General features: G+C 69.2%; 46 protein-coding genes and 2 pseudogenes (1 of these 48 only partly in view). 19 read left to right on the forward strand and 29 right to left on the reverse strand.

Translation table 11 applies throughout. The annotated features are described in order from the left end of the window. Positions 1-115, forward strand: partial view of a DMT family transporter gene (locus SB816_RS12345; RefSeq protein WP_244976947.1) — the end only. 818 nt of this gene lie to the left of the window's left edge; only the last 115 of its 933 coding nucleotides appear in the window; its start codon lies beyond the left edge, outside the window; its stop codon occupies positions 113-115. A gap of 74 nt (positions 116-189) precedes the next feature. On the opposite strand, the gene folE is transcribed toward SB816_RS12345, so the two are convergent. The 3 genes from folE to SB816_RS12360 form a co-directional block, all read right to left on the reverse strand. Further along, positions 190-735, reverse strand: coding sequence for a GTP cyclohydrolase I FolE (folE, locus tag SB816_RS12350; protein WP_026383761.1), 546 nt, complete (start codon positions 733-735; stop codon positions 190-192). 99 nt (positions 736-834) lie between these two features. After that, positions 835-1491 carry a response regulator gene (locus SB816_RS12355; protein ID WP_006387204.1) on the reverse strand — a complete coding sequence of 219 codons (657 nt, stop codon included), beginning with the start codon at positions 1489-1491 and terminating at the stop codon, positions 835-837. Further along, positions 1488-2915: a cache domain-containing protein gene (locus tag SB816_RS12360; RefSeq protein ID WP_144657586.1), complete on the reverse strand. Its 1428-nt coding sequence runs from the start codon at positions 2913-2915 to the stop codon at positions 1488-1490. Before SB816_RS12360 ends, SB816_RS12355 begins: the two co-directional genes overlap by 4 nt. Positions 2916-3232: 317 nt before the next feature. Between SB816_RS12360 and SB816_RS12365 the strand changes: the two genes are divergently transcribed. Further along, on the forward strand, positions 3233-5317 hold the full coding sequence (locus SB816_RS12365) for a carbon starvation CstA family protein (RefSeq protein WP_410547060.1): 2085 nt from the start codon (positions 3233-3235) through the stop codon (positions 5315-5317). A 17-nt stretch (positions 5318-5334) separates the two neighbouring features. Further along, a complete protein-coding gene (locus SB816_RS12370; protein ID WP_100504858.1) occupies positions 5335-5547 on the forward strand; it encodes a YbdD/YjiX family protein in 213 nt (70 codons plus the stop codon). Between the two features lie 62 nt (positions 5548-5609). Here the strand turns inward: SB816_RS12370 and SB816_RS12375 are convergent, their stop codons facing one another. Continuing rightward, on the reverse strand, positions 5610-6473 hold the full coding sequence (locus SB816_RS12375) for a DMT family transporter (RefSeq protein ID WP_175143806.1): 864 nt from the start codon (positions 6471-6473) through the stop codon (positions 5610-5612). A gap of 116 nt (positions 6474-6589) precedes the next feature. Here SB816_RS12375 and SB816_RS12380 point away from each other — a divergent pair, with 116 nt between their 5' ends. Further along, positions 6590-7984: a PLP-dependent aminotransferase family protein gene (locus SB816_RS12380; RefSeq protein WP_395756557.1), complete on the forward strand. Its 1395-nt coding sequence runs from the start codon at positions 6590-6592 to the stop codon at positions 7982-7984. A gap of 25 nt (positions 7985-8009) precedes the next feature. Here the strand turns inward: SB816_RS12380 and SB816_RS12385 are convergent, their stop codons facing one another. Continuing rightward, on the reverse strand, positions 8010-9200 hold the full coding sequence (locus tag SB816_RS12385) for an MFS transporter (RefSeq protein WP_410547061.1): 1191 nt from the start codon (positions 9198-9200) through the stop codon (positions 8010-8012). Between the two features lie 109 nt (positions 9201-9309). Beyond that, positions 9310-10011, reverse strand: coding sequence for a DAPG hydrolase family protein (locus SB816_RS12390; RefSeq protein ID WP_064523120.1), 702 nt, complete (start codon positions 10009-10011; stop codon positions 9310-9312). 127 nt (positions 10012-10138) lie between these two features. Between SB816_RS12390 and SB816_RS12395 the strand changes: the two genes are divergently transcribed. Together SB816_RS12395 and SB816_RS12400 are read left to right on the forward strand one after the other, a co-directional pair. Further along, on the forward strand, positions 10139-10804 hold the full coding sequence (locus SB816_RS12395) for a TetR/AcrR family transcriptional regulator (protein ID WP_175143809.1): 666 nt from the start codon (positions 10139-10141) through the stop codon (positions 10802-10804). 158 nt (positions 10805-10962) lie between these two features. Then, entirely contained in the window at positions 10963-11514 is a 552-nt protein-coding gene (locus SB816_RS12400) for a Dps family protein (RefSeq protein WP_049074093.1), read from the forward strand. 84 nt (positions 11515-11598) lie between these two features. On the opposite strand, the gene SB816_RS12405 is transcribed toward SB816_RS12400, so the two are convergent. The 4 genes from SB816_RS12405 to msrB all read right to left on the reverse strand — a co-directional run bounded on the left by SB816_RS12405 (position 11599) and on the right by msrB (position 16861). After that, a complete protein-coding gene (locus tag SB816_RS12405) occupies positions 11599-12099 on the reverse strand; it encodes a hypothetical protein (RefSeq protein ID WP_063583237.1) in 501 nt (166 codons plus the stop codon). Positions 12100-12286: 187 nt separating this feature from the next. Continuing rightward, complete coding sequence (locus SB816_RS12410; RefSeq protein ID WP_410547062.1) at positions 12287-15094, reverse strand: autotransporter domain-containing protein; 2808 nt, start codon at positions 15092-15094, stop codon at positions 12287-12289. A gap of 532 nt (positions 15095-15626) precedes the next feature. Continuing rightward, positions 15627-16325: a peptide-methionine (S)-S-oxide reductase MsrA gene (gene msrA, locus SB816_RS12415; RefSeq protein WP_064523111.1), complete on the reverse strand. Its 699-nt coding sequence runs from the start codon at positions 16323-16325 to the stop codon at positions 15627-15629. 35 nt (positions 16326-16360) lie between these two features. Next, positions 16361-16861: a peptide-methionine (R)-S-oxide reductase MsrB gene (msrB, locus tag SB816_RS12420; protein ID WP_116792642.1), complete on the reverse strand. Its 501-nt coding sequence runs from the start codon at positions 16859-16861 to the stop codon at positions 16361-16363. Here msrB and SB816_RS12425 point away from each other — a divergent pair. After that, positions 16849-17133 (forward strand): annotated as a pseudogene (locus SB816_RS12425) (hypothetical protein); the annotation flags it as partial. The gene msrB and the pseudogene SB816_RS12425 overlap by 13 nt on opposite strands. Here the strand turns inward: SB816_RS12425 and SB816_RS12430 are convergent. The 3 genes and pseudogenes from SB816_RS12430 to SB816_RS12440 form a co-directional block, all read right to left on the reverse strand. After that, positions 17050-17265, reverse strand: a pseudogene (locus SB816_RS12430) (pentapeptide MXKDX repeat protein); the annotation flags it as partial. The pseudogenes SB816_RS12425 and SB816_RS12430 sit on opposite strands and share 84 nt — an antisense overlap. A gap of 47 nt (positions 17266-17312) precedes the next feature. Next, positions 17313-18104, reverse strand: a complete 792-nt coding sequence (locus SB816_RS12435) for a molybdopterin-dependent oxidoreductase (protein WP_410547063.1) — start codon at positions 18102-18104, stop codon at positions 17313-17315. A 10-nt stretch (positions 18105-18114) separates the two neighbouring features. Further along, positions 18115-18753, reverse strand: a complete 639-nt coding sequence (locus tag SB816_RS12440; RefSeq protein ID WP_410547064.1) for a cytochrome b/b6 domain-containing protein — start codon at positions 18751-18753, stop codon at positions 18115-18117. Between the two features lie 211 nt (positions 18754-18964). Between SB816_RS12440 and SB816_RS12445 the strand changes: the two genes are divergently transcribed. Both SB816_RS12445 and SB816_RS12450 read left to right on the forward strand, forming a co-directional pair. Beyond that, positions 18965-19696 (forward strand): response regulator transcription factor, encoded by a 732-nt coding sequence (locus SB816_RS12445; RefSeq protein WP_049074082.1) that lies wholly within the window; start codon positions 18965-18967, stop codon positions 19694-19696. Beyond that, on the forward strand, positions 19693-21165 hold the full coding sequence (locus SB816_RS12450; RefSeq protein WP_116793441.1) for a sensor histidine kinase: 1473 nt from the start codon (positions 19693-19695) through the stop codon (positions 21163-21165). The genes SB816_RS12445 and SB816_RS12450 overlap by 4 nt, the downstream gene beginning before the upstream one ends. Positions 21166-21214: 49 nt before the next feature. Here SB816_RS12450 and SB816_RS12455 read toward each other — a convergent pair whose 3' ends face one another. The 4 genes from SB816_RS12455 to SB816_RS12470 form a co-directional block, all read right to left on the reverse strand. Then, the gene (locus SB816_RS12455; RefSeq protein WP_410547065.1) at positions 21215-22372 is read right to left on the reverse strand and encodes an NAD(P)H-dependent flavin oxidoreductase; all 1158 of its coding nucleotides are present in this window, start codon (positions 22370-22372) and stop codon (positions 21215-21217) included. Between the two features lie 182 nt (positions 22373-22554). Next, entirely contained in the window at positions 22555-23943 is a 1389-nt protein-coding gene (locus SB816_RS12460; protein ID WP_020927869.1) for a tripartite tricarboxylate transporter permease, read from the reverse strand. After that, on the reverse strand, positions 23940-24413 hold the full coding sequence (locus tag SB816_RS12465) for a hypothetical protein (protein WP_047990889.1): 474 nt from the start codon (positions 24411-24413) through the stop codon (positions 23940-23942). Before SB816_RS12465 ends, SB816_RS12460 begins: the two co-directional genes overlap by 4 nt. 94 nt (positions 24414-24507) lie before the next feature. After that, positions 24508-25797 (reverse strand): hydroxymethylglutaryl-CoA reductase, degradative, encoded by a 1290-nt coding sequence (locus SB816_RS12470; protein WP_054438049.1) that lies wholly within the window; start codon positions 25795-25797, stop codon positions 24508-24510. Between the two features lie 141 nt (positions 25798-25938). Between SB816_RS12470 and SB816_RS12475 the strand changes: the two genes are divergently transcribed. After that, positions 25939-27369 carry a PLP-dependent aminotransferase family protein gene (locus tag SB816_RS12475; RefSeq protein WP_410547066.1) on the forward strand — a complete coding sequence of 477 codons (1431 nt, stop codon included), beginning with the start codon at positions 25939-25941 and terminating at the stop codon, positions 27367-27369. On the opposite strand, the gene SB816_RS12480 is transcribed toward SB816_RS12475, so the two are convergent. The 7 genes from SB816_RS12480 to SB816_RS12510 form a co-directional block, all read right to left on the reverse strand. Beyond that, complete coding sequence (locus SB816_RS12480; protein ID WP_410547067.1) at positions 27360-28151, reverse strand: anaerobic ribonucleoside-triphosphate reductase activating protein; 792 nt, start codon at positions 28149-28151, stop codon at positions 27360-27362. The two genes, SB816_RS12475 and SB816_RS12480, sit on opposite strands and share 10 nt — an antisense overlap. Beyond that, the gene (gene nrdD / locus SB816_RS12485) at positions 28117-28299 is read right to left on the reverse strand and encodes an anaerobic ribonucleoside-triphosphate reductase (protein ID WP_049074065.1); all 183 of its coding nucleotides are present in this window, start codon (positions 28297-28299) and stop codon (positions 28117-28119) included. Before nrdD ends, SB816_RS12480 begins: the two co-directional genes overlap by 35 nt. A 65-nt stretch (positions 28300-28364) precedes the next feature. Next, positions 28365-30365, reverse strand: a complete 2001-nt coding sequence (locus SB816_RS12490) for a ribonucleoside triphosphate reductase (RefSeq protein ID WP_410547068.1) — start codon at positions 30363-30365, stop codon at positions 28365-28367. Positions 30366-30504: 139 nt separating this feature from the next. Further along, on the reverse strand, positions 30505-30855 hold the full coding sequence (locus SB816_RS12495; protein ID WP_049074062.1) for a DUF3325 domain-containing protein: 351 nt from the start codon (positions 30853-30855) through the stop codon (positions 30505-30507). Next, complete coding sequence (locus SB816_RS12500) at positions 30852-32465, reverse strand: PepSY-associated TM helix domain-containing protein (protein ID WP_082402002.1); 1614 nt, start codon at positions 32463-32465, stop codon at positions 30852-30854. Before SB816_RS12500 ends, SB816_RS12495 begins: the two co-directional genes overlap by 4 nt. A gap of 166 nt (positions 32466-32631) precedes the next feature. Further along, positions 32632-33624 carry a Bug family tripartite tricarboxylate transporter substrate binding protein gene (locus SB816_RS12505; RefSeq protein WP_049074058.1) on the reverse strand — a complete coding sequence of 331 codons (993 nt, stop codon included), beginning with the start codon at positions 33622-33624 and terminating at the stop codon, positions 32632-32634. Between the two features lie 12 nt (positions 33625-33636). Next, positions 33637-35061, reverse strand: coding sequence for a M20 family metallopeptidase (locus SB816_RS12510; protein ID WP_410547069.1), 1425 nt, complete (start codon positions 35059-35061; stop codon positions 33637-33639). Between the two features lie 112 nt (positions 35062-35173). On the opposite strand from SB816_RS12510, the gene SB816_RS12515 reads away from it, so the two are divergent. Continuing rightward, positions 35174-36100, forward strand: a complete 927-nt coding sequence (locus SB816_RS12515) for a LysR family transcriptional regulator (protein ID WP_054504267.1) — start codon at positions 35174-35176, stop codon at positions 36098-36100. 28 nt (positions 36101-36128) lie between these two features. Here the strand turns inward: SB816_RS12515 and SB816_RS12520 are convergent, their stop codons facing one another. From SB816_RS12520 to SB816_RS12535, 4 genes are read right to left on the reverse strand one after another with little or no spacing between them, the layout of a single operon-like run. After that, positions 36129-39197, reverse strand: a complete 3069-nt coding sequence (locus SB816_RS12520; RefSeq protein WP_410547070.1) for an efflux RND transporter permease subunit — start codon at positions 39195-39197, stop codon at positions 36129-36131. After that, entirely contained in the window at positions 39194-42271 is a 3078-nt protein-coding gene (locus SB816_RS12525; protein WP_175143823.1) for a multidrug efflux RND transporter permease subunit, read from the reverse strand. Before SB816_RS12525 ends, SB816_RS12520 begins: the two co-directional genes overlap by 4 nt. A gap of 4 nt (positions 42272-42275) precedes the next feature. Beyond that, positions 42276-43448, reverse strand: a complete 1173-nt coding sequence (locus tag SB816_RS12530; protein WP_410547071.1) for an efflux RND transporter periplasmic adaptor subunit — start codon at positions 43446-43448, stop codon at positions 42276-42278. 58 nt (positions 43449-43506) lie between these two features. Beyond that, positions 43507-44484 (reverse strand): LysR family transcriptional regulator, encoded by a 978-nt coding sequence (locus SB816_RS12535; protein ID WP_410547072.1) that lies wholly within the window; start codon positions 44482-44484, stop codon positions 43507-43509. Positions 44485-44612: 128 nt separating this feature from the next. On the opposite strand from SB816_RS12535, the gene SB816_RS12540 reads away from it, so the two are divergent. Together SB816_RS12540 and SB816_RS12545 are read left to right on the forward strand one after the other, a co-directional pair. Further along, positions 44613-45767: an FAD-dependent oxidoreductase gene (locus tag SB816_RS12540; RefSeq protein WP_410547073.1), complete on the forward strand. Its 1155-nt coding sequence runs from the start codon at positions 44613-44615 to the stop codon at positions 45765-45767. Positions 45768-45837: 70 nt separating this feature from the next. After that, positions 45838-46653 (forward strand): hypothetical protein, encoded by an 816-nt coding sequence (locus tag SB816_RS12545; RefSeq protein WP_410547074.1) that lies wholly within the window; start codon positions 45838-45840, stop codon positions 46651-46653. Between the two features lie 23 nt (positions 46654-46676). On the opposite strand, the gene SB816_RS12550 is transcribed toward SB816_RS12545, so the two are convergent. Then, complete coding sequence (locus SB816_RS12550; protein WP_410547075.1) at positions 46677-47927, reverse strand: NnrS family protein; 1251 nt, start codon at positions 47925-47927, stop codon at positions 46677-46679. A gap of 240 nt (positions 47928-48167) precedes the next feature. Between SB816_RS12550 and SB816_RS12555 the strand changes: the two genes are divergently transcribed. From SB816_RS12555 to narI, 6 genes are all read left to right on the forward strand, one after another. After that, entirely contained in the window at positions 48168-49427 is a 1260-nt protein-coding gene (locus SB816_RS12555; RefSeq protein ID WP_410547076.1) for an MFS transporter, read from the forward strand. A gap of 19 nt (positions 49428-49446) precedes the next feature. Next, positions 49447-50832, forward strand: coding sequence for a NarK family nitrate/nitrite MFS transporter (locus SB816_RS12560; RefSeq protein WP_410547077.1), 1386 nt, complete (start codon positions 49447-49449; stop codon positions 50830-50832). A gap of 147 nt (positions 50833-50979) precedes the next feature. After that, complete coding sequence (locus SB816_RS12565; RefSeq protein WP_410547078.1) at positions 50980-54735, forward strand: nitrate reductase subunit alpha; 3756 nt, start codon at positions 50980-50982, stop codon at positions 54733-54735. After that, the gene (gene narH / locus SB816_RS12570; RefSeq protein ID WP_054517797.1) at positions 54732-56294 is read left to right on the forward strand and encodes a nitrate reductase subunit beta; all 1563 of its coding nucleotides are present in this window, start codon (positions 54732-54734) and stop codon (positions 56292-56294) included. The genes SB816_RS12565 and narH overlap by 4 nt, the downstream gene beginning before the upstream one ends. A 14-nt stretch (positions 56295-56308) precedes the next feature. Beyond that, entirely contained in the window at positions 56309-56956 is a 648-nt protein-coding gene (gene narJ / locus SB816_RS12575; protein ID WP_410547079.1) for a nitrate reductase molybdenum cofactor assembly chaperone, read from the forward strand. Between the two features lie 17 nt (positions 56957-56973). Beyond that, on the forward strand, positions 56974-57657 hold the full coding sequence (narI, locus tag SB816_RS12580; protein WP_054416923.1) for a respiratory nitrate reductase subunit gamma: 684 nt from the start codon (positions 56974-56976) through the stop codon (positions 57655-57657). The last annotated feature ends 14 nt before the right edge of the window (positions 57658-57671 follow it).

The raw sequence follows: 57671 nt of genomic DNA on the forward strand, positions 1-57671 counted from the left end.
TACGCTGGTGTGGGCCTGGGCCATGTTCGGCGAGCCGCTGTCCTGGCTGATGCTGGTGGGCACGGCCGTGTCTGCGTGCGGCATCTGGATGGTCGTGCGGAACGAACCGCGCTAGCGCTCGCTTCGTGCGCCGACAAAAAAAGCCGGTCCCGAGGGGGCCGGCCATTCCCGGGCGACGCCAGGCGCGCTTCAGCGGATCAGGCTGAGGAACTCGGCGCGGGTCGACGGGTTGTCGTGGAACTCGCCCAGCATCACCGAGGTGACCATCGACGAATTCTGCTTTTCGACGCCGCGCATCATCATGCACATGTGCTGGGCCTCGATGACCACCGCCACCCCGGCGGCGCCGGTGACGGACTGCACCGCCTCGGCCACCTGGCGGCTGAGGTTTTCCTGGATCTGCAGGCGGCGGGCGTACATCTCGACGATGCGCGCCACCTTCGACAGGCCCAGCACCTTGCCGTTGGGCAGATAGGCCACATGCGCCTTGCCGATGAAGGGCAGCATGTGGTGTTCACAGAGCGAATACAGCTCGATGTTCTTGACCAGCACGATCTCGCGCGTGTCGGAGGTGAACAGGGCGCCGTTGACGATTTCTTCCAGATTCTGGTTGTAGCCGCGGCACAGGTGGCGCATGGCCTTGGCCGCGCGCGCCGGCGTGTCCGCCAGGCCTTCGCGGGACGGGTCTTCCCCCAGTGCTTCGAGAATGGCGGTGTAGTGACTTTCCAATGACATGGGAACTCCTGGGGGCTGCGCGCCGGCGATGGCGATGAACACGCAAGTCTACTCCAGCGCGGGCCGGCTTCGCAGCCGGAAACCTGACGGCCAGAGGGGTTATACGCCGCGGTTTTCCACCGCGTATTTGATCAGTTCGGCCTGGCCGTCGATGCCCAGCTTGCGCTTGATGTTCAGGCGGTGGGTTTCGACGGTGCGCACCGACAGCCCCAGCGCCTGGGCGATCTGCTTGTTGGCGTGGCCGCTGGCGATGTGGCGCAGCACGTCGCGCTCGCGCTGGGTCAGCAGGGTGGCGGGGGCGCTGGCCTGCGACAGGCGCAGCGACACGGCGGCGCTGAAGTAGGTGCGGCCGGTCATGACCGCGTCGATGGCCGCCAGGATCTCCTGGGCCGGCTCGTCCTTGAGCAGGTAGCCGCGGGCGCCGGCGCGCACCGCCTGCACCATGTATTCGGCGTTGTCGTGCATCGACAGCACCAGCACCGCGATCTGCGGATAGCGTTCATGCAACTGCGCGGTCAGCTCCAGGCCGCCCACGCCCGGCATGTTCAGGTCCATCAGCACCAGTTGCGGCAGGGTGCCGCCCAGCGGGTCCTCAGCCAGGCAGGCCTGCAGGAAGGCCAGGGCGGCGGCGGCGTTGCCGGCTTCGCCCACCACCTGCAGGTGCGGCACGGTCTCGAGGCGCAGGCGCAGGCCGTCGCGCACCAGCGGGTGGTCGTCGATCAGGAGCAGTCGGATGGGGGAGCCAGGGTCGGTCATGCGGGTCGGGAAGCGTCGGAGGCGTCGGAGAAGGGCGGCGGCAAGGGCAGCCAGGCCTGCAGGGTGGTGCCCTGGTCGGAGGTATGGAAACTGAGGCTGCCGGACAGCGCGGTCATGCGTTCGCGCATGTTGCGCAGGCCGATGCCGCGGCGCGGATCCTGCTGCACCTCGGCGTAGTCGAAGCCGTGGCCGTCGTCATGGATGGTCAGGCGCAGGTCGCGTTCGGTGTAGGCCAGCGTCAGGTCGGCGCGGCGGGCGCCGGCGTGGCGCACGACGTTGGTCAGGGCCTCCTGGGTGACGCGGAACAGGGCGGTGGCGTATGCGTCGGGCAGCTTCACCGGCCGGCCCTGGGTCGACAGGCGCACGGCCAGCGGCGCGGCGCCGTGCTGGCTGGCGCCGACGAATTCGCGGCCCAGGTGTTCCAGCGCGGCCGGCAGGCCCAGGTCGTCCAGCAGGGTGGGGCGCAGGTTGTGCGAGATGCGGCGCACTTCGCCCACGGCGGTATTGAGGCGGTCGAGCGCGCCGCCCAGCGGCGTGTCGATGTGCGCCAGCGCGCGCGGCTCGGCGCCGAGGGCCTGGCGCAATCGTTCGCGGGCGGCCTCCAGCGCCAGCTTGATCGACACCAGCACCTGGCTGATGCCGTCGTGCAGCTCGCGCGACAGGCGGGCGCGTTCGTCTTCCTGCGAGCGCACCAGTTGCTGCGCCATCAACCGCAGCTTGGCGTCGGACTGGCGGTGGTCGCTGATATTGAGCGCCAGGCCGCAGGCCGCCACGCCGAGGATCGAGACCGCGGCGATGCCGGCAACCCAGGCGAACATGTTGCGGATGTTGGACTGGGCGGCGGCGTCGATGTGCGCCAGGGTCTGCTCGACGTCGTCCAGGTAGATGCCGGTGCCCAGCATCCAGCCCCAGCGTTCGAGCACCACCACGTAGCCGAGCTTTTCCACCATCTGGTGGGTCGAGGGCTTTTCCCACTGGTAGTGCACCGCCTCGCCCTGGCTGCCGCCGCGGCGGGCCGCCGTCAGCAGGTTCTGGATCACTGGCTGGCCGCGGGTGTCGCGCAGGTTCCAGAGATCCTGGCCGACCAGTTCGGGCTGGCGCGGGTGCATCAGGTTCCGCCCTTGCAGGTCGTAGACGAAGAAATAGCCGTCGTGGCCGAATTCCATCTGTGCCAGCAGCGCCAGCGCGCGCTCGCGGGCGGCGTCGCCGTCGCTGGCGTCCTGCAGCGGGGCAATCGCGCTGTAGGCCAGGCTGACGTAATGGCGCAGCTCGCTTTCCTTGCTGCCGAGCCAGGCGCTTTCCACCACTTCCTTTTCGCGCTGGGCCAGTTGCAGGCCCTGCACGTAGACGGCCACGGCGATGGCCGCCAGCGCCACCAGCAGGGGGACGGCGGCCAGCAGCAGGATTTTCAGGCGCAGCTTCATCAGGGGATTTGTATCAGCGCCGAATGCGCGTGTTGCGGTGCATCAAGGGAAAAAGGCCCACGCCGGACAGGAGTCCGCGCCGCCGATTTTACGATTCCCGCGGGGAATATGCTGCGGCGCATTCCGTAGTACCACGTAGGGGGCTTGCGTAGTTCCGCGCTTGTTGCGCCCCGGGCAAACCGAAATACTAACGCCCGCGTCGACCGGACGCCGTGCGGACGTTCGCGCCCGCCACCCTACAACAATGAGTCTGCCTACCCGCGGGACGAAAAAAGCGTTTCACGCCAAAAGCATGGCGGGAGGCAAGAGGAGCACTTATGCAAACCAGCAGTAAGGGACTGGGTCAGCACCTGGTCTGGCTGGCGGTTGCGGTCCTGGGCGCGTTCGCGCTGGGCACCGTGGCGCTGGCCAGAGGGGAGACCATCAACGCGCTATGGGTGGTGATTGCCGCCGTCTGCGTGTACTTGATCGCATACCGCTATTACAGCCGCTTCATCGCCAACAAGGTGTTCCGCCTTGATCCCACGCGCATGACGCCGGCCTGGAAGTACAACGACGGCCTGGACTACGTCCCGACCAACAAGCACGTGCTGTTCGGCCACCACTTCGCCGCCATCGCCGGCGCCGGCCCGCTGGTCGGCCCCGTGCTGGCCGCGCAGATGGGCTACCTGCCCGGCATGCTGTGGATCCTGGCCGGCGTGGTGTTCGCCGGCGCCGTGCAGGACTTCACCATCCTGTTCATCTCGACCCGCCGCGACGGCCGTTCGCTGGGCGACCTGGTCAAGTCCGAGCTGGGCAAGATCCCGGGCGTGATCGCGCTGTTCGGCGCCTTCATGATCATGGTCATCATCCTGGCGGTGCTGGCGCTGATCGTGGTCAAGGCGCTGACGCACTCGCCGTGGGGCACCTTCACGGTGGCCGCCACCATTCCCATCGCGCTGTTCATGGGCGTCTACCTGCGCTACATCCGCCCGGGCAAGATCGGCGAAGTGTCCATCATCGGCTTCGTCGGCCTGATGGCGGCGATCACCTTCGGCCAGGACGTGGCCGCGCATCCGGTCATCGGCCCGATGTTCGACTTCGACGGCAAGGGCCTGACCTGGATCCTGATCGTCTACGGCTTCATCGCCTCGGTGCTGCCCGTGTGGCTGCTGCTGGCCCCGCGCGACTACCTGTCGACCTTCCTGAAGATCGGCACCATCGTCGGCCTGGCCATCGGCATCGTGGTGGTCGCGCCCGAGCTGAAAATGCCGGCGCTGACGCAGTTCGTGGACGGCTCCGGCCCGGTGTGGTCGGGCAACCTGTTCCCGTTCCTGTTCATCACCATCGCCTGCGGCGCGGTGTCGGGCTTCCACGCCCTGATCTCGTCGGGCACCACGCCCAAGCTGATCGAGAACGAAACCCAGGCCCGCTACATCGGTTACGGCGGCATGCTGATGGAGTCGTTCGTCGCCATCATGGCGCTGGTGGCCGCTTGCGTGATCGAGCCGGGCATCTACTACGCCATGAACAGCCCGGCCGCCGTCATCGGCACCACGCCCGACCAGGTCGCCCAGGTGGTGTCCAGTTGGGGCTTCGTGATCACCCCGGCCGACCTGGTGCAGACCGCCAAGGACGTCGGCGAAAGCACCATCATCTCGCGCGCCGGCGGCGCGCCGACGCTGGCCGTGGGCATGGCGCACATCCTGCACCAGGCCATCGGCGGCCCCAGCATGATGGCGTTCTGGTACCACTTCGCCATCCTGTTCGAAGCGCTGTTCATCCTGACGGCCGTGGACGCCGGCACCCGCGCGGGCCGCTTCATGCTGCAGGACCTGCTGGGCACCTTCGCGCCGTCGCTCAAGCGCACCGAGTCGCTGCCCGCCAACCTGATCGCCACCGGCCTGTGCGTGGCGGCGTGGGGCTACTTCCTGTACCAGGGCGTGGTCGATCCGCTGGGCGGCATCAACACGCTGTGGCCGCTGTTCGGCATCGCCAACCAGATGCTGGCCGCGATCGCGCTGACGCTGGGCACCGTGGTGCTGTTCAAGATGAAGCGCGACCGCTACGCCTGGGTCACCGTGCTGCCCACGCTGTGGCTGCTGGCGTGCACCCTGACCGCCGGCTGGCAGAAGCTGTTCCATGCCGACCCCAAGGTCAGCTTCCTGTCGCACGCGGCCAAGTACAACGCCGCCATCGCCGAAGGCAAGGTGCTGGCCCCGGCCAAGTCGCTGGCGGAAATGTCGCGCGTGGTGCTGAACGACTACATCAACGCCGGCCTGTGCGCGATCTTCATGTTCGTGGTGGTCAGCATCGTGGTGTTCGGCATCCGTTCGGTGATGCGCGCCCGCGCCGAGAACCGGCCGACCGCGCGCGAGACGCCCTACGAAGCGCTGCCGGCCATGGCCGCCGGCGCGGACTGACGCAAGGAGGCGCCGCCATGCTGTTTTCCAACATGACCTCGGCGGCCGGCGCCGCCGGCCGCTACCTCGGGCAGACCCTGCGGTTGATGGTCGGCGTGCCCGACTACGAGAACTACGTCGAGCACATGCGGCGCACCCATCCCGACCAGGAGCCCATGAGCTACGAGGACTTCTTCCGCGAGCGGCAGGACGCCCGCTACGGCGGCAAGAAACGCATCGGCTGCTGCTGACGGGCCACGGCTCGTCGATCGCGATGGCAAAAGGCGCCGGCTTTGTCCGGCGCCAATGGCGTTCAACGGGCGTGCTTGCGGGCCCCGGCCACGCAGACGACGGCGGCCAGTGTCACCAGCAGCATGGTCCAGTTGACCTGCTCATGCAGCAGCAGCGCCGCCAGGCCCAGGCCCATGAAGGGCTGGAACAACTGCAACTGGCCTACCCCGGCGATGCCGCCCTGGGCCAGGCCGCGATACCAGAACACGAAGCCGATCAGCATGCTGAACAGCGACACGTAGGCTAGGCCGATCCAGCCGGCCGCGGTGACCTGCGCGAACGACGAAGGCAGGGTCAGCAGCGCAAGCGGCAGCATTGCCGGCAAGGACAACACCAGCGCCCAACTGATGACCTGCCAGCCGCCCAGCGTGCGCGAGAGCCTGGCGCCCTCGGCGTAGCCCATGCCGCAGACCACGATGGCGGCCAGCATCAGCAGGTCGCCCTTGAGCGACACGTCCAATCCGCCCGTCAGCGCGTACCCCACCACGAAGGCCGAGCCCGCCACCGAGAACAGCCAGAATGCCGGCCGCGGCCGTTCGCCGCCGCGCAGCACCGCGAACACCGCGGTGGACAGCGGCAGCAGGCCGACGAACACGATCGAATGCGCCGAGGTGACGTGCTGCAGCGCCAGCGCCGTCAGCAGCGGAAAGCCCAGCACCACGCCGATTGCCGTCAGCATCAGGGCGGGCAGGTCGGCGCGCCGCGGTCGCGGCTGGCGCAGCAGCCACAGCAGGGCCCAGCCCAGCGCGGCGGCGATGGTGGCGCGGGCGCAGGTGAGGAAGATGGGGTCCAGCTCCGCCACCGCCACCCGCGTCGCGGGCAGCGAGCCGGCGAAGATCGCCACGCCGATGAAACCGTTGATCCAACCGCTGGTTGCCTTGTCCATGCACTGCTCCGCGCAAAGCGTCCAGTGAAGCATCCGGACGCCGCGTTTCCCAGAGACAGTCCAGTACAATTTAAAATAACTGTTATGCAAAACAGTCCAGTACGGATGGAGGCGAAATGACATCAGGCGGCACCCGGATCGAGGCGGTCATGGCGCAGGTGCGATCGCGCATCGCATCGCGCGCGTACTCACCGGGTGCGCGCCTGCCGTCCGTGCGCGCGCAGGCCGGCGCCATGGGCCTGTCGGTGTCGACGGTAGTGGAGGCGTATGAACGCCTGGCCGCCGAAGGCAGCATCACGTCGCGGCCAGGTTCGGGCTTCTACGTCGCCGGCCCGGTGGCGCCGCTGGCGCTGACCGAGATCGGCCCCAAGCTGGACCGCGAGATCGATCCGCTGTGGGTCTCGCGCCAGTCGCTGGAGGCCGCGCCCGACGCGCTGCGGCCCGGCTGCGGCTGGCTGCCGGGCGACTGGATGTACGAGTCCGGCATCCGCCGCGCGCTGCGCGCGCTGGCCAAGTCCGATTCCCTGGAATTGACCGATTACGCCACGCCCCTCGGCCACCCCGCGCTGCGCCAGGTCCTGTCGCGGCGCCTGGCCGCCGCCGGCATCGAGACCGCGCCCGAGCAGCTCATGCTGACCGAGTCCGGCACCCAGGCCATCGACCTGATCTGCCGCTTCCTGCTGGAACCGGGCGATACGGTGCTGGTCGATGATCCCTGCTATTTCAATTTCCACGCCTTGCTCAAGGCCCACCGCGCCTGCGTGGTCAGCGTGCCGTACACGCCACACGGGCCCGATGTGGCGCGTTTCGAGGCGGCGCTGCGCGAGCACGCGCCGCGCCTGTACATCACCAATTCGGGCATCCACAACCCCACCGGCGCGACGCTGTCGCCGCTGGTGGCGCACCGGCTGCTCAAGGCCGCCGACGGCGCGGGGCTGGTGATCGTGGAAGACGACATCTTCGCCGACTTCGAACACACGCCGGCGCCGCGGTTGGCGGCCTTCGACGGCCTGTCACGCGTGATCCAGATCGGCAGCTTTTCCAAGACCATCTCGGCCTCGCTGCGCTGCGGCTTCATCGCGGCGCGCGGCGACTGGATCGACAGCCTGGCCGACCTGAAGATCGCCACCACGTTCGGCGGCGGGCGGCTGGCGGCCGACGTGGTGTTCCGGACCTTGACCGACAGCGGCTACCGCAGGCACATGGAGTGGGTGCGGCAGCGGCTGGCCGAGGAGCGCGACAGCGTCACGGCGCGGCTGCGGGCGCTCGGCATCGTGCCGTGGCTGCAGCCGAAGGCGGGCATGTTCCTGTGGTGCCGCCTGCCGGCCGGCATTGACGCGGCGACGGTGGCGCGATCCTGCCTGCGCGACGGCGTGGTGCTGGCGCCCGGCAACGCCTTCAGCGTGTCGCTGAGCGCGGGCGACTGCCTGCGCTTCAACGTGGCCCAGTCCACCGATCCGCGCGTATTCGACACGCTGGCGCGGGCGTTGGCCGCGGCGCGCTCGGCGTGAGCGGTCCCGTGGATGGGGCCGCGCGCTAGGAGCCGTTGGCCGCCGCGTCGCGGCGGGTCCGCTTCTCGGCGGCCAGCACCAGCGGAATGGCGCAGGCCGCGCACAGCGCCATCACCAGGAAGCCTGCCGGCGCGTAACCGCGATACAGCGCGCCGCCCAGTTGAATGCTGCCAAACATGAACACCCCGCCCGACAGCAGCGCATACAGCGCGATGGCCGACGTCTTGCAGGCCGCCGGCACGCGGCGCGCGATGTACCACATGATGGCGGCATTGTTGCCGGCCAGGGTGAAGCATTGCAGCACTTGCAGCGCCGCGATCCAGCCCGGGTCGGTGGTGGCCGACAGGCCGGCCCAGCGCAGGGCGGTCATGGCGGCCGAAACCAGGATCAGCCATTGGGCGCCGAGCCGCGCCAGCACCTTGGGCGCCAGGAAGAAGAACAGCACTTCGCTGGCCACGCCCACCGCCCACAGCGTCGAGATCAGCGCCGTCGACAGGCCGCGGTCGGTCCAGTAGAGCGTGGAATACGAATACAGGAAGCCGTTGCTGGCCTGTACCAGCGATGCGGCGGCGATGCACAGCAGCAGCGGCCGGTCGCGCAGGATCTCGCGCATCGGCAGCCGCGCGCGCTCGGCAGGCGCCTCCTCGGCGCTCGGGCGCGCGGCCCGCGGCAACAGGCGCACGCACGCCAGGCAGGCGACGATCAGCAGGATCGACAGCCACATCACCCAATCGGCGTCGAAGGTCTTGATGAGGTAGCCGCCGGCCACCGTCACCACGGCGAAGCCGAGCGAGCCGCAGGCGCGGATGATGGTGTAGGAATTGCCCTGGCCGCGGCTGCTGGCGATGGCCATGCGGTCGAGCAGCGGCAGCACCGCCGGGAACACGGCGTTCAGCAGCAGCGTGACGGCGAACAGCCAGGCCGGCGCCGCGCTGAACGGGTAGCAGATGAACAGCAGCAGCGAAGCGGTCAGCGCGGCGAAGATCAGGCCATGCGCGCTGCCGCGCTGGTCGGCCACGTGCGCCACCACCGGCGTCGACAGGATCTTGGGCAGGAACGAGGTCGCCACGATCAGGCCGATCAGCGCCGGGTCGAGGCCGCGGCTGGCGAACCACAGGGGAAGAAACGGGATGCTGACGCCCTGCAAGCCGTAGTACAGGAAGTAGAACCCATGCAGGGCGATAGCGCCTTGCCGGGCGTCGGGGTTGCCGCGCATAGCGATGTGACGGGAGTGTGGCTGGGAGGAAGCGCCGTAGCATACTCCTTCCGCCCGGCCGGCTCCGCGCCGCCGCGCCGGCCTTGCCATCGCAACGGCCGTGTCGGCCTTACCAGGGCAGCGGCGCGGCTTCGCCGTTGGCGTGCTCGCCGTAATAGATCGACGGCAGCAAGCGCGACAGGTAGGTGAACTCGGTATAGCAATGGCGCAGCAGGTTCAATCCCAGCACGTCGGGCACGTCCTGTTGCGGCCGTGGGCTCGACAGGCCCAGGTAAAAGCGGCTGCGCAGCACGCAGCCGAACGGCGTGTCGCGCGCCAGGTGGATCATCTGGCCATCCCGCGGATCGCCATCGGCGTCGAGTTGGATGTGGTCGCCGAAGCCGATGCGGGCGTAGATGGCCGCCGACACGTCCTGGTTGCCGTGCGCGGCGCGCAGGCGCGCGGCGTCGAAGGCCTCCTGCGGCGCGTGGAATTTCAGCCGGGCGGCCACCGGCGGCAGGTCGGCCAGCGACTCCACCGCGTGGATCGAGGCGCCGATATAGCTTTCGCCGCGCCGCCAGGCGCTGTCCCAGCCGCGGTGCTCGACATGGTCGTGCGGATGCCACCACTTGATGTGCTGGGTGGTCTGGAAGAACTTGAACCACCAGTCGAGCATGCGGCCCTTGCAGCCATGCAGGTCGGTGCGCGTGGCCACCACCAGGCCGCCGCCGGGCAGCCGGGCAATGCCGGTCTCCAGCCGCAGCGGCGCGGGATCGAGCAGGCTGTCCATGTCGGCGGCGATGTGCGCCGCATCGGGGTGCGGGGTGGTCATGCGAGGTCTCCGGGATAAGGGAAAGCCATAAGGGAAAGCCGATTCTACATTAAAGAAACGTTATTCGTTTCCAAAATAAATGGACCGTGTAAGATCGCCCACTCGACATCAGGAGAACCAATCGCCCATGGCGTCCCTTGCCTCATCCGCCGCGCCGCGCCCGCGCGGCCGTCCCGCCCGACCCGACGCCGAACTGCGCGCCGCGATCCTCGACGCCGCCACCTGGCTGCTGCTGAACGAAGGTTATGGCGGCGCGACGCTGGAAGCGGTGGCCCGTCGCGCCGGCATGGCCAAGAAAACCGTGTACCGCTTCGCCGCCAATCGCGAGGACCTGGTGGCGCAGGTGGTGCGCGGCTGGACCGACAGCTTCGAGCCGGCGCTGGCGCAGGAGGTCGCCAGCGCCGCCGAGGTGCTGCCGGCGCTGGCGCGGGTGCTGCAGACGATCGCCGACCGCGCCCTGTCGGCCGACGCCGTCGGCATGTTCCGTTTGTTGACGGCCGATTTTCCGGCGCGCAACGCGCTGCTGGCGGTGTATCAGGAAAACGGCATCGAGCGCGGCACCGCGATGCTGGCGGGGTGGTTCGAGAAACTGGCCGCGCGCGGTTTGATCCGCATCAAGCAACCGCGCGAGACCGCCGGCCTGCTGTTGGCCATGACCATCGCCGAACCGCTGCGGCAGATGGCGCTGGGCCTGGCCGAGCCGCTGCCGCGGGGCTCCATCGCGGATCGCATCCAGGCTTGCGTGGCGCTGTTCTCCGGGCAGGGGCGGGTGTTCGAGGTCCTGCCGGACTAGTGATGGCGTCATGCCCGCGCGGGCATATCGATTCAGCTTGGCGCCAGCCGCGCGCGGCCATTGGCAAAGCGCGCATACGGAATTACCCTGGGACGTCGCGGCGCGACCGATTGCGCCGCGCGCGTGTTTTCCGAATCATTTCCAGGAGCTGCGATTCCATGGCCAAGAAACTGAATGCGAAGACCACCAAGGCGGCGAAGACGCTGCGCAAGCGTCCGCTGGCAACCCCCACCGATCTGGCCGCCGCCGCCACCCGCGATATCTCCGCGGTGTTGAACCAGGTGCTGGCCGACGTGTTCGCGCTGTACCTGAAGACCAAGAACTTCCACTGGCATGTCAGCGGGCCGCATTTTCGCGATTACCACCTGCTGCTGGACGAGCAGGGCGACCAGTTGTTCGCCATGACCGATCCCATCGCCGAGCGCATCCGCAAGATCGGCGGCACCACGCTGCGTTCCATCGGCCATATCGCGCGCACCCAGCGCATCGCCGACAACGATGCCGACTACGTCCAGCCGCTGGACATGCTGGCCGAGCTGCGCGAAGACAACAAGACCCTGGCGGCCACGCTGCGCGAGGCCCACAACGTGACCGACGAGCATCGCGACATCGCCAGCTCCAGCCTCATCGAGAACTGGATCGACGAGACCGAGCGGCGCACCTGGTTCCTGTTCGAGGCCAGCCGGCAGGGCGACAGCACCGGTCATTGAACGGCGTAGGCGGCCGTTTCCCGGCCCTTGTATCGGGGGGCGGGAGAGGGCGGGGCGAAGGGCGGTCCGCCGGTTGCCGGTGCGTCAGCCCTCGCGCCCAAACCCGCCACGGGCCCATTCCGAGGCCCGTTGCACGCTCAGCTTGTAGGTGGGCGCCACGTGGATTTCGGCCAGTTGTTCGCCCGATTCGTCGTAGGCGCTGAGCACGGCATAGGGCTCGTCCTCGTCGGGCACGATATCCAGCTTGACGGTGACGCGGCCGGCGGCCGCATCGATCTTCACGCTCTTGTGCAGCGTCGCGTGCAATTGCTGTTCGTGACGGCGCAGGACTTCGTTGGCGGTCTTGACCAGGGTGTGGAAGGCGGGGGTGTCGAGGGGCTTGGGGTTCTTCTTGTCGCGGCCCATGGTCCACGGACCCACCAGGGCCGGTTCGGCCTGCCCGTCCAGGGTCATCTCGACGGCCCAGCCGTCGTCGTCTTCGTTCTTGATGATGCGGGCGGTCCAGCCATCGTCGCGCCACAGCGTGGCGCCCTGTTCCTTGCGGTCGTGGAAGTCGCCGTCGTCCGGCATGTGGGTGTCGTTCACTACTGTGCTTTTCCTGGGGGCATGGGTTCGCGGCCTCGCGGGCGGAGTTGCCGCGCCAGGCCGAAGAGATCATGGGTGCGCAGGGCGGATATCCGGATGGCCGGATTCCGCCTGCCCCCCGCACTGTAGCGCAATGCGCGCGGGCGTTCCCGGCGCGGCGGGAACGCCCCGGTCTCGCGGCGTTGCCCTAGAAGCGCACGGCCAGCTTGAGCAGGCCCGACTGCTGGCGGTTGCCGCCGCCGAACTGCGCGTCGTAGGCGACGCCGGCGGTGGTGTTGCGGGCGAGCGCGATTTCGGCGCCCAGGCCGACCACCGCGGCATTCCTGGCGATCGGCACGCCGCGCACCGAGAACGTGCCGCCGCCGTCGAAGGCCAGTTGCTGGCTGGGCGTGACGTCGCCCATGGCGTGGCGCCAGCCCAGCGAGGCGGTCAGGCGGCCCGGCGCGCCGCTGGACTCGAACTGCCAGGCGCCGCGCAGGCCCAGCGTGCTGCTGGTCACGTCGTCGGTGCGGCCCTTGCCGCGCAGGGCGGCCGATCCGCCCGATTCCTCGAAATCACGCGTGCGAAGCTGGTTCCAGGCCAGGCCGGCATAGGGTTCGATGCTGTAGGCATCGCTCAGCGGCAGGTGGTAGCCGAGCTCGCTGAAAAGCTGCGTCGACGAGGCGCGGTAGGACGACTCCAGGCGCTGGTTCAGGCTGCCGGCCGCGACGTCGCGCTTGGTGTTGATGTCGTGCCAGGTGTAGGCGGCGCCGGCCATGAAGCGCAGGTGGCCGGGACCGGCCTGGAAATTGCGGCCGCCGAAGATCGTGGCGGTGTAGCTGTCGACGTCGGTGCGCGAGGCGGAATCGGCCAGCGAGCTGTGGCTGCCGACGTAGCCGACCGCGCCGCCCAGGCGCCAGCCGCCGCCGACCGCGCCATCGCCGCCGACGAACAGGCCGCCGGACGATTGGCTGACGCTCGAGGCGTTGCCGTCGCCGGCGAAGGTGCTCCAGTTGCCGAACGCCTGCGCCCAGACGGGCGACGCGCCGCTCTGCGGCAGCGCGTCGGCCGACGGCGCGCCCAGTTGGGCGGTCGGCTGTCCGGCGCGCACCGGCGCGTCGAGGTTGCCGCGCAGGTGATCCAGCGGCAGCGCGCGCACGCTGTCGGCCTGGCTCTGCAGCACGGTGGCGGTGCTGGCGTAGGCCTCGCCGGACAACTGCTTCAGGGCCGAACGCGCTTCATTGGGCGTCATCGTCAGCACGGCCGTGGTCACCTGGCGGGCGCCGGTGCCGGCGGCCGCAGTGCTGCCGCTGCCGACCACGGGCGAGCCGTTGCCGGGGGCCGTCGCGCCATTGCCGCTGGAGGCCGAACCATTGCCGCCGGAGGTCGAACCGTTGCCGCTCGCGGGCGGATCTTCCTGGTCCAGCGCGCCGCCGACGCTGGCTTCGTTGCCGGTGCCGCCGATGCTGCCGATCGGCACGTCGTTGCGCGTGAGCGTCATGAAGGCATTCTTGGCGTCGTAGCTGAGCGTGGGCGTCAGGAAGGCGTAGGCGCTGGAGGCGCCGGTGAAGCGGCCCTGGATGCCGCCGTCGGCGGTGAGAATGTTGTAGGTGGTGCGCGGCGCATAGTTGCCGGCCGGGCCGACGTGCGCCACGGTGCCATCCAGCGTGGCGACGCCGGTGACGTGGATGCGGTCGCTGGCGCTGCTGGCCGGATCGGCGTGCACGCGATAGACGGTATCGGCGCCGAAGGCGAGGTTGCCGTTGACCGTCAACGTGCCGATGGGCGAGCCGTCGTTGCCCGGGGAGATCACGGCGGTGGGGTAGAGCGTGGTGGCGCCGACCTGGCCGACGCCCGCCAGCACGACCTCGCGGCCGATGTCCAGGGGGCCGTTCAGCTTGCCGTCGATCTCCAGGGCGCCGTCGGCGATCAGGATGGGGCCGCTCAGGCCGCTGCTGTCGGCCGTCAGGATCAGGGAGCCCGGGCCGGTCTTGACGAAGCCCTGGGTGCCTTGCAGCGGGTTGTGGATGGTGTCGACGAACTGGCCCGAGGCATAGGTGCCGTCGCCGACCACCAGGGCTGGCGGGTTGCCGCCGCTGCCCACCAGGGTGATGGGCGCGCCCTGCACGGTATAGCGGTCGGTCGCGAACTGGATGCCCGACACGCGCACCGGGCCGGCGCCGCCATCGACCGTGACCGTGCCCGCCGCGCCGGTGAAGATGGCGTAGCCGCTGTCGGGCAGGGCGCCCGTGGCGTTGGTGGGGCTGTTCCAGTTGCCGCTGGCGGCGCTCCAGGTGCCATTGCCGCCGCCGGCGCGGGTGGCGGATGCCGCGCCGTTGCCGTTCCACAGATTGGTGGTGCTGGGGCCCAGGATCAGGTTGATCTGTTTGTCGCCGGTCAGCGACTGGATGGTCGCCGCGGGCTGCGAGTCGCCGGTCACGCTGCCCAGCGTCAGGCCGTTGCCGCTCAGGGTGCCGCCGTATGACAGGATGCGGTAGTAGCCGGCGTTGGTGCCCAGCGTGTTGACCGACACGTTCAACGTGGTGTTGTTCAGGGTGGCGTTGCCTGCGACCGTGATGTTGTCGCCGGTGCCGGGCTGCGTGATCGGCAGGCCCGCGTAGCCGGTCTCGAAGTCGAACACGGCGTTGTTCATCGACAGGTCGCCCCTGACGACGAGGTTGCCGTTGGACACGCCGGTGGGGGTGCCCACCGGGTAGCCGGGGGCGACGCGCGCGCCGTTCACGTCGAGGTTGCCGTTGATCGCGCCGAAGCCCGAGACGGTGCCGTTGGCGGCCGCGTTGACGTTGCCGGTGAGGGTGACGCCGGCGCCCCCGCAGTTGCCGCCGATCACCAGGGTGCCGCCGTTGACGTCAACGCCGCCGGGGAAGGCGGCCGAGCCGTCGAACACCTGCGTGCTGCCGGACGCCACCGTCAGGTCGGCCGCCATGGCGGCGCCGCAGCAGGTGGTGCTCAATGCGACCGTGGCCGTCAGCCACTTGTTCGTGCCGTATATCAAGACTGGAATCCTTTTTGTCTCGGCCCGAGGTCCCGATGCCATACGCAATTGCCCACGGAAATCGTGTTTCCGGTGGCTGAAATACTTTGTATGGAATGGACGGGCCGGTGGAAAAAGGACGCAATTTATACCTGCTTTTTTGCAGATTAAAAAACTGCCTTAAAGATACCATCCAAGGCTGCGGTTTTCGGCTGTTTGGATACCAACCGTTTGTTTTTATTGATGTTTTGGATACCGTCCGTATTATCAATATGGCTGGAATTGATACATTCTATATTATCTTTCAGGCACGATAAGTGCTGATTTTTGATTTTAAGAATCGGCGCGGTTTTTATTATTTATCTTGCTTATCGAGGCGCCGCGAAAATGGTCAGGACGCGCGCTTTTAGGCCATCGCGACAGCGCCTTCCCGGCTGCACGGCGCGCGACGGCAACGACGGCCGCGCGTGGCGCGGCCGCCGGCGCGGCAAGCCCCGCCGGCGGCCGCCAATGACAGCCCGGTCCGCCTGCCGCCCGCGGATTCACCCGCTGCCTATGGATTCACCAGCACCGGCTTGTCGCGATACGCCGCCGGGAAGGTCTTGGCCAGGTTCTCCACCTTCGGCACGTCGTTCACCATGATGTACATGCTGTACGGGTGCCGCACCAGGTAGTCCTGGTGGTAGCCCTCGGCGGGGTAGAAGGCCTTGAGCGGTTCCACCGTGGTGGCCAGCGCCTTGGGGTACACACCGGATTTGTTCAACTGGGCGATGTAGGCCTCGGCCACCTTGCGCTGGTCGTCGTTTGCCGGGAACACCGTGGAGCGGTACTGGGTGCCGCTGTCCGGGCCCTGGCGGTTGAGCTGGGTCGGGTCGTGCGCCACCGAGAAATAGATCTGCAGCAGTTGGCCGTAGCTGACCTGCTTCGGGTCATAGGTGATTTCCACCGATTCGGCGTGGCCGGTGCGGCCGCCGCTGACGGTGTCGTAGTCGGCGGTGGCTGCCTGGCCGCCCGCGTAGCCGGAGACCGCCGATGAGACGCCCTTGACGTGCTGGAACACCGCCTGCACGCCCCAGAAGCAGCCGCCGGCGATCACGGCTTTTTCCTGGGCCGCGCCGGCCGCCGACGCGTCGAGCGCGGGCGGCGGAATGATGAAGGCAGTCTCGGCGGCGCCGGCCGTGCCGAGGGCGAACAGGGCGCCGGCGGCGGCCAGCGCGGCCTGGCGGGCGCGGGAGAAGGGACGAAGGAACATGATGCGCAATCCTCGAAAAATGACGCCGGCCGCGATCAGGCCTGCGGGGTGAAGTTCATGGCCACGCCGTTCATGCAGTAGCGCAGTCCGGTCGGGCGCGGGCCGTCGTCGAAGACGTGGCCCAGGTGGCCGCCGCAATTGCCGCAATTGACGGCGGTGCGGGTCATGCCGAAGCTGCGGTCTTCCAGCGTGTCGACGGCGTGTTCCAGCGGCTGCCAGAAGCTGGGCCAGCCGGTGCCGCTGTCGAACTTGGTGGCCGACGAAAACAGCTTCTGGGCGCAGCCGGCGCAGGCGAAGGTGCCGGCGCGATGCTCGTCGTTGAGCGGGCTGGTGTAGGGCCGTTCGGTGCCCTCGCGGCGCAGCACGTCGTACTGCGCCTGGGTCAGCCTGGCGCGCCATTCGGCGTCGGTCAGGGTATAGGGGTAGGCGCGGGGCTGCGCGGCGCGCGCGGCGCGCCCGCCCAGCAGCGGCGCCAGGCCGGCGGCGGCCGCGAAGGCGCCGCCCGCGCCCAGGAAATGCCTGCGTGTCAGTCTCATGGGGGCTCCTCGGGAAAGCGGGCCCGCGCGCGGCGCGGCCGGGGCGGCGCACGCGGGATGGTTGGCGGGCGGGCTTACTTGCCCATGCTGTCCTTGCTCATGGAGCCGCCCTTGGACATGCCGTCCTTGGACATCCCATCCTTCGACATGCCATCCTTGGCCATGCCGTCCTTCTTCATGCCGTCGTGCGACATGCCGTCCTTGGACATGGAGTTCTTCGACATGCCGTCCTTGGACATGCCGTCCTTCGCCATGCCATCCTTGGCCATGCCATCCTTCGACATGCCGCTCTTGGCCATGCCGTCCTTCGACATGCCGTCCTTGGACATGCTGTCGGCCGCGTGCGCGGCGACCGCGCCAAAAGCCAGGCACAGCGAGAATGCGGCGGTGGTGAGTGTCTTCATGATGCGTTCCTCTGGTGTGTCGTGGTGGGAAAAAAAGTGAAAACCACCTAGCTGCCGCCGAACCAGTTGTAGCCCTGGTCCTCCCAGTAACCGCCCGGGTAGGTGTTGGTGACGAAAATCGCCTGGATGTGCTTGGGGTTCTTGTAGCCAAGCTTGGTGGGCATCCGCAGCTTCATCGGGAAGCCGTACTCCGGCGGCAGGGTCTTGCCGTCGTAAGTCAGCGCCAGGATCGTCTGCGGATGCAACGCGGTCGGCATGTCGATGCTGGTGTAGTAGTCATCGGCACACTTGAATCCCACATATTTCGCGGTCAGGTCGGCGCCCACGCGCTTCAGGAAGGTCGAGAACGGCACGCCGCCCCATTTGCCGATGGCGCTCCAGCCCTCGACGCAGATGTGGCGCGTGACCTGGTCGATCTGCGCCATGGCGCGCAGCTCTTCCAGCCGCCAGCGGCGCTTGTCCGCCACCATGCCGGTGACTTCCAGCCGGAAGCTCTCTTCCTCGACCTGCCGCACCTCGTCGATGCCGTAATAGGCATTGAACGGGAACGGGCGGGTGATCATCGATTCCGGGTAGGTGGGGGCCAGCTTGTTCGGATCGAAGATCCAGCCTTGCACGCGGTCGTTGAAGCGCGACACCGCGGTCAGCGCCTTTTCCACGTTTTCATCGTCGGACAGCGTGCAGCCGGACAGCATCGCCAGCCCGCCCAGCGTCAGGCCGCGGCGCAGGAAGGCGCGGCGCGAGGGCACTTCGACCCGCTTGTCCAGGATCTTCACGGCTTCCTTCAGGATCGCCGGGCCATCCAGGCCCAGCAGCGACAGGCGTCGTTTTGCGCTCACGTTGGGCTCCTTATTTGCCGCGGATCATGGCGATCAGACTGCGCGGCACCAGCGCCACCATGACCAGGTGGACCGCCACGAACGCCACCAGCAGCGCCATGGCGAAGAAATGGATACGGCGCGCGAATTCATAGCCGCCCAGCAGCGTGCGCAGCGTGTCGAACTGCACCGACTTCCACAGCACCAGGCCGGACAGGACCAGCACCGTGATATCCGCGATGACGAACAGGTAGGCCAGCCGCTGCACCTGGTTATAGTGGCGCGGGTCGGCATGCGACAGCTTGCCGCGCAGGGCGGCGGCCAGGTCGCGGGCGACGCCGCGCGGGCCGACCGGGAAGAACTTGCGCCACAGGCGGCCGGTGGTCAGGTTCAGCCCCAGGTAGAGCAGGCCGTTGACCAGCAGCAGCCACATGCCGGCGAAGTGCCATTGCAGCGCGCCGCCCAGCCAGCCGCCCAGGGTGGCGCCGTTGGGAAAGGTGAAGTCGAAGAACGGCGCGGCGTTGTAAATGCGCCAGCCGCTGGTCACCATGATGAGCACGGCCAGCGCATTGAGCCAATGCATGATGCGCAGCCAGCCGGGATGGACCGGGCCGCGGCTGTCGGCCGCCGGGGCGGCGGGGGCGTCTGGGGTGGCGGGCGTGGCCATCATGGCGGGGCTCCTCGGGGAGGCGGTTGTTGTCGTTGGAGCCATTCTTCCCCGGGCCCGATATCGAAGTCCTCACGCAAACTTAAAATAAATGTGATAACTCGCCGGCCATGGATTGGCGACAATAGCGCTGCCGGGGGCGGATCGCCCGCGCCCGGCGTTGCCGGCCGCTGGCGGTCGGCTCACCCTGATTTCCACCCCTGACCGAGCCCCTATGGATACGCCCCGCCGCGTCCTGATCGTCGAAGACGACGCCCACATCGCCGAATTGCTGCGCCTGCACCTGCGTGACGAGGGGTACGCGGTCGAGCACGCGGCCGACGGCAACGAAGGCATGCGCCGGCTGGAGGAGGGCGGCTGGGACGCCCTGGTGCTGGACCTGATGCTGCCCGGCATCGACGGCCTGGAGATCTGCAAGCGCGCCCGCGCCATGACGCGCTACACCCCCATCATCATCACCAGCGCCCGCTCCAGCGAGGTGCACCGCATCCTCGGCCTGGAACTGGGCGCCGACGACTACCTGGCCAAGCCGTTCTCGATGCTGGAACTGGTGGCGCGGGTGCGCGCGCTGCTGCGCCGCACCGAGGCGCTGGAGCGCAATGCCCGCATCGACGCCGGCAGCCTGCGCCAGCACGGCGTGGCCATCGACCCCATTGCCCGCACCGCCTCGGTCGACGAGCGCCGGCTGGAACTGACGCCGCGCGAATTCGACCTGCTGCATTTCTTCGCCCGCAATCCCGACAAGGTGTTCTCGCGGCTGGACCTGCTGAACCAGGTCTGGGGCTACCAGCACGAAGGCTACGAGCACACCGTCAACACCCACATCAACCGGCTGCGCACCAAGATCGAGGCCGATCCGTCCAATCCGCAGCGCATCCTCACTGTCTGGGGCCGCGGCTACAAGTTCGCGGCGGCGCCCGGCGCGCCGGCGGAGTCCGCGTCATGAAGCGCCTGACCCTGACCCAGCGCCTGTCGGCCGTGTTCGCGCTGCTGCTGCTGGCGTGTTGCGGCGCGTCGGCCTGGCTGCAGATCTCGGCCCATGCGCGTTACGAGCAGGAAGTGGTGCAGCGCCTGTCCAGCGGACTGGCGCAGCATATCGCCGGCACCAATGAACTGATGGACGCCAACGGCTGGAAGCCGGACGCGGTGCGTTCGCTGTTCTCGATGCTGATGATGGTGAATCCCGCGGTCGAGGTCTACCTGCTGGACAACGACGGACGCATCGTCGGCGATGCCGCGCCGCCCGGGCAGATCAAGCGCGACCGGATCGACCTGGCGCCGGTGCGGCGCTTCCTGGCGGGCGGGGCGCTGCCGATCGAAGGCGACGATCCGCGCCACCTGGATACGGCCAAGGTATTTTCGGCCGCGCCGGTGCGGGTGGCGGGGCGCGACGAGGGCTATGTCTATGTGGTGCTGCAGGGCCAGGCGCATGACGCGCTGGCGATGGCCGCGTCGCGCAGCGCGGTGCTGCGCACCACCCTGTGGTCGATTGCGCTGGTGGCCTTGTTGGGCCTGGTGGCGGGCCTGGCGGCGTTCGGCCTGATCACGCGGCCGCTGCGCGGGCTGACGCGCGCGGTGCGGGCCTTTGGCGACGACGACGGCCGCGCTTTGGCGGCGCTGGAAAGGCCCGCCGACGCCACTGATGCGGGCGGCGACGAGATCTCGCTGCTGCGCCGCAGCTTCGTGCAGATGGGCCGCCGCATCTCCGAGCAATGGCGCCAGTTGACGCAACAGGACCAGCAGCGGCGCGACCTGGTGGCGAACATTTCGCACGATCTGCGCACGCCGCTGACCTCGCTGCACGGCTACCTGGAGACCCTGCGGTTGAAGGACGAGACGCTGGACGCGGCCGAGCGCCGCCGTTACCTGGACATCGCCCTGGCGCAGAGCCGCAAGGTCGGCCGGCTGGCGCAGGAACTGTTCGAGCTGGCGCGGCTGGAATCCGGGCTGGTGCGGCTGGAACCCGAGACCTTCTCGCTGCCCGAGCTGGCGCAGGACGTGATCCAGAAATTCGAATTGGCCGCCGAGGCGCGCCAGCAGCGGCTGACCACGGCGATTGACCAGGAACTGCCGCCGGTGCGCGCCGACCTGGGCATGATCGAGCGGGTGCTCACCAATCTGCTGGACAACGCCATCCGCCATACGGCGCCGGGCGGATGCATCGAGCTACGCCTGCGGCAGGCGCGCGACGGCGTGCAGGTGCGGGTCAGCGACAATGGCGCCGGCATTCCCGACGCCTTGCGCGCCGGCCTGTTCACCCGCGCCTCGGTGCTGGCGGACGGCCCGCGCGATGGCGGCGGGCTGGGGCTGGTGATCGTGCACCGCATCCTGAAGCTGCATCACAGCGATATCCGGCTGGTGCAACGGCCGGAGCCGGGCGCGGTGTTCGAGTTCGACCTGCCGGCGGCGCGCTGACGCGGCGTCAGCCGCCCGCGCGCCGCCGTAGCCTGGCGCTGGCGTGCCGTCAGGCCGCCGTCGGCATCCTGCCGTTGAGCAGGTAGTCCATCAGCTCGCGCACGGTGCGCATGGCGTCGCCGAACGGCAGCTTCGACGCGCCGCGGAAGAACAGGCCGCGGCTGACTTCGCCGCGCATGGCGGCGGCCAGCTTCAGGTCGATGCAGAACTGGCCGAAGCGGGCGATGCCGTCGCGCAGGCCGCACTGCGTCAGGCAGTCCATGCGCTGGCTGCAACGGCGCGCGTCGCAGCGGGTGCTCTCCTGCAGGGTCTTTTCCTGGCGCAGGTAGCGCGTCAGCCACGGCGTCGGCACGGCGCGCGCCGGCAGGCCGGCCACGCTGGTGAATTCGGCCAGCTTGTCGGGGTCGGCTTCCATCAGCACGCGCTTGAAGTTCTCGTGGGCGTCGCCTTCCTCGGTCACGGCGAAAGCCGTGCCCACCTGCACGCCGTCGGCACCGTGGCCGAGCCAGTGGCGCACCTGCTCGTGGCTGCCGACGCCGCCGGCCACGATCAGGCGCGGGGCGTCGCGGCCCAGTTGCAGGTCCTGGAACAACTGGCGGCATTCGGCCAGCACGCGCTTGAAGTCGAAGCGTTCGTCGTGGATGTCGTCCAGGCGCGCGGCGCCCAGGTGGCCGCCGGCGTAGCCGGGGTGTTCGATGACCACGGCGTCGGCCATGCGGCCTTTCTTCATCCACTTTTTCAGTACGGCGGCCACGCCGCGCGCTTCCGACAGGATGGGGACCAGCGCCACCTTGGGGTAGTCGGCGGTCATGTCGGGCAGGTCCAGCGGCAGGCCGGCGCCCATGACGATGGCCTGGGCGCCGCTTTCGCAGGCCTGGCGCACCAGGGCGGGATGGTCGCGCACCGCCTTCATGACGTTGACGGCCACCACGCCGCGACCCTGCGCGGTGTCGAGCGCGGCGCGCACTTCGCGGTCCAGCGCGACGCGGTTGGCGCTGTCGATCTGTTCACGGTCGCGGCAGTCCTCGGTCTGCTCGATCAGATCGGGATGGTGATGGCGCAAGTCCACACTGGCGATGGTGCCGACCGCGTTCTGGCTGGCGACCGCGCCGGCCAGGCGATGGGCGGATACGCCGACGCCCATGCCGCCCTGGACGATGGGCAGCAATTCGCGTCCGGCGAGAGTGAGGGATTTGAACCACGTCATGAAATGGGAGCCTTTATTGGGAACAGTGGCTCCGAGGCTAGAGCAATGCATGACGCGCCGCCTTGCGCGGGATCAAGCGGGCGGGTGAAAGCGGGGAGAGGGAACGCGGCAGGGGCGTGGTCCGGCCGGGCAGACAAAAAAGGGGCGGAGCCGGCGGGCTCCGCCCCTGGCCAATGGTGGCCTTACGCCACCAGCTTGACCAGCGCCGGCACCGTCAGCACGGCGGTGTAGTAGCCCATGAACTGCACGCCGGTGTTAAAGCCGAACAGGCGCGACAGCAGGCCGCCGAACAGGCCCATGGTCAGGATCACCAGCAGGCCCAGGAACTGGCCTTCCCACACGCTGATCACGATGATCAGGCCGACGAAGGTGGCGATGATGGCCTCGTGGCTGACCTTGCGCGACACGAACAGCGCGGCGCGGCGCGCGAAGTTCATGGCGAACGGATACGACACGATCGCCGCCAGCAGCACCGCCAGCATGCCGTAGCCCAGGAACTCCCAGTGGTTCAGCAGGTTGTGCAGGTTGTGCGTTTGGCCGCTGGCCGCGTCCACCGTGAAGCGCGGCGGCGCGTTGAACAGCGGCGCGGCCGGGCCGGCGGCCACCGGGCTGAGCGGCAGGCCGAAAGCGATCAGCGGGATCAGGGCCTCGGCGATGTAGGTCGCCTCGGTGACGCCGTTGCGCGCGCTCAGCACCGTGGTCAGGCGGTGATAGGCATGCTTGACGCGCGAGCCCACCAGTTCGCCCAGCACCACCGTCATCGCCACCGGGCTGAACACGAAAGTGGCGCTGGAGATGGTGGCGGTGGCCAGGGTCCAGCGGGTCTGGATGCGGTCCATCACCTTGAGCGGATTGGGAAAGTAGCCCGACCAGCCCTTGACGTCCGGCGCCAGCGAGAACGTGCGCACCTTGTCGCGCATCATTTTGGCGCGGCCCTGCGGCGCGATCACGGTGAACAGGTCGGCGATCAGCGGGCCGATGGCGATGCCCAGGAAGTAGCTGATGCTGAGCTTGACGCCGTATTTGGCGGTCAGGCTCTGCAGCGCCACGATCACCACCACGAACGGCACCAGTAGCGCCACGGCCGCCCAGCGGCCGGCCGAGAAATAGGCGATCAGCACCGCCGCGGCCAGGAAGATCCACGGCGCCGACTTGGTGATGGCGCCGCCGAACGGCGCCAGCAGCACGGCGAACAGCACCGCCAGCGGCACCGCCACGAAGGCGGCGACGATGGCGCCCGACACCATCTTGCGCAGCGCGATGTGCGGCACGCCGAGCTTGCGCAGCATGTTGGCGTCCTGCAGCAGCGGCGTGGCGAGCGTGTCGCCGGGGATGCCCAGCAGCGCCGTCGGCACCGCGTGGGTCATGTGCTTGGCCACCGCGCCGGCCAGGAAGAAGGTGAAGACGCCGGCGGGCGGCACGCCCAGCAGCACCACCAGCAGCGTCAGCGGCGCCAGCGTGGTGGTCTCGTCGGTGCCGGACACCAGGCCGATGGCGGCGAACACCACCGCGCCCAGGAGGCCCATGCCGGCGGCCACCATGATCTGTTCAAGCAACACGGGATCGCTCATGCCGGCACCTCTTCACGCACGTTGCGCGGTTGGGCCTGCGGCGCCGGCGCCGCGGCGGGCGCGGCGAACAGCTCGTACAGGTCCAGTTCCTTCAGTTCCTTGACCACCGCCGGCGGCAGGTCCGCCAGCGTGCCCAGGCCGCCCGGTTGCGCGGCCAGTTCGGCCAGCACCTCGGCGCGCCAGGCCGGATCGTGCGAGGCGCTGTGCTCGACCACTTCGCGCTTGGGCGGGAACAGGCGGGCGCAGATCACGCCCGCCAGCACGCAGCCGGCCAGGCCGGCCAGCATGGCGTAGGCGTGCGCCAGCTCGGGCGAGGCGACCTTGTCGCGCAGCCAGCCGCTGGCGGCGTAGAAGCCCGCCACGCTGACGGCGATGCCGATGGCGATGGCCCACGCCAGGTGGCGCAGGTCGACCGTGTCGTTCCATACTTCGGCCAGGCGTCCGGCGGACGCCTTGCTGTCTCTTTCCATGTCTGTCTCCTTGATGGACGGGCGGCGCGGGAGATTCCCGGCGCCGCCTCTGTTCTTGTGCGGCCGGCGTGCGTGCGCCGGCCGTGCCGCGCCGTCAGGCCGGTTTCCGCAGTTCCTCCAGCAGCGCCAGCGCGCGGTCGGCGCGCACGTCCTTTTCCTCGGCCATGCGTTTGGCCAATTGGTCGACCTCGGCGCCCACCGCGCCCACGGTCAGCGCGATGTTGCGCGCGTGCAGCGCCATGTGGCCGCGCTGGATGCCTTCGGTGGCCAGCGCCCGCAGCGCGCCCAGGTTCTGCGCCAGGCCCACGGCCACGGCGATCTCGCCCAGCTCCTGGGCCGAGCGCACCGCCATGATCTTGAGCGCCAGCCGCGCCAGCGGATGGGTCTTGGTGGCGCCGCCCACCAGGCCCACCGGCATCGGCATTTCCAGCGTGCCGACCAGGGCGCCGCTGGCGTCCTTTTCCCAATGGGTCAGCGAGGTGTAGCGGCCGTCGCGGCAGGCGTAGGCATGGGCGCCAGCCTCGACCGCGCGCCAGTCGTTGCCGGTGGCGACGATGACCGGGTCGATGCCGTTCATGATGCCCTTGTTGTGGGTGGCGGCGCGGTACGGGTCGGTGGCGGCGAACACGTAGGCGTCCAGCACGCCCTCGATGATCTCGGCGCCGCTGCGGTCCTTGGTGTCGAGGGTCTGCGGCGTCAGGCGCACGCGGGCCCGCGACAGGCGCAGGTCGGCCAGGTTCGACAGGATGCGCAGCCGCACCGTGCCGCCGGTGATCTCCTCGACCAGCGGCGCCACGGCCTCGGCCATGGTGTTGACGGTGTTGGCGCCCATGGCGTCGCGCACGTCGACGATCAGGTGCAGCACCAGCATCGGGCCGCGCGGCGTGTCGGCGAACACGTGCGCCTCGATGTCCTGGCAGCCTCCGCCCAGGCCGATCAGCACCTGGTCGCGGCTGTTGGCCAGCTTGACGATGCGCTCGCGCTCGCGCAGCAGGGCGACGCGCGCGCCGTGCGGATCGCTCAGGCCCAGCACCTGCACCTGGGCGCGCATCAGCGGCCGGGTGCTGGAGGTCTCGAAGCCGCCGTTCTCGCGCGCCAGCTTGGCCATGAACGAGGCCGCGGCCACCACCGACGGTTCTTCCACCGCCATCGGCACCAGCACGTCGCGGCCATTGACCTGGAAGTTGCCGGCCACGCCCAGCGGCAGCTCGAAGGCGCCGATGACGTTCTCGATCATGCCGTCGGCGCGGTCCAGGCCGAGCGCGCCCGGCTCGGCCAGTTGCTGGCGTTCCTCGGGCGTCAGGCCGGCCGCGTCGGCGATGGCGGCGAGGCGTTGGGCGGGGGTGAGGGCGCGGAAGTTGGGCAGGCGTGAATCGGCCACCATGGCATGTGTCTCCATCTGGAAATCTAGGAATTGGGTGACCGGATTCTAGGTAAACTGTACCGGCATTCAGAGGTACAGTTTGGACGAACAGTACCATCGCACTGCACCAATTTTCGACTTTTTCCCGCTGGAAACCACGCCGTGGACGCCGACATTTCTCCGGGCCGCGCCCCGCGCGCCGCGCCCATCGCCGAAAGCCTGGCGCGCCTGATCGGGCGCCAGATCGCCGATGGCGTCTACCGCCCGGGCGATAAATTGCCGTCGCTGCGCGAGCTGGCGCAATTGCATCGCTACGCCAAGAACACCGTGGTGGTGGCGTTCGAGATGCTGGTGGCGCGCGGGCTGGTGGAGCCGCGCCGCGGCTCGGGCTTCTACGTGCTCGACACCGGGCCGGCGCGGCGCGCCGCCGATGAAGAGCCGGGGCAGTTGAGCCGCGCCATGGACATCGTCTGGCTGATGCGCGAGCAGCTCAAGACGCAGCCCGACGCCATCGCCGCCGGCGACGGCTTCCCGCCGGTGGAATGGCTGGCCGACATGCGCATGGACCGCTATCACCAGAAGGTGGTGCGCACCGGCCTGGGCACGTTGTTCCGCTATGGCAGCCGCTTCGGCTACGCGCCGCTGCGCGAGAGCCTGGTGCGCAAGCTGGGCGACGTCGGCATCAGCGCGGCGCCGTCGCAACTGGTGCTGACGCACGGCGCCAACGAGGCCATGGACCTGGTGATCCGCTACTTCCTGCCGCCGGGCGCGGCGGCGCTGGTGGACGATCCCGGCTACTACCCGCTGTTCGGCAAGCTCAAGCTGGCCGGCGTGCGCATGCTGGGCGTGCCGCGCCTGTCGGACGGCCCGGATCTGGCGGCGCTGGAGGCGTTGCTGCAGCGCGAGAAGCCGCGCCTCTTTTTCACGCAGTCGCTGGCGCACAATCCCACCGGTTCCGACATTTCGCCGGCCAAGGCCTACAAACTGCTGCAACTGGCCGAGCGCCACAACCTGATCGTGGTCGAGAACGATCCGCTGGCCGACTTCAAGCCGACCTCGGCGGTGCGGCTGTCGGCGCTGGACCAGCTGGAGCGCACGGTCTACATCGGCAGTTTCTCTAAGTCGTTCTCGGCGGCGCTGCGGGTTGGCTTCATCGCCTGCGGCGCGGGCCTGGCCAGCGATCTGGCGGACCTGAAGGCGCTGGTGCACGTCAGCAGTTCGGAATACTGCGAGCGCATGGTCGACGTGATGCTGCGCGACGGCCACTACGAACGCCATCTGGTGCGCCTGCGCCAGCGGCTGGAAGCGGCCACCGGCGACGCGCTGCGGGTGCTCGATTCGCTGGGCGCGACGGTCTACACGCGGCCCACCCGCTCGCTCTATCTGTGGGCGGCGTTTCCCGGCATCGACAATTCGCTGGCGCTGGCCGAGGACCTGATGCCGGAGAAGGTCATCATGGCGCCGGGCCGCGTATTCAGCGTCGATCCGACGGCGGCCTCGCCCTGGTCGCGCTGCAATGTGGGCGCGGTGGCGTCGCCGCGCTTTCACGCCGCGCTGGCGGCGCGCCTGGGGCGCGGCGGCGCTCAGCGGTAGCTGAATTCCTCGAACCAGCCGCGCAGCAGGGCCTGCGCCTGCGCGCCCAGCAGCCGCGCCGGCGGGGTGCTGGGGCAATTGCGCGCGCCCTGCACCGCGAAGCGCTGGACGCCGCGCCGCGCCAGTTCGCGCGCCAGGCCCAGCAGCCGGGTCTCGTCGAGCCAGTCGGGATGCCAGGTGATGCGGCATTCGAAATCCACGCCCGCCGTCAGCAACTGCGTCAGGCAGGCCTGCGCGGGGCGGTGCGAGTCGCGCCGGCCCGTGATGTCGTCATAGCCCTGCGCGTCGGCCTTGATGTCCAGGCCGACCCAGTCCAGGTGGCGCAGCACGTCGGCCAGGCGCAGCGGATAGATGCCGGCGGTGTGCAGGCCGATGCGGTATCCCATGCGCCGCGCCTCGCGGATCATCGACGGCAGGCGCGGCTCGCTGAGCGGTTCACCGCCCGAGAACACCACCGCGTCGAGCAGGCCCTGGCGGTTGTCCAGGAAGGCGCGCACATCGCGCCAGTCGTAGCGCGCGTTGCGTGTCTGCAATTCGGGGTTGTGGCAGTAGTGGCAGCGCCAGGGACAGCCGGCGATGAAGATGACGGCGGCCAGCGTGCCCGGCCAGTCCACGGTGGAGAAGGGCGTCAGGCCGCCCACCGCCGGCGAATGGCGCGGCAGCGGCTGGGCCGCCGGCCGGGGCGGCGCGGCGTGGGCCAGGCGCGGCGGGTGGCGGGCGGGGGCGGCCTTGCGGCCGCCGGCCGCTTCAGGCACGTTGTTCGACGAAGAAGCGACGTTCATTGAATTCGCCTTGTTTGCCGGTGTTGAAGGAAGACACGGGGCGGTGATAGCCCATGACGCGGGTCCAGACTTCGCAGCGCACGCGCTGGCTGTCGTCCAGATGCGCGGCCTGCGGGGCGATGGCTTGCGGGGTGATCACGGTTTGCATGATGGCTCCTGGGGAAAGGGCCGGGCGCGGATCGCCCGGGGGTAAAAAAGCGATGGACGGCGCGGTCAGGCCGGCGCGCAGCAAGACGCCTGCTTGGCCAGCAATTCGGCGTCGCACTTCGGGCAGAACTCGTGGTGCCCGGCCAGATAGCCGTGGTTCGGGCAGATCGAGAACGTCGGCGTGACGGTGATGTAGGGCAGGCGGAAGTTCGACAGCGCGCGCCGCACCAGCGCCTTGCAGGCGCTGGCCGACGACACGGCCTCGTTCATGTACAGGTGCAGCACGGTGCCGCCGGTGTACTTGCCCTGCAGCGCTTCCTGCAGCGCCAGCGCCTCGAACGGATCGTCGGTGTGGCCCACCGGCAACTGGCTGGAGTTGGTGTAGTAGGGCTGGGCCTCGGTGCCGGCCTGCAGGATGCCGGGATAGCGCTTGCGATCCTCGCGGGCAAAGCGGTAGGTGGTGCCTTCGGCCGGCGTGGCCTCCAGGTTGTAGAGGTGGCCGGTCTCTTCCTGGAACTCGGTCATGCGCGCCCGCACCCGGTCCAGCAGCCGCACCGCCAGCGCGTGGCCGGCCGGCGTGGTGACGTCGTCGGCGTCGTCGCTGAAGTTGCGGATCATCTCGTTGATGCCGTTCACGCCAAGCGTACTGAAGTGGTTGCGCAGCGTGCCGAGGTAGCGCCGGGTGTACGGATACAGGCCCTGGTCGATATAGCGCTGCACCACCTTGCGCTTGGTCTCCAGCACGTCGCGCCCGAGGCCCAGCAGGTGGTCCAGGCGCGCCATCAGCGCCGCCTCGTCGCCGCGGCAGGTATGGCCCAGGCGGGCGCAATTGATCGTCACCACGCCCACCGAGCCGGTCTGCTCGGCCGAGCCGAACAGGCCGTTGCCGCGCTTGAGCAGCTCGCGCAGGTCCAGTTGCAGGCGGCAGCACATGGAGCGCACCATGTGCGGCTCCAGGTCGGAATTGAGGAAGTTCTGGAAGTACGGCAGGCCGTAGCGCGCGGTCATCTCGAACAGGCGCTCGGTGTTGGGGTGGTCCCAGTCGAAATCGGGCGTGATGTTGTAGGTGGGAATCGGGAAGGTGAACACGCGCCCCTTGGCGTCGCCGGCCATCATCACCTCGATGTAGGCGCGGTTGATCATGTCCATCTCGGCCTGCAGGTCGCCATAGGCGAACGGCATTTCCTCGCCGCCGACGTAGGGGATCTGTTCGCGCAGGTCGGCCGGGCAGGTCCAGTCGAAGGTCAGGTTGGTGAACGGCGTCTGCGTGCCCCAGCGGCTCGGCACGTTCAGGTTGTAGATCAGCTCCTGCATGCTTTGCTTGACCTCGGCGTAGGTCATCGCGTCGCGCCGGATGAAGGGCGCCATGTAGGTGTCGAACGAGCTGAAGGCCTGCGCGCCGGCCCATTCGTTCTGCAGCGTGCCCAGGAAGTTGACGATCTGGCCGATGGCCGCCGACATGTGGCGCGGCGGCGTGGCCTCGATCTTGCCGGGGATGCCGTTGAAGCCCTCGGTCAGCAACTGGCGCAGCGACCAGCCGGCGCAATAGCCGCTGAGCATGTCCAGGTCGTGGATGTGGATGTCGCCGTCGCGGTGGGCCTGGCCGGCCTCGGGCGTGAAGACGTTGGACAGCCAGTAGTTGGCGGTGACCTTGCCCGCCACGTTCAGGATCAGGCCGCCCAGGCTGTAGCCCTGGTTGGCGTTGGCGTTGACGCGCCAGTCGCGCTGTTCCAGGTATTCCTCCATGGCGCTTTCCACGTCCACCAGGGTGTGGCGCAGCGCGCGCAGGCGGGCGTGCTGTTCGCGGTAGACGATGTAGGCGCGGGCGGTGCGCCAGTAGCCGGCCTTGACCAGCGTTTCCTCGACCTGGTTCTGGATGGTCTCCACGCCGGGGCAGACGTTGCCCTCGGCGGCCAGCGCCTCGATCACCGCGCCGGTCAGCGCCTGGGCTACATCGGCGTCCAGTTCTCCGGTGCCGCGGCCGGCGGCGGCGATGGCCGTCGCGATCTTGGCGCGGTCGAATGCGACGACCCGGCCGTCGCGCTTGAGGATGTGTTGGAGTTGCATCGCTGACACCATATGTTGTGGGGTGGAAAAACTCTACCACCACCTATGGTGTCAAAGACCGGGTCGCCGAGGCGTTTGTCAGGCCGGCTTGATGCCGGTCAAACGGCCCCGGCCGGGCCGGGGCGGGCGCAATGCGGCCCTAGAAGCCGAAGCCGACCCCGGCGATCGAGATGACCACCGCCAGCGCCGCGGTGCGCATCGCCGGGCGCGGCGACCACGACAGCATGCCGACCCACAGCAGGGCGCCGGCCGACAGCCAGCCGAGCCAGGCCACCACGCCTACGGTGTTGCCCCACAGGCCGACGCAGGGCAGCAGCGCCAGCAGCAACAGCAGGATGCCGGCGGCGCGCAGCACGCGCGAATGGCCGGCGGACGGATCGCGGCCCCAGACCTGGTCATAGTGGCGCGGCATCGCCAGGCTCAGGCAGGCCATGCCGGAATAGGTCAGCAGCAGCGCCATGGCGATGCCGTATGCGTCGTTCAGATTCATGCCGTGGCTTCCTGGGGCGGGCGGGCGTTGCGCGGCGGCGGCGCCGACAACGGTTTCTTGCGCAATCGTAGCGCGGCCCAGCCGGCCGCCAGGCCGGTGGCCACGGCCGTCAGTTCGACGCCGGCGCTTTCCCAGTCGCCACGCGCGATCTGCGCCAGCGGATGGTCGCCGATCGTCGCCAGCGACAGCAGCGGCAGCAGCAGGCACAGCGCCGACAGCGCGCCCAATTGCCCGATCCACGCGCGCCGCGGCGCGCACAGCCAGGCGTGGGCCAGCGTCAGCGCCCAGACGATGAAGAAAGCGCGCAGCTCCCAGCCGGCGCGCTGCGGCAGCGCCACCGGCAGCAGGCGGTTGGCCCACAGGTAGGCGACGCAGGCGATCGCCAGGCCGGCCAGCGCGGCCACGTTCAGGCCTTCGATCAGGCGGTAGACGCGCGCGGTGGCGGCGCCGAACTCGTTGCCCATCTTGTTGCGGCGCTTGACCATGAACAGCACCGCGCCCGTGCCCATCATCGCGGCGCCGGCCAGGCCGCACAGGAAATACAGCCATTTCATGGCCAGGCCGCCGAACTTGACCATGTGCAGGTCGGCCATCACCTGGCGCGTGAGCGGCGCGGCGCCGCCTTCGACGCCGCCGGGCGCGCGCACGCGCAGCAGTTCGCCGCTGGCGGCGGAGAATTCGGCCATGCCGGTGGTGGTGCTGATGAGGACCTGCTGGTCGGCGGCCTCGTTCCAGCCATAGACCGCGATCCGCATCGAGCCGTCTTCGGGGTTGTTGATGACGACGGCGCGGGCGGTCTGCCCGATCAGTTGTTCGGCGCGGGCCACCAGTGGTTCCAGCGGCGGCACCGCCAGCGCGGCGCCGGTCGGCGTCGGCCGGTCTTCGCGGGAGAGTTCGGCCAGGTACTGGCGCGCGGCCTCGGCGCCGCCGCCATAGGCCGCCGTGATCGGCGCGGGCATCAGCGTCAGGGCCGAGATCACGATGCCGGTGTAGGCGATCATGAACTGGAACGGCAGCGTCAGCACCGCCGTGGCGTTGTGTGCGTCCAGCCACGAGCGCTGGCCTTTTTTCGCGCGGAAGGTGAAGAAGTCCTTGAAGATGCGCTTGTGCGTCACCACGCCCGAGACCATCGCCACCAGCATCGCCATGGCCGCGAAGGCCACGATCCAGACGCCCAGCGGCTGGGCATGCAGGTTGTAGTGGAAGTCGACGAAGTGACTGCCGCCGAGCGTGGCGCGGCCGGCCGCGTGGTGCGCTTGCTCTGGCAGTTCCTGGCCGGTCTCGGGATCGAGTTCGGCGTCGGCGTATTCGCCGTTCTGGTCCAACCAGTACGCCACCAGGCCGTTGTCGTGAAAGCGGTCCACCGGCCAGATCTCCCACATGCCGGCGCCGGGGTGATGCCGCGCCATGTACCGCACCGCCAGGTCGAGCCGGCGCGCGCGATCCACCTTGACGGGCTCGCGCGCCGCCGCCTCGGCCTCGGCCGCGTGATGCTCGGGCGTCATCCAATGGGTGATGGGTTCGGCGAATACCGCCAGGGTGCCGGTCAGGAAGGCGGCGAACAGCAGCCAGGAAAACCACAGGCCGACCCAGGTGTGGAGCCAGGCCATGGACAGACGGAAAGTGGGTTTCAGAACGCGCCTCGTTATTTTTCGACGCGGCCGCGGACCGGCGTCCTTTATTGAGAATGGTTCTGATTCTAGTCGAAATGGGGCCAGAGTAGGACGAAATCCCTACACGCTGGCCCCGCGGCGCAACGCGGGGCGCCCGCCGGCCTCAATCCAGTTTGATGTTGGCGCGCCGGCCCACTTCGCCGAAGGTCTGCAACTCTTGCCGCATGCGCGCCGTGAAGGCCGCGCCGTCCAGGTAGACCGGTTCCAGCGCCAGATCGGTGACGGCGCGCTGCACCTGCGGATCGGCCATGATCTCGGCCACCGCGCGGTTCAGCGTGTCCAGCACGGGCTGCGGCGTGCGGGCCGGCGCCACCAGGCCGTACCAGCCCACCATCGACACGCCCGGCAGGCCGCTTTCGATGAAGGTCGGCACGTCCGGCAGTTGCGGCACGCGGTGTTCGCCGGTGACGGCCAGCGCGCGCACTTTGCCGGCCTTGACCTGCGGCGCGGCCGACGACACCGTGTCCACGCCCAGCGCGATCTCGCCGCCGATCAGGGCGGTGATGAACTGCGCGCTGCCCTTGTAGGGCACCGGCGTCATTTTGGCGCCGGCGGCTTCGGCGAACATTTCGCCCACGAGGTGCGGCGCCGATCCCGGGCCGAAGGTGCCATACATCAGGCCGCCGCTGGCGGTCTTGTCGCGCGCCAGCTCGGCGGCCTGTTGCGCGGTCTTTGCCGGCACGCTGTTCTGCGCCAGCAGCACCACCGGCGCCAGGGCCACGATGGCGATGTGCTCGAAGCTGCGGCGCGGATCGTACGGCAGGTCGCGCTTGAGCGCCGGCAGCACGGTGTAGGTGGTGCTGCCCGACAGCATCAGCGTGTAGCCGTCGGGCTGCGCCTGCGCCACGGCGTTGGCGCCGATGACGGTCGAGGCCCCGGGCCGGTTCTCGACGATCACGGCCTGGCCCAGCTTGCCCGACAGCCGGTTGGCCAGCAGCCGGGCCACGGCGTCGGTGGCGCCGCCGGGCGTGAACGGCACCACCAGCTTGATGGCCTGTTCGGGATAGGCGGCGTGGGCGGCGGGCGCGCCCACGGCGGCTTGGAGGGCAAGGGCCGAAAGGCAGGCCAGCGCGGCGGCGCGGATTCTGGCGATCATGGTCGGGTCCGGTCAGGGTTGGGCAATGGTAACGGGGTTGCGGGCGGCCTGGCGCAGCGCGGCGCCCTGGTCGCCCAGGTCCCAGAACAGGCCGGCCATGATGGCCAGGCCCTCGCGCGCCACGCTGCCCAGCAGATGTTCGTTGGGGGCGTGCTGGGCGCAGGCCGGGTAGGAATGCGGCACCCACAGCGTGGGCAGGCCGAGCAGGTCGGCGAAGATGTCGTTGGGCAGCGAGCCGCCCAGGTTGGGCAGCAGCGCCGGCCGCAGGCCCGTGCTGCGCTCGATCGAGGCGGCGGCCCAGCGCGCCCACGGGTTGTCGGGCGACAGCCGGGTGGCGCCGGCCTGCATGCCGACGCGCACCTGCACGTCGCCGAAGCCGGCCTCATCGAGGTGGGCGCGCACGTGGCGTTCCAGCGCCTTCCAGTCGGTGCCGACCACGAAGCGCAACTGGCACCAGGCCGAGGCGGCCGGCGGAATGGCGTTGACCGGCTTGGCCGGATCGCCGGCGCCGAAGGTCAGCACGTCCAGGCTGTTCCAGCCGAACACCTGCTCCGCGGGCGACAGCCCCGGTTCGCCCCAGTCGCTGTCGATCGCGGGATCGTCGGGACCGCCGCCGACCTCCAGGTCGGCCAGCGCCGCGGCCACCGCGGCCGGGATGGGCGGCGGGCGCAGGCCCGGCACCTGGATGCGGCCGCGCGCGTCCACCAGCGTGGCGATGGCGTGCGACAGGATGATGGCGGGGTTGGCCAGCAGGCCGCCCCAGTTGCCCGAGTGATAGCCGCGCTCGCGGGCGCGCAGCGACAGTTCGAAGTTGACCGCGCCGCGCGAGCCCATGAACAGCGTGGGGCGGGCAGCGGCCAGGCGCGGGCCGTCGCTGGCGATGAAGACGTCGGCGGCGAGAGTCTCGCGCTGCGCCTCGCAGAACGCCGCCAGGCCCGGCGAGCCGGCTTCCTCGCCGGTCTCGATCAGCCAGGTGGCGTTGAATCCCAGCTTGCCGTCGCGCGCCCGCAGGACTTCGCGCAGCGCCGCCAGGTTGATGGTGTGCTGGCCCTTGTTGTCGGCGGTGCCGCGGCCGTACCAGCGGTCGCCCTCGATCCGCAGGCGCCAGGGATCGCGGCCGGCGTCCCATTTGGCCGCGTTGCCGCGCACCACGTCGCCGTGGCCGTACAGCAGCACGGTGGGCAGCGCCGTGGACTCGATGCGCCGCGCCACCAGGATCGGCAGATCGACCCCGGCCGGGTTGGGATGGACGCGACAGGCAAAGCCGAGTTGTTCCAGGCCCGGCGCCAGCTCGTCGCTCAGGTAGGCGTGCTGGTCAGGGGCCTGGCTCGGTTCCTCGCTTTCGGTCTGGAAGGCGACGCGGCGGGCCAGGTCGGCCTGCAAGGTGCCATCGTCATAGGCGCCGGTGGCGTGGGCTAGGGCTTGTTCGCGGGTCACTGCGGTCTCGGGGGAAGCGGCGGAGGCACAAAGTTATTACGCTTATGGACATGCCACAATTAGATAATTCGCATTTGATCGTTGCCATTAAGGCAATGATTGGGGGGGCACCATGATTTCGCTGGGATTGCGGTATTTCCTGGAGGTGGCGCGCTGCGGCTCGATCGCCGGCGCGGCGGCCGCGCAGCATGTGGCGGCTTCGGCCGTGAGCCGCCAGATCGCCAAGCTGGAGGAAGAACTTGGCATTGCGCTGTTCGAACGCCAGGCGCGTGGCATGGCCTTGAGCGAGGCAGGGCGCCAGTTGGCCGCCTACGCCAACGCCGCCGCGCTGGAGGCCGAGCGCGTCACCACCGCCATCCGCCAGCGCAGCGCGCAGGGCGACGTGACGGTGCGGCTGGCCTGTACCGAGGGCTTCGCGCACCGCTTCCTGCCGCAGTGCATGGCCGATTTCAAGCGCCTGCATCCCGAGGCGCGCTTCCATCTGCTGGTGGAGCGGCCGGAGGAGGTCAACCGGCTGATCCTGGAGGGCCTGTCGCAGTTGGCGCTGCGCTACACGGTGGCGCCCGACGAGCGCCTCAAGACCGAGCTACTGTGCCGCGCGCCGGTCTACGCCATCATGTGCCGTCGCCATCCGCTGGCCGCGCGCCGCAGCGTCGGCGTGCGCGACCTGGCGCAGGCGCCGCTGTCGCTGGGCGATCCGGGCACCACGGTGCGCGACCTGTTCGACACGGCCTGCGCCAATGCCGGCGTGCACATCGAGCCGGCCTATGTGTCCAACCATTCGGCGGCCTTCCTGCCGATGCTGCCGGGCAGCCAGATCGTGGCGTTGACGGGCTACCTGACAGTGATCGGCCTGCTCGACAGCGCCGGCCTGGTGGCGGTGCCGTTCAGCAATCCCGAAATGCGCCAGCGCAGCATCCAGGTCGTGACCTTGCGCGGCGCCACCCTGCCGCCGCTGGCGCGGGCCTTCCTGGCGCTGCTGGCCGAACGCCTGAGCGTGGCGCCGCGCGCCCCGGAAGTGGAACGGGGCGCGGGCTGAGGCGTCGGGCGCGGTGTGGACGGGCGGATCAGGCGCGGCGCGCGCGCCAGCCCGCCACCTTCAAGCGCAGCCGCTCCAGCGCCAGGTACACGATCGGCGTGGTGTACAGCGTCAGGAACTGGCTGATCATCAGCCCGCCGACGATGGTCACCCCCAGCGGCCGGCGCAGTTCCGAGCCTTCGCCCATGCCCAGCACCAGCGGCAGCGCGCCCAGCAGGCCGGCCAGGTTGGTCATGACGATGGGCCGCAGGCGCAGCATGGCGGCGCGATGGATGGCCTGTTCCGGCGTCAGGCCCTCGCGCCGCTCCAGGCCGAGCGCGAAGTCGATCATCAGGATGGCGTTCTTCATCACCACCCCCACCAGCAGGAACAGGCCGAGCAGCGCGATCAGGCTGAACTCGATGTTGGCCAGCCGCAGCGCCAGCAGCGCGCCGACGCCGGCCGAGGGCAGGGTCGACAGGATGGTCAGCGGATGCAGCGGGCTTTCGTACAGGATGCCCAGCACCAGGTAGATCGCCACCAGCACGCCCAGGATCAGCCAGGGCTGGTCCTGCAGGCTCTGCTGGAAGCTGCGGGCGTCGCCGCCCAGCCGCGTCTGGATGTGGGCCGGCACCATCAGCCGCGCCATGGCGGCGTCGATGGCGGCCAGGCCCTGCTGCAGCGAGACGCCCTCGGCCAGCGAGAAGCCGACGCCGACGGCGGCAAACAGGCCGTCGTGGAACACGCGGTCATTGACCAGGCCGTGTTCGTAGGTGGCGAAGGCCGACAGCGGCACGCGGCTGCCGTCGGCCGCCACCACCTGCACCCGTTCCAGCACCTCGGGGTCCTCGGTGTAGCGCGGGTCCAGCTCCAGCACCACGCGGTATTGGTTCATCGGGTCGTACAGCGTCGCCACCTGGCGCTGGCTGAAGGAGTTGCCGAGCACGCTGGCGATGGTGCGCATGTCCACGCCCAGGCGCCGGGCGGCGGCGCGGTCGATGTTGATGACCACCTGCTGGGTGGCGGCGTCGCCCACCGCGTCGACGTCGCGCAGCTCGGGAATGTCGCGCATCGCGCGCGAGATCCTGCGCGACCATTGCCGCAGCGCCGGCACGTCGCTGGCCATGATGGCCAGCTCGTGGTCGCCGGAATTGCCGAAGCCGCCCGGCATGCGCAGGTCCTGGTCGACGTTCAGGAAGAACATGCCGCCCGGCACCGGCGGGGCGTTGGCGCGCAGCCAGTCGATCACCTGGGCCGAGGATTCGCGCCGCTCGGCAACCGGCTTCAGGCGGATCAGGAACAGCGAATTGCTGATGCCCAGGCTGCCGCCGTTGTAGCCGATCACGTCCTGCACGGCCGGATGCCTGAGCACCAGTTGGCGGTAGACGTCGATCTTGGGCTGCATCACCTGGAACGAGAAGCCGTCGTCGCCGCGCACGAACCCCATCAACTGGCCGGTGTCCTGCTGCGGCAGGAAGCCCTTGGGCGCCTGTGCGTACAGATAGGCGTTCAGCGCCACCACCGCGGCCAGCAGCAGCAGGGTCAGGCGGGCGTGGCCCAGCACCCGCGCCAGCGACGCGCCATACCATTGGTGGATGCGGGCGAACACCGCGCGCAGCCGCGAGGGCCGCGTTTGGGTCGCGGCCGGCGGCCGCAGCCAGCGCGCGCACAGGCTGGGAATGATGGCGACCGACACCACCAGCGAGATCAGGATGGCGGCCACCAGCGTGATCGAGAACTCGCGGAACAGCCGCTCCACCAGCCCGCCCATGAACAGGATCGACACGAACACCACCGACAGCGCCAGCGTCATCGCCACCAGGGTGAAGCCGACCTCGCGCACGCCGCGCAGGGCCGCCTGGCGCGGACCCAGGCCGCGCTCGAGGTGGCGCGAGATGTTCTCCAGCACCACGATGGCGTCGTCCACCACCAGGCCCGCGGCCACGATCAGCGCCATCAGCGACAGGTTGTTGAGCGAGAAGCCCCACAGGTACATGACGGCGAAGGTGGCGATCAGGCAGACCGGAATCGCCACGCTGGGAATGGCGGCGGCGCGGGCGCTGCCCAGGAACAGCCACACCACCAGGATCACCAGCCCCACCGCCAGCCCCAGCGTGACGTGGGCCTCGCGCAGCGTGGCGTGGATGCCGGGCGAGCGGTCCAGCACCACGGTCAGGTCGACGTCGGCCGGCATCAGCGCGCGCAGGCCGGGCAGGGCCTGGTTGATGGCGGCGATGGTCTCGATGATGTTGGCGCCCGGCTGGCGGCTGACGGTCAGCACCACCGCCGGGTTGTGGTTGTGAAAACCGCTGCTGTAGCGGTTCTCGACCGAGTCGCTGATCCGCGCCACCTGGGCCAGCCGCAGGGCGGCGCCGTCCTGGTGGCGCACGATCAGGCCGTTGTAGTCGGCGGCCGTGCGCGGCTGGCCGGGCGTGCCGACCTCCCAGCGCTGCGAGGCCGAGTCCAATTGGCCCTGCGGACCCATGGGGGCGGCGTTGGCGATGGACTGGCGCAGGTCGTCCAGCGCCACGCCGTAGTGCGCCAGCGCATTGGGGTTGACCTGCACTCGCACCGCTGGCAGCGAGCTGCCGCCCAGCGTCACTTCGCCGACGCCGACGATCTGCGAGAGCTTCTGCGCCAGCACCGTGGCGCCCAGGTCGTAGAGCCGGCCGGCGGGTCGGGTGGGCGAGCTGAGCGCCAGCGCCATGATGGGCGCCTGCGACGGATTGACCTTGCGGTAGCTGGGATTGCCCGGCATGCCCGAGGGCAGCTCGGCGCGGGCGGCGTTGATGGCGGCCTGCACGTCGCGCGCGGCGGCGTTGATGTCGCGGTCCAGCGCGAATTGCAACAGCACGCGGGTGGCGCCCTGGTTGCTGGACGAGCTCATGGCGCTGACGCCGGCGATGCCGCCCAGCGCGCGTTCCAGCGGCGCGGCCACGGTGCTGGCCATGCTCTCGGGGCTGGCGCCGGGCAGTTCGGCGCGCACCTCGATGGTGGGGAAGTCGACCTGCGGCAGCGGCGCCACCGGCAGCAGGCGCCAGGCCACCGCGCCCAGCAGCGTCAGGGCCAGCGCCAGGAAGATGCAGGCGATGGGCCGGTGCAGCAGCGCGCGGATCATGGCGCCGGCCGGTCCGCGGGGGCGGGCAGGGCCTTGCGGCGGCCCGCGCCCAGCCGGTGGAAGAACAGGTAGACGGCGGGCGTGGTGAACAGCGTCAGCACCTGGCTGACCAGCAGGCCGCCCACCATCACCCAGCCCAGCGGCTGGCGCAGCTCGGCGCCCGAGCCGGTGGCCAGCATCAGCGGCAGGGCGCCGAACAGCGCCGCCAGCGTGGTCATCAGGATCGGCCGCAGCCGCAGCAGCGCGGCTTCGCGGATCGCCTCGCGCGGCGCCAGGCCGCGGCTGCGTTCGGCTTCCAGCGCGAAGTCGACCATCATGATGCCGTTCTTCTTGACCAGCCCGATCAGCAGGATGATGCCGATGACGGCGATCAGGTCCAGCGGCCGGCCGGTCAGCAGCAGCGCCAGCAGCGCGCCCACCGTGGCCGACGGCAGGGTCGAGAGGATGGTGACCGGGTGGATCGCGCTTTCATACAGCATGCCCAGCACCAGATACATGGTGACCACGGCGGCCAGCATCAGCCACAGGGTGTTGGACAGCGAGGCCTGGAACGCGGACGCCGCGCCCTGCAGGCGCAATTCGACGCTCGCGGGCATGGCGATGTCCTGGCGCGCCGCTTCGATGGCGGCGATGGCCGCGCCCAGTGAACCGCCGGCCGGCAGGTTGAACGAGAAATTCACGGCGGGGAACTGCGACAGGTGGTTGACCGCCAGCGGCACGGCGCGCTCGCTGACCGTGGCCAGCGCCGATAGCGGAATCGGCTGGCCGTCCGCCGTGCGCAGGTGGATGCGTTCCAGCGCTTCGGGGCTGGCGGCCAGGCGCCGGTCCACCTCCAGCACCACGCGGTACTGGTTGGACTGCGTGAACAGGGTGGCGACCTGGCGCTGGCCAAAGGCGCTGTAGAGCGCCTGGGCCACGTCGTCCATGGTCAGGCCCAGGCGCGCGGCGGCGTCGCGCGAGACCTCCAGGTAGGCCTGGCGGCCATCGCCCTGCAGGTCCGACGAGATGTCGGCCAGTTGCGGCGCGGCGGCCAGGCGCTGGGTCAGGGCGTGGCTCCAGCGCGCCAGCAGCGCGCTGTCGGGCGAGGTCAGGGTGAACTGGTATTGGCCGCGGCTGACGCGATCCTCGATGTTCAATTCCTGCACGGGTTGCAGGTACAGCGAGATGCCCTGCACCTGGCGGGCGCGGGCGTCCAGCCGCGCCATGATGTCGGCCAGCGGCGCGCCGCGCTCGCTCCAGGGCTTGAGGTTGACCAGCAGGCGGCCGGTGTTGAGGGTGGCGTTCATGCCGTCGATGCCGATGAAGGACGACAGGCTGGCGACGTCGGGGTCTTCCAGCAGGCTTTGCGCCAGCGCCTGCTGGCGCCGCGACATGGCCTCGAACGAGGTGCTTTGCGCCGACTGGGTCACGCCTTGCAGCACGCCGCCGTCCTGCGCCGGGAAGAACCCCTTGGGCACCGCCAGGTACAGCAGCCCGGTCAGCGCGACGGTGGCCAGCATCGCCAGCAGCGTCAGGCGCTGGTGGCGCAGCGTGATGTCGAGCCAGCCGGCATAGCGCGCCTGCAGGCGGTCGAGCAGGCCGGGCGGGCGCTCGGCGTGCGGCGGCAGCAGGCGCGCGCACATCATGGGCGTCAGCGTCAGCGACACCGCCAGCGAGATCAGGATGGCCACCGCCAGCGTGATGGCGAATTCGCGGAACAGCCGGCCGACCACGTCTTCCATGAACAGCAGCGGGATCAGCACGGCGATCAGCGACAGCGTCAGCGACACCAGGGTGAAGCCGATCTGTCCGGCGCCCTTGAGCGCGGCCGCCATCGGGCTGTGGCCCTGTTCGCGGTAGCGGGCGATGTTCTCCAGCATGACGATGGCGTCGTCGACCACGAAGCCGGCGCCGATGGTCAGCGCCATCAGCGTGAGATTGTTGGTGGAGAAGCCCGCCAGGTGCATCACGCCAAACGTGCCGATCAGGGACAGCGGCACCGCCAGGCTCGGGATCAGCGTGGCCGGCAGGTTGCGCAGGAACAGGAAGGTCACCAGCACCACCAGCCCGACGGCGAAGGCCAGCTCCCATTGCACGCCGCGCACGGAGGCGCGGATGCTTTCGGTGCGGTCGGTCAGCACCCGCACCTGCGCCGCCGCCGGCAGGCTGGCGGTCAGTTGCGGCAGCAGCGCCTTGACCTGGTCGGCCACGGCGATGACGTTGGCGCCCGGCTGGCGCTGGATGTTCACCAGCACCGCCGGCTGGCGATCGACCCAGGCGGCCAGGTAGCGGTTCTCGGCGCCGTCCTCGACCGTGGCGACGTCGCCCAGCCGCACCGGCGCGCCGTTGCGCCAGGCCACGATCAGGTCGCGGTATTCCTGCGCGCTCTGCAACTGGTCGTTGGCGTCCATGATGACCGAGCGCACCGGGCCGTCGAAGCTGCCCTTGGGCTGGTTGGAGTTGGCCTTGGCGATGGCTTCCTGCACGTCGGACAGCCGCAGGCCGCGCGCGGCCAGCGCCATGGGGTTGGCCTGCACCCGCACCGCGGGCCGCTGGCCGCCGGCCAGGCTGACCATGCCTACGCCCGACAACTGCGCCAGGCGTTGCGTCATGCGCGTGTCGACCAGGTCGTAGACCTGCGGCAGCGGCAGCGAATCCGAGGTCACCGCCAGCGTCAGGATCGGCACGTCGGCCGGGTTGACCTTGCGGTACACCGGCGGCGTCGGCAGGTCGGACGGCAGCAGCGAGCCGCTGGCGCTGATGGCGGCCTGCACCTCCTGTTCGGCCACGCCCAAAGAGACGTCGAGCGAGAACTGCAGCGTGATCACCGAGATGCCGCTGCCGCTGGAGGACGACATCTGCTTGAGGCCCGGGATCTGCCCGAAGCGGCGCTCCAGCGGCGCGGTGACCGCGCGCGCGGTGACGTCGGGGCTGGCGCCGGGGTAGGGCGTCGTGACCTGGATGATGGGGTAGTCGACCTGCGGCAGCGCCGCCACCGGCAGCAGGCGCCAGGCAAGGATGCCCGACAGCAGCAGCGCCAGCATCAGGAACGAGGTGGCGACCGGGCGCAGGATGAAGGGGCGTGACAGGCTCATGGCGTTACGGCTGGGTTTCCACGATCCGCACCTCGCGGCCGTCGTGCAGGCGGTCCACGCCTTCGACCACCACGCGTTCGGCCACGGCCAGGCCGGAGCGGACTTCGACGCGGCCGGCATTGGCGCGGCCCAGCGTCAGGTCGCGCCGGGTGGCGCGCTGGTCGTCGCCGATGACGAAGACAAAGGCGCCGTCGGCGCCGTACTGCACCGCCGCCGTGGGAATCGACAGCACCTCTTCCTGCCGCGCCAGCGCCAGGCGGATATTGACGAACTGGTTCGGGAACAGCGACTCGTCGGCATTCTCGAACAGGGCGCGCAGCTTGACCGTGCCGTTGGCGGCGTGGATCTGGTTGTCCAGCGCCTGCAGGGTGCCCAGCGCGATCAGGCGGCGTTCGTCGGCGTCCCAGGCCTGCACCTGCAGGGCGGCGTCGCCGCCCTGCGCCTGGGCCTGGCGCAGCAGGTCCAGATGGGTCTCCGAAATCGAGAACAGCGCCGAGATCGGGCGCGTCTGCACCAGGGTGGCCAGGCCATTGGCGTCGGCGGCACGCACGTGGTTGCCGGCGTCCACGCGCCGAAAGCCGATGCGGCCGTCGTGCGGCGCCTGGATGCGGGTCTGTGCCAGCAGGCGGCGGGCGTCGGCGACGCCGGCCATCAGGCGCTGGCGCTGCGCGGCGTAGCTGCGCGCCTGGGCCTCGGCGGTGTCCAGTTGCTGCCCGGCCACCGCTTCCTGGCGCGCCAGTTGCCGGTAGCGGCGCAGGTCGATCTCGGCATTGCCGAGCAGCGCCTCGACGCGCGCCAGCTCGCCTTCGGCGGCCGCCAGCGCCGCCTGGTAGGGGCGCGGATCGATCTCGGCCAGCAGTTGGCCGCGGCTGACCGCCTGGCCTTCGGTGTAGTGCAGGCGCTGCAACTGGCCGTCGACCTGGCTGCGCAACACCACCTGCGCCAGCGGCGTGATGGTGCCCAGCGCATGCAGGTCGCGTGGCAGCGGACCGCGGCGCGCGGCGGCGATGCTGACGGGCACGGGTTGCTGGGCGTAACCGGGAATGGCGGCGGCGGGCGGACCTTGCAGGGCGTAGCGCCAGATTGCCCAGCCGGCCAACGCGGCCACGGCCAGGAAGGTGGCCAGCGCCAGCCGCTGGCGCAACGCGGCGGGGCCCGCGGAAGAAGGCAAGGGCATCTCGGTACTGCCGGGGGATAAGTTGGGGACAGTACGGATTCTAGCTGAATAATAATTATTAGCGTTTTTGTATCAGCTTATCGTCAGGTTCGATGCGGCCTCCCTTGCGCCGGTTTGCCGCCGGCGCGCCCAGGCCGGCCTCGGCCAGCCGCGTCTGGATCAATTCAAGCAGCGCCCGGGCCCGCGCGCTGACCGAGTGGCGGTGGCTGTAGACCCCGAGCAACTGCAGCGGCGCCGGTTGCAGGTCCAGCGGCACTTCGCACAGGCGGCCGGCGGCCAGGTCCTCCTGGCATGAGACGGCCGCCAGGATCGCGAAGCCGATGCCCTGGCGCGCGCCCATCAGCGCCAGTTCGCCGCTGTTGACGCGGTAGCGGCTGCGCACCGGCACCTTGACGATGTCTCCGGCCGCGTCCACGAATTGCCAGGGCATGCCCTTGAGCGCGCTCAGGGTGGTGATGCAGGGCAGCGCCTTGAGCTGGCGCGCCTGGCGCGGCACGCCGACGCGGGCCAGCAGCGCGGGCGAGGCAACCACGATGCTGGGCAATATCGCCAGTTCGCGCGTGATGAGGCTGCTGTCGTCCTGGCGGCCGCGATGGAACACGATCGACAGATCGACATCCTCGCGCAGCGCGTCGATGCCATCGAGGCGGGTGTCGCAGGCCAGGTCGATGCCGGGGTGGCGATCGCAGAACTCCGCCAGGATCGGCGCCAGCAACCGTGGCGCTTCGCCCGGCATGCACAGGTGCAGCGGTCCGCGCAGTTCCTGCCTGGCCGCGCCCAGTTCCTCTTCCGTGGCGGCCAGGCTGTCCAGCAACGGCTTGGCCCGCTGGTACAGCAGTTGGCCGGCTTCGGTCATGCGCAGATGGCGGGTGCTGCGTTCCAGCAGCCGCACGCCCAGCCGCCGCTCCAGTCCCGCGACATGGCGGCTGACGTTCGACGACGGCATGGCCAGGCGCCGCGCCGCGCCCGCGAAGCTCTGTTCATCCACCACCGCCGCGTAGACGCGAACGCTGTTCAGATCCAGGGCCTGACCCATGATTATCCCGTTTGCGATATGAAAGGAACCCATTTTTTCATACTAGTTCTCGCATCCGGCGGAATCTACGATGCGGATCCCGTGTGCGGCGTCGGGCCGGCACGCGGGATTTGAAGGAAGGATTCAGCATGGATATCGGAATACTGGGCGGTGGGATCGCCGGCCTGAGCGTGGCGCTCGCCCTGCATCGGTCGGGACATCGGCCGCGGGTCTACGAACGCGGCGCCGCGCCGGCCACGATGGGGGCCGGCGTGACGCTATGGCCCAATGCGGGTTGCGTGCTTGACCGGCTCGGGCTGCTGCCGGACGTCGCGGCGCTGGGGGGCAAGCCGGTGGCGATGCGCCGTTACGACCCAGCGGGCAATGCCCTGGGCGGACTCGACATCGCCGCGCTGGATCGCCTGATGGGTTACCCGACCCATGCGATCCTGCGCCGCGACCTGCTGGCCGTGCTGCTGGCGCACACGGCGCGCGCCGGCATCACGGTCGAGTACGGCCATCGCGCGATGGCGATCGAGCCGGGCGATGATGGCCGCGCCACGGCGCGGTTTGGCAATGGCGCCGCCATCCGGCCGGACCTGCTCATCGGCGCGGATGGCCGGATGGACTCGGTGGCGCGTCGGTTCGTCACGGGCGACAACACGCCGGTGTACCAAGGGTTCGTGAACTGGATCGGCGTCGCGTCGGCTCCAGGCCTGGCCGATGACATCGCCATCCAGGACTATTGGGGCGTCGGCGAGCGTTTCGGCTGCGTCGCGGTGCGGCGGGATCTGGTCTATTGGGCCGGGGCCCAGGTCCGGCCGCTGTCCGCCGCCGGGGAGGGGGCGGATCCGCGCGCGGAGGTTGCCGGCCTTTTCGCCGCTTGGGCCGCGCCGGTCGCGCGCCTCATCCAGGCGACGCCCGCCGACGCCGTGCGCCTGATCGCCGTGCATGACCTGGACACGCCGGCGGTCTGGCATCGGGACAATGTGCTGCTGGTGGGCGATGCCGCGCACGCGCCGTTGCCGACCTCGGGCCAGGGCGCGTGCCAGGCGCTGGAGGATGCCTGGCACCTGGGCCAATGCCTGGCGACCGGGCCGCGCGACCTGGAGGCGGCGCTGGCCGCCTTCACCGCGATCCGCCGGCCCAAGACCGCCGGCTTGACCGAGCTGGCCCGCGTCCATGCGCGCGGCCTGTTCGAGCGCGATCCGGAGATCTGCCGCCTGCGCGATCAGCAGGCCAGGGCGGCCGACCCGGCGGCGGCGCTGCGGGGCTTGGCCAGCGCCTGGGGCGAAGGGCTGTGAACGGGGATAATACGGTTTTCCAGCCAGTTTCCGCCCCGGCGCGCGCCGGGCCGCTCATAGGGTTTCATCCATGCAAGAAAATACCTCCGCCGCCGCGCTGATCGACGCGCTGCGCACCGACCGCGCCGCGTTGCAGTTGTGGCAAACCGTGGCGCGCGAGTACCAGGGCAAGCATGCCGAGGTGCTGGCGCCGCTGGAGGTCACCGAGATCGAGCTAAAGGCCAGGCTGGTGTTCTGCTTCGACCATGCCGCCAAGCAGAAGGAGCTGACCAAGGCGGAACGTCAACTGGTGTCCGAGATCGCCGCGCAATTGGGGCAGGAGACGCTGTTCTCGATCCTGCTGGACGGCACGCCGGCCGAATGCGACGTCGAGCGCCTGAAGGCGGTCTACCGCAAGCACAGCGGTTCCGACATCGACGCCGAAGTGGCCGAGGAACGCGAGGCCGAGGCGGCCGAGATGGCCGAGATGGCCGCCTCCGCGCAGGCCCAGGCAGGCGCGCCCGCCACCGCCGCGACGTTCGCGCCGGACGCGCTGGCGCAGGCCGAGGCCTTGCTGGCGCTGGGGCCGGACGGGCTGAACGGCGTGGCCGAAGATAAGCTGGCGCTGGCCATTCCCGTGCTGCGGGAGCAACTGGCGGCCGTGAACCGCGAGCTGGCCGCGTTCGAGCGCGACTTCAAGGCCGAATACCGTTTCGATCCGGAGCAGCCGATCGACCCGGCCGACCTGATGGAAGACCTGGACGCGGAAATCGCCGATGTGCAGGACTACATCGGCGAGCTGGAGTTCGAGCTGTCGCAGTTCGTCGACATGCAGCAGCTCAAGGCCTGGCTCAAGGCCATGAAGAAGCAACTGGAAGCGACCCGCCGGCGCGAAGCGCGCGGCTAAGAAGCGGGGCGGCCGCCCGCGCTTCAAGGCGCCCGGCGCGGCCCGGCGGGCACGATCTTCATCATCGGCGCCGCCGGCTTGGCCGCGGCGTCCGCGCGCGGACGGATCATCCACGGCAAGAAGCGCCACAGGTACAAGCCGAACCCCAGCGCCCAGGCGCCGGCCGACGCATGCAGCAAGCCCAGCGCGGCGCCCGTCGGCACCAGGGCGGCCAGGCGCAGCAGCGCCGCCAGGATCACCAGCGCATAGCTCAGCACCATGCTGCGGTCGGCGCGCAGCGGCCGGCCCAAGTGGCCCATCGCCGTGCGCGTGGCCATGCCGATGATCAGCACCGAGAAACCGGCCACGCCGATGACGTGCGCCGGCCAGGCCGGCCGCGCCACGTAGCCGGCCAGTTGCGCCGCGCCCGCCAGCAGGCCGATGCCCAGGCCCAGATAACCCACGTACAGGATCCAAAGCAGCGGCACGCGGCGCGCGGCCCACGGCTTCCAGGCCAGCCACTGCGCCAGCGCCAGGATGCCGGTGACCGCGAGCAGCAGCGCGGCGGCACGCGGCGCCCCGGCCAGCAGGCCGGCAATCGCCAGCACGCCGGCGCCGAGCTGCCAATGGCCGCTGCGGGTGTGGGGCGGAATTTCCAGGCCCTGCACGGCCCGCTTGGCGAAGAACGGCAGCACGCGGCGCGCGATCAGCAGCGTCAGCACCGCCATCACCAAAAGGCCGGCGTTGAAGTAGCGCATCAGCGCCAGGTAATCGCCCGCCAGCGCGGCGCGCAGATACAGCGCGTGGGCCGCGGCCAGCGCCAGCAGCAGCAATGGCACGCCGTAGTTGCGGCGATTGCGCGTGATCCAGACGGCGCGCGCCAGGGCAATGGCGGCCGACAGGAAGAACAGCAGGTCGGCCACGGCGGCGACGGTGAAGGCCGTCATGCCGGGCGCCAGGTAGGCGCCGCGCGCCACCAGCCAGACCACACACAGCGCCGCCAGCGGCGCGCCGCGCAGCGGATTGCGGCCGGTCCAGTTGGCGCCGGCCGTCAGCAGGAAGCCGACCGCGATGGTGGCCACGAAGCCCCACAGCATCTCGTGGGCGTGCCACGGCATGGCGGTCAGCACGCCCGTCAGTCGGGCCGGCGCGAACACCCATAGCAGCACCGACAGCAACGCCCAGGCGCAGCCAGCCAGGTACAGCGGGCGAAAGCCCATTTCGGTGAAGGCGCGCCAATTCGGCCGCGCGGCGCCGTCGGCGGCGGGTTCTTCCAGGGTGAGCAGGGTGGACATGATGACCTTTGACCAGTAGCCGGCGGAGGGGTTTTGAATATGTATTTGAAACACATATTAATGCCTAAGAAGGCTTTCGGCCCATCGCGTGGATTTGATCCCGCGCAAACGCGGCGGCTTTTCCGGGGTGACTAGTCACATCGGCGGCGCCGATATGGTCGGCCGGCGAATGGTGGCGGCAGGCGCGGATGCCTAGGCTTGGGGCTGTCGTATTCCGTGTGCAAAAAAGCGAGAACCACCATGGCATCAACCCACCCCTCGGCCAGCGCGCCCATGCGGGTCCTGGTATCCAGCACCTTCGCCTTCACCATCTGCTTCGCGGTATGGATGATCTTCGCGGTGCTGGGCATTCCCATCAAGACACAGCTCGGCCTGTCCGAGACCGAATTCGGCCTGCTGGCCGCCATGCCGGTGCTGACCGGCTCCCTGGTGCGCGTGCCGCTGGGCATCTGGACCGACCGCTACGGCGGCCGGCCGGTGTTCTTCGTGCTGATGCTGCTGGCGGTGGTGCCGATCTGGCTGCTGTCCTACGCCACCGAGTACTGGCAGTTCCTGGTGCTGGCGCTGTTCGTGGGCCTGACCGGCGGCTCGTTCTCGGTCGGCACGCCCTACGTGGCGCGCTGGTTTCCGCGCAACAAGCAGGGCCTGGCCATGGGCGTGTTCGGCGCCGGCAATTCGGGCTCGGCCATCACCAAGTTCGTGGCGCCGGCGCTGATCGCCGCCGCCGGCGGCGCCTGGGTGATCGTGCCGCAGGTGTACGCGGTGGCGCTCCTGGTGACGGCGATCCTGTTCTGGCTGTTCTCGGCCTCGGATCCGTCGCACCGGGTGGCCGGCGGCGCCAGCCTGAAGGCGCAATTCGCGATGCTGAAGGACCCGCGCGTGTGGCGCTACTGCCAGTACTACTCGGTGGTGTTCGGCGGCTACGTGGCGCTGGCGCTCTGGATGACCAAGTACTACATCGGCGAGTATGGCTTCGACATGAAGCTGGCGGCGCTGCTGGCCGCGTGCTTCTCGCTGCCGGGCGGCGTGCTGCGCGCCATGGGCGGCTGGATCTCGGACCGCTACGGCGCCTACAAGACCACCTGGTGGGTGATGTGGGTGTGCTGGGTGGCGTTCTTCATCCTGAGCTATCCGCAGACCCACTTCACGGTCATGACCACCGGCGGCCCGCGCCAGTTCGACATCGCCCTGGGGCCGGTCAGCTTCACCATCCTGCTGTTCATCGTCGGCATCGCCATGGCGATTGGCAAGGCCTCGGTCTTCAAGTTCATCTCGGATGAGTTCGGCCAGAACATCGGCGCGGTCTCGGGCATCGTCGGCCTGGCCGGCGGCCTCGGCGGCTTCATCCTGCCGATCCTGTTCGGCGTGCTGCTGGACCTGACCGGCGTGCGCTCCAGCGCCTTCATCCTGCTGTACGGCACGGTCTGCGTCTCGCTCATCTTCATGCATTTCAGCTTCCGGCCCGAAAGCGCCGCCACCGCGCGGCGCCAAGCCGCCTGACCCCAACCGGAGAACACCTATGACTTCCCATGTCCTGGCGCGCTGGGAGCCGGAAAACCCCGGCTTCTGGAAACAGACCGGCGCCCGCATCGCCAACCGCAACCTGTGGATTTCCATTCCCGCGCTGATGCTGGCGTTCAGCATCTGGATGCTGTGGAGCGTGGTGGTGGTCAACCTCGACCGCGCCGGCTTCATGCTGTCCAAGAACCAGATGTTCTGGCTGACCGCGCTGCCGGCGCTGTCGGGCGCCACGCTGCGCATCTTCTATTCGTTCCTGGTGCCGGTGTTCGGCGGCCGCAAGTGGACCGCGATCTCGACCGCCTCGCTGCTGATCCCGGCGCTGGGCATGGGCTTTGCGCTGCGCGACCCGACCACCTCGTTCCCGACGCTGCTGATCCTGGCGCTGCTGTGCGGCCTGGGCGGCGGCAACTTCAGCTCCAGCATGGCCAACATCAGCTTCTTCTTTCCCAAGGACAAGAAAGGCCTGGCCACGGGCCTGAACGCCGGTATCGGCAACCTGGGCGTGTCGCTGGTGCAGTTCGTGGTGCCGGTGGTGATCTCGATGGGCGTGTTCGGCGCCCTCGGCGGCGAGCCGCAGACGATTACCGCCGGCGGCGCGCAGCGCAGCCTGTGGCTGCAGAACGCCGGCTTCATCTGGGTCATTCCCATCGCGCTGGCTTCGCTGGCGGCATGGTTCGGCATGAACGACATCGCCGACGCGCGCGCCTCGTTCGCCGACCAGGCGGTGATCTTCAAGCGCAAGCACAACTGGCTGATGTGCTGGCTGTATGTCGGCACCTTCGGCTCGTTCATCGGCTTTTCGGCCGGCTTCGCCATGCTAACCAAGACGCTGTTCCCGCAGGTCGATCCGACCACCTACGCCTTCCTGGGGCCGCTGGTGGGCTCGCTGACGCGGCCGGTGGGCGGCTGGGTCTCGGACAAGCTGGGCGGGGCGCGGGTCACGCTGTTCACCTTCGTCGGCATGATCGCCGCGGTGCTGGGCGTGGTGATGTTCCTGCCGCTGAACGGGCAGGGCGGCGACTTCAGCGGCTTCCTGGCCATGTTCATCGTGCTGTTCGCGCTGACCGGCGTGGGCAACGGCTCGACCTTCCGCATGATTCCTGTGATCTTCCTGCGCGAGCGCACCCAGGCCGCGCACGGCAAGGGCGAGGCCGCGCAGAAGCAGGCCCTGACCGACGCGGCGCGCGAATCGGCCGCGGTGCTGGGCTTTTCCGGCGCGATCGGCGCCTATGGCGGCTTTTTCATCCCGCGCAGCTTCGGCACCTCGCTGGAGCTGACCGGCAGCGCCCAGGCGGCCCTGTATTGCTTCATCGGCTTCTACGCCACCTGCGTGCTGATCACCTGGTGGTACTACGCGCGCCGCAATGCGCCGGTGCCCTGCTGAGCGGGGCTGGCCGGGGTGACTAGTCACTCTGCCGCGCCCGCCCTGTGCCACCGGCGAATGGTCGGCGCGGCGGGCGACCACTAAAGTGATTTTGACAGCACGGATTGCAGTACGCGCCGGCCGGGCCGGCGCTCTTGGAGAAACGCAATGAGTCATTTTCTGGACCGGTTGAAGTTCATGTCGCGGGTGAAATCCACCTACGCGGACGGTCACGGCGAAGTGGTCAACGAAGACCGCAAGTGGGAAAACGCCTATCGCGCCCGCTGGCAGCACGACAAGGTGGTGCGCTCGACCCACGGGGTCAACTGCACCGGCTCGTGCTCGTGGAAGGTGTACGTCAAGAACGGCCTGATCACCTGGGAAACCCAGCAGACCGACTACCCGCGCACGCGGCCGGACCTGCCCAACCACGAGCCGCGCGGCTGTCCGCGTGGCGCGTCCTATAGCTGGTACGTCTATTCGGCGCAGCGCGTGAAGTACCCGATGATGCGGGGCCGCCTGATGGAAATGTGGCGCGAGGCGCGCAAGACCATGGACCCGATCGCGGCCTGGGAATGGATCAGCCAGGACCCGGCGCGCGCCATGCGCTACAAGTCGGTGCGCGGGCTGGGCGGCTTCGTGCGCACGGACTGGGACACGGCCACCGAGATGATCGCCGCCGCCAACGCCTACACCATCAAGAAGTTCGGCCCCGACCGCCTGATCGGCTTTTCGCCGATTCCCGCCATGTCGATGGTCAGCTACGCCGCCGGCGCCCGCTACCTGAGCCTGCTGGGCGGCGCCTGCCTGAGCTTCTACGACTGGTATTGCGACCTGCCGCCGGCCAGCCCGCAGATCTGGGGCGAGCAGACCGACGTGCCGGAATCGGCCGACTGGTACAACTCGACCTACCTGATGGTGTGGGGCTCGAACGTGCCGCAGACCCGCACGCCCGACGCCCACTTCTACACCGAGGTCCGCTACAAGGGCACCAAGACGGTGGCGGTGTCCAGCGACTTCGGCGAAATGGTCAAGTTCGGCGACATCTGGCTGGCGCCCAAGCAGGGCACCGACGCCGCGCTGGCGATGGCCATGGGCCACGTCATCCTCAAGGAATTCCACTTGTCAGGCGCCTCGGCCTATTTCCGCGACTACGTGCGGCGCTACACCGACATGCCGATGCTGGTCCTGCTCAAGGAGCGCGACGGCTTTTATGCGCCCGACCATTTCCTGCGCGCCTCGCAGCTTGACGGCGCGCTGGGCGAGCAGAACAACCCCGACTGGAAGACGCTGGTATTCGACGAAACCAGCGGCGACCTGGTGGCGCCCAACGGCAGCATCGGCTTTCGCTGGGGCGAGGGCGCGGTCAACGGCGGCGAGAAGGTCGGCCGCTGGAACCTGGAAGCCCGTGACGGCGGCAGCGGCCGCGCGATCGAGCCGCGTCTGAGCCTGGTCGATGGCGCCGACGCCGTGGTCGGCGTGGGTTTCCCGTACTTCGGCGCCGAGCACGATGAAGTGCTGGTGCGCAACGTGCCGGTGCGCCGCATCCGCCTGGCCGACGGCAGCGAGGCCCTGGCGGCCACGGTGTACGACCTGCAGATGGCCAACTACGGCCTGGATCGCGGCCTGGGCGGCGGCAACGTGGCCACGTCCTATGACGACGACGTGCCCTATACCCCGGCCTGGCAGGAAAAGCACACCGGCGTGCCGCGCGCGCAGGTGATCCAGGTGGCGCGCGAGTTCGCCCAGAACGCCCACGATACCGAAGGCAAGTCGATGGTCATCGTCGGCGCCGGCCTGAACCACTGGTATCACATGGACATGATCTACCGCGGCATCATCAACATGCTGATGATGTGCGGCTGCGTCGGCAAGAGCGGCGGCGGCTGGGCCCACTACGTGGGCCAGGAAAAGCTGCGCCCGCAGTTCGGCTGGGCGCCGCTGGCGTTCGCGTCCGACTGGGTGCGTCCGCCGCGCCAGATGAACGGCACCTCGTTCTTCTACGCCCATACCAGCCAGTGGCGCCATGAAAAACTGAACGTGCAGGAAGTGCTTGGCCCGACCGCCGACCGCGGCCGCTATGGCGACCTCAGCATGATCGACCTGAACGCCCGCGCCGAGCGCATGGGCTGGCTGCCGTCGGCGCCGCAGTTGCGCACCAATCCGCTGGACCTGACCGCGCAGGCCGAAGCCGCCGGCAAGGACCCGGTGGCGCACGCCGTCGAGCAGCTCAAGTCCGGGGAACTGCGCATGTCTTGCGAAGACCCCGACGACCCCGCCAACTTCCCGCGCAATATGTTCGTGTGGCGTTCCAACATCCTGGGCTCCAGCGGCAAGGGCCACGAGTACTTCCTGAAGTACCTGCTGGGCACGCAGAACGCGGTGTTCGGCGACGAGGCCGACGCCATCAAGCCGGTCGAAGTCACCTACCAGGAAGACGCGGCCGAGGGCAAGCTCGACCTGCTGACGGTGCTGGACTTCCGCATGAGCACCACCTGCCTGTACGGCGACATCGTGCTGCCGACGGCCACCTGGTACGAGAAGGACGACCTCAACACGTCCGACATGCACCCCTTCATCCACCCGCTGAGCGAAGCCGTGCAGCCGCTCTGGGAAAGCAAGACCGACTGGGAGATCTACAAGCTGCTGGCCAGGAAGTTCAGCGAGATCGGCGGCCCCTACCTGGGCAAGCGCCGCGACCTGGTGCTGACGCCGCTGATGCATGACACCCCGGGGGAACTGGGGCAGGCCTTCGAACCCAGGGACTGGAAGCTGGGCGAATGCGACCTGGTGCCGGGCAAGACCGCGCCCAACATGACCGTGGTCGAGCGCGACTACAACGACATCTACCGCAAGTTCACCTCGGTCGGTCCGCTGCTGGACAAGCTGGGCAACGGCGGCAAGGGTATCAACTGGAACACCGAGCACGAAGTGGGCGAACTGGCCGGCATCAACGAGCGCGTGGCCGAAGCCGGCGTGAGCCAGGGCCGGCCGCGGCTGGACAGCGCCATCGACGCCGCCGAAATGATCCTGACCTTCGCGCCCGAGACCAATGGCCACGTGTCGGTCAAGGCCTGGGAAGCGCTGGGCAAGATCACCGGCCGCGACCACACCCACCTGGCGCTGGGCCGCGAGCACGACAAGATCCGCTTCCGCGACATCCAGGCGCAGCCGCGCAAGATCATCTCGGCGCCGACCTGGTCGGGCCTGGAAAGCGAAGAGGTCAGCTACAACGCCGGCTACACCAACGTGCACGAGCTGATCCCGTGGCGCACCCTGACCGGCCGCCAGCAGTTTTACCAGGACCACCGCTGGATGCTGGACTTCGGCGAGGGCTCGTGCGTCTACAAGCCGGCGATCGACACCAAGACCATCGCGCCGATGCTGGGGCGCTATCCCAATGGCGAGAAGGAGCTGGTGCTGAACTGGCTGACGCCGCACCAGAAGTGGGGCATCCACAGCACCTATTCCGACAACCTGCGCATGCTGACGCTGAGCCGCGGCGGTCCCCACGTGTGGATCTCCGAGGCCGAGGCCAAGCAGGCCGGGCTGGTCGACAACGACTGGGTCGAGGTGTTCAACGTCAACGGCACGCTGACCGCGCGGGTGGTGGTGAGCCAGCGCGTGCCGGTCGGCATGTGCCTGATGTACCACGCCCAGGAAAAGATCGTGAACGTGCCGGGCGCGGAGACCAGCGGCAAGCGCGGCGGCATCCACAACTCGGTGACGCGCACCGTGCTCAAGCCGACCCACATGATCGGCGGCTACGCCCAGCAGGCCTACGGCTTCAACTACTACGGCACCGTGGGCGCCAACCGCGACGAGTTCGTGGTGCTGCGCAAGATGAAGAAAGTGGACTGGCTGGAAGGCCCGCTGGTCGAGGATCCCGCCGCCCAAACGCAACAGGAAGAGAAGCAATCATGAGGATACGCGCCCAAATCGGCATGGTGCTGAATCTGGACAAGTGCATCGGCTGCCACACTTGCTCGGTCACCTGCAAGAACGTCTGGACCAGCCGCGACGGCGTCGAGTACGCCTGGTTCAACAACGTCGAGACCAAGCCCGGCATCGGCTATCCCAAGGAATGGGAGAATCAGGAGAAATGGCAGGGCGGCTGGCGCCGCACGGCGGCGGGCAAGCTGGAACCGCGCCAGGGCGGCAAGCTGCGCATCCTGGCCAACCTGTTCGCCAACCCGAACCTGCCGCAGATCGACGACTACTACGAGCCGTTCACCTTCGATTACGAGCACCTGAAGAACGCGCCGCTGTCGCAAACGCCGCCCACCGCGCGCCCGGTGTCGGTGCTGACCGGCAAGAAGATGGACAAGATCGTCTGGGGTCCGAACTGGGAGGACGACCTGGGCGGCGAATTCGCCGCGCGCAGCCGCGACGCCCTGTTCGAGGGCGTGCAGAAGGAGATGTACTCGACCTTCGAGAACACCTTCATGATGTACCTGCCGCGCCTGTGCGAACACTGCCTGAACCCGGCCTGTGTCGCCAGTTGCCCGTCGGGCTCGATCTACAAGCGCGAGGACGACGGCATCGTGCTGGTCGACCAGGACAAGTGCCGCGGCTGGCGCATGTGCATCTCGGGCTGCCCGTACAAGAAGATCTACTACAACTGGCACAGCGGCAAGGCCGAGAAGTGCACCTTCTGCTATCCGCGCATCGAGGCCGGCCAGCCGACCGTGTGCTCGGAGACCTGCGTCGGCCGCATCCGCTACCTGGGCGTCATGCTGTACGACGCCGACCAGATCGAGCGCGCCGCCGCCGTCGGCAACGAGCAGGACCTGTACGAATCGCAGCTGGACTTGTTCCTGGACCCGCATTCGCCCGAGGTGATCGCCGCGGCGCGCGAGCAGGGCATCCCGGAATCGTGGCTGGAAGCCGCGCGCCAGTCGCCGGTCTACAAGATGGCGGTGCAATGGCGAGTCGCCTTCCCGCTGCATCCGGAATACCGCACGCTGCCGATGGTCTGGTACATCCCGCCGCTGTCGCCGATCCAGACCGCCGCCGAGGCCGGCAAGATGCCGCAGCGCACGCTGGGCAAGAGCGCCATGATCCCGGACGTGGCCAGCCTGCGCATCCCGGTGCGCTACCTGGCCAACCTGCTGACCGCGGGCAAGGAAGCCCCGGTGCTGCGGGCGCTCGAACGGATGCTGGCGATGCGCGCCTACAAGCGCGCCGAGACCGTGCATGGCGAGCGCGATACGGCCTTGCTGGAACAGGTCGGCCTGTCGGAAGCGACGGTGCAGGACATGTACCGCATCATGGCGATTGCCGATTACGAGGACCGCTTCGTGGTGCCCGGCAGCCACAAGGAGATCGTCGAGGACAGCTTCAACGAGAAGGGCAGTTGCGGCTTCACCTTCGGCAACGGCTGCTCGGGCGGCGTCTCGGAAGGCACGCTGTTCGGCCGCAAGCCGCAGGGCAGCGAGATCTTCATCGACATGCCGAAGTCGCGCAAGAAGGCCGCGGCCTGAGACGGGAGAACATCATGAGCCTTTATCGACTGCTTTCCGCGCTGCTCTGCTACCCCGAACAGGAACTGCTCGACGCCCTGACCGAGGTCGAGGCCGCACTGGCCGCCTATCCGGAAGCCGAGGAAACCCTGCAACCGCTGATCGGCCACCTGGCCAGCCAGGACCTGATCGCGCTGCAGGAAGCCTACGTCGCCACCTTCGACCGCAACCGCGCCCATTCGCTGCACCTGTTCGAGCACGTGCACGGCGAAAGCCGCGACCGTGGCCAGGCCATGGTCGACCTGCTGGAGACCTACCGCCAGCACGGCTTCGAACCGGTGGTGTCGGAGCTGCCGGACCACGTGCCGCTGTTCCTGGAGTTCCTGGGCGTGATCGACCCGGCCGTGGCGCGGGACCTGCTGGACGACGCCATCCACGTGCTGGCCGCCATCGGCTCGCGCCTGGCGCGCAACGAGAGCCCGTACGCCAGCGTCTTCGTCGTGCTGCGCGGGCTGTCGCGGGTCACGCCGCGCGAGCAGACCGCGCCGCCGGTGCGCGACATGGACGAAGCCATGGAGACCTTCGGCGCCGGCGCCGACGGCGTCGAACCGCTGCTGCGCCCGTTCTCGGGCGACGGCGCGCAGGCCGTGCGCTTCTATCCCCGGGCGCCGGTCACCCGCTAATTTCCAGGATACGCATCATGAATTCCCTGAACCAGTTCTTCTTCGGCATCTACCCCTACATTGCCCTGACGGTGTTCCTGCTGGGCAGCCTGGCGCGCTTCGAGCGCGAGCAGTACACCTGGAAGACCGACAGCTCGCAACTGCTGCATCGCGGGCAGTTGCGGCTGGGCAACATCCTCTTTCACGTCGGCATCCTGGGGCTGTTCTTCGGCCACCTGGTCGGCTTGCTGACCCCGGTGGCGGTGTGGGACACGCTGGGCGTGTCGCACACGCTCAAGCAGACGGTCGCCATGGTGGCCGGCGGCGTCATGGGCGGGCTGTGCCTGATCGGCCTCCTGATCCTGATCCACCGCCGCCTGAGCGACCCGCGCATCCGCAAGGCCACCCGGCCCGGCGACAAGCTGTTGCTGGCGTGGATCCTGGCGACGCTGCTGCTGGGCCTGTCGACCATCGCGCTGTCGGCCGGCCACATGGACGGCGAGATGATGGTGCGCCTGATGCACTGGGCGCAGCACATCGTCACCTTCCGCAGTGGCGCCGCCGACTTCGTGGCCGAGGTGCCGCCGCTGTTCAAGGCGCACCTGTTCATGGGCCTGACGCTGTTCGTGATCTTCCCGTTCACGCGCCTGGTGCACGTGTGGAGCGGCTTCGCCTCGGTCGGCTATCTGGGCCGCGCCTGGCAACTGGTGCGTCCGCGCTGACCCGAGGAGGCCGA

The organism is Achromobacter sp. SIMBA_011, assembly GCF_046535435.1.
Classification (GTDB): Bacteria; Pseudomonadota; Gammaproteobacteria; order Burkholderiales; family Burkholderiaceae_B; genus Achromobacter; species Achromobacter dolens.

Bases quoted from the DNA above. Each gene is read 5' to 3' on its own strand.
- folE (WP_026383761.1), bottom strand. From the start codon at position 735: ATGTCATTGGAAAGTCACTACACCGCCATTCTCGAAGCACTGGGGGAA.
- SB816_RS12355 (WP_006387204.1), bottom strand. From the start codon at position 1,491: ATGACCGACCCTGGCTCCCCCATCCGACTGCTCCTGATCGACGACCAC.
- SB816_RS12360 (WP_144657586.1), bottom strand. From the start codon at position 2,915: ATGAAGCTGCGCCTGAAAATCCTGCTGCTGGCCGCCGTCCCCCTGCTG.
- SB816_RS12365 (WP_410547060.1), top strand. From the start codon at position 3,233: ATGCAAACCAGCAGTAAGGGACTGGGTCAGCACCTGGTCTGGCTGGCG.
- SB816_RS12370 (WP_100504858.1), top strand. From the start codon at position 5,335: ATGCTGTTTTCCAACATGACCTCGGCGGCCGGCGCCGCCGGCCGCTAC.
- SB816_RS12375 (WP_175143806.1), bottom strand. From the start codon at position 6,473: ATGGACAAGGCAACCAGCGGTTGGATCAACGGTTTCATCGGCGTGGCG.
- SB816_RS12380 (WP_395756557.1), top strand. From the start codon at position 6,590: ATGACATCAGGCGGCACCCGGATCGAGGCGGTCATGGCGCAGGTGCGA.
- SB816_RS12385 (WP_410547061.1), bottom strand. From the start codon at position 9,200: ATGCGCGGCAACCCCGACGCCCGGCAAGGCGCTATCGCCCTGCATGGG.
- SB816_RS12390 (WP_064523120.1), bottom strand. From the start codon at position 10,011: ATGACCACCCCGCACCCCGATGCGGCGCACATCGCCGCCGACATGGAC.
- SB816_RS12395 (WP_175143809.1), top strand. From the start codon at position 10,139: ATGGCGTCCCTTGCCTCATCCGCCGCGCCGCGCCCGCGCGGCCGTCCC.
- SB816_RS12400 (WP_049074093.1), top strand. From the start codon at position 10,963: ATGGCCAAGAAACTGAATGCGAAGACCACCAAGGCGGCGAAGACGCTG.
- msrA (WP_064523111.1), bottom strand. From the start codon at position 16,325: ATGTTCCTTCGTCCCTTCTCCCGCGCCCGCCAGGCCGCGCTGGCCGCC.
- msrB (WP_116792642.1), bottom strand. From the start codon at position 16,861: ATGAGACTGACACGCAGGCATTTCCTGGGCGCGGGCGGCGCCTTCGCG.
- SB816_RS12440 (WP_410547064.1), bottom strand. From the start codon at position 18,753: ATGATGGCCACGCCCGCCACCCCAGACGCCCCCGCCGCCCCGGCGGCC.
- SB816_RS12445 (WP_049074082.1), top strand. From the start codon at position 18,965: ATGGATACGCCCCGCCGCGTCCTGATCGTCGAAGACGACGCCCACATC.
- SB816_RS12450 (WP_116793441.1), top strand. From the start codon at position 19,693: ATGAAGCGCCTGACCCTGACCCAGCGCCTGTCGGCCGTGTTCGCGCTG.
- SB816_RS12455 (WP_410547065.1), bottom strand. From the start codon at position 22,372: ATGACGTGGTTCAAATCCCTCACTCTCGCCGGACGCGAATTGCTGCCC.
- SB816_RS12460 (WP_020927869.1), bottom strand. From the start codon at position 23,943: ATGAGCGATCCCGTGTTGCTTGAACAGATCATGGTGGCCGCCGGCATG.
- SB816_RS12465 (WP_047990889.1), bottom strand. From the start codon at position 24,413: ATGGAAAGAGACAGCAAGGCGTCCGCCGGACGCCTGGCCGAAGTATGG.
- SB816_RS12470 (WP_054438049.1), bottom strand. From the start codon at position 25,797: ATGGTGGCCGATTCACGCCTGCCCAACTTCCGCGCCCTCACCCCCGCC.
- SB816_RS12480 (WP_410547067.1), bottom strand. From the start codon at position 28,151: ATGAACGTCGCTTCTTCGTCGAACAACGTGCCTGAAGCGGCCGGCGGC.
- nrdD (WP_049074065.1), bottom strand. From the start codon at position 28,299: ATGCAAACCGTGATCACCCCGCAAGCCATCGCCCCGCAGGCCGCGCAT.
- SB816_RS12490 (WP_410547068.1), bottom strand. From the start codon at position 30,365: ATGCAACTCCAACACATCCTCAAGCGCGACGGCCGGGTCGTCGCATTC.
- SB816_RS12495 (WP_049074062.1), bottom strand. From the start codon at position 30,855: ATGAATCTGAACGACGCATACGGCATCGCCATGGCGCTGCTGCTGACC.
- SB816_RS12500 (WP_082402002.1), bottom strand. From the start codon at position 32,465: ATGGCCTGGCTCCACACCTGGGTCGGCCTGTGGTTTTCCTGGCTGCTG.
- SB816_RS12505 (WP_049074058.1), bottom strand. From the start codon at position 33,624: ATGATCGCCAGAATCCGCGCCGCCGCGCTGGCCTGCCTTTCGGCCCTT.
- SB816_RS12515 (WP_054504267.1), top strand. From the start codon at position 35,174: ATGATTTCGCTGGGATTGCGGTATTTCCTGGAGGTGGCGCGCTGCGGC.
- SB816_RS12520 (WP_410547070.1), bottom strand. From the start codon at position 39,197: ATGATCCGCGCGCTGCTGCACCGGCCCATCGCCTGCATCTTCCTGGCG.
- SB816_RS12525 (WP_175143823.1), bottom strand. From the start codon at position 42,271: ATGAGCCTGTCACGCCCCTTCATCCTGCGCCCGGTCGCCACCTCGTTC.
- SB816_RS12530 (WP_410547071.1), bottom strand. From the start codon at position 43,448: ATGCCCTTGCCTTCTTCCGCGGGCCCCGCCGCGTTGCGCCAGCGGCTG.
- SB816_RS12535 (WP_410547072.1), bottom strand. From the start codon at position 44,484: ATGGGTCAGGCCCTGGATCTGAACAGCGTTCGCGTCTACGCGGCGGTG.
- SB816_RS12540 (WP_410547073.1), top strand. From the start codon at position 44,613: ATGGATATCGGAATACTGGGCGGTGGGATCGCCGGCCTGAGCGTGGCG.
- SB816_RS12545 (WP_410547074.1), top strand. From the start codon at position 45,838: ATGCAAGAAAATACCTCCGCCGCCGCGCTGATCGACGCGCTGCGCACC.
- SB816_RS12550 (WP_410547075.1), bottom strand. From the start codon at position 47,927: ATGTCCACCCTGCTCACCCTGGAAGAACCCGCCGCCGACGGCGCCGCG.
- SB816_RS12555 (WP_410547076.1), top strand. From the start codon at position 48,168: ATGGCATCAACCCACCCCTCGGCCAGCGCGCCCATGCGGGTCCTGGTA.
- SB816_RS12560 (WP_410547077.1), top strand. From the start codon at position 49,447: ATGACTTCCCATGTCCTGGCGCGCTGGGAGCCGGAAAACCCCGGCTTC.
- SB816_RS12565 (WP_410547078.1), top strand. From the start codon at position 50,980: ATGAGTCATTTTCTGGACCGGTTGAAGTTCATGTCGCGGGTGAAATCC.
- narH (WP_054517797.1), top strand. From the start codon at position 54,732: ATGAGGATACGCGCCCAAATCGGCATGGTGCTGAATCTGGACAAGTGC.
- narJ (WP_410547079.1), top strand. From the start codon at position 56,309: ATGAGCCTTTATCGACTGCTTTCCGCGCTGCTCTGCTACCCCGAACAG.
- narI (WP_054416923.1), top strand. From the start codon at position 56,974: ATGAATTCCCTGAACCAGTTCTTCTTCGGCATCTACCCCTACATTGCC.